A 42,628-nucleotide genomic window follows, 5' to 3' on the forward strand; every position below is an offset into this window, starting at 1 on the left:
AGATGTGTATAAGAGACAGCCGCTTCGCCGCCGGCACCGGCCGCTTCGCCGAAGCGTGCCGGATGGCGTGGATCGCACTCGTGTCGCACCGGCTGCGCACGCTGCTGACGATGCTCGGCATCATCATCGGCATCACGTCGGTCGTGTCGATCGTCGCGGTCGGCGAAGGCGCGAAGCGCTACATGCTCGAGGAGATCGGCAGCATCGGCACCAATACGATCAGCCTCTATCCGGGCGCCGACTGGGGCGACAGCCGCGCGGACACGATCCAGACGCTCGTGCCCGCGGACGTCGTCGCGCTCGCGGAGCAACCGTACGTCGACAGCGCGACGCCCGAAACGTCGCGCACGCTGCTGCTGCGCTTCCGCAACGTCAATGTGAACGCGCTCGTGAGCGGCGTCGGCGAACGCTACTTCCAGGCGCGCGGAATGCGCTTCGCGCTCGGCGTCGCGTTCGACGACGATGCCGTGCGCCGTCAGGCGCAGGTGGCCGTGATCGACCAGAACACGCGCCGCAAGCTGTTCGGCGCGACGCGCAATCCGGTCGGCGAAGTGATCCTGGTCGACAACGTGCCGTGCGTCGTGATCGGCGTGACCGCCGACAAGAAGAGCGCATTCGGCAGCGTGAAAAGCCTGAACGTGTGGGTGCCGTACACGACCGCCAGCGGGCGTCTGTTCGGCCAGCGCTATCTCGACAGCATCACCGTGCGGGTGCGCGACGGGCAGCCGAGCGCCGCCGCCGAGAAAAGCCTCGAGAAGCTGATGATCCAGCGCCACGGCCGCAAGGACTTCTTCACGTACAACATGGACAGCGTGGTCAAGACCGTCGAGAAAACCGGCCAGTCGCTGACGCTGCTGCTGTCGCTGATCGCGGTGATCTCGCTCGTCGTCGGCGGGATCGGCGTGATGAACATCATGCTGGTGTCGGTGACCGAACGCACGCGCGAGATCGGCATCCGGATGGCGGTCGGCGCGCGCCAGTCCGACATCCTGCAGCAGTTCCTCGTCGAGGCCGTGCTCGTGTGCCTGCTCGGCGGCACGATCGGCATCGCGCTGTCGTTCGGGCTCGGCGCGCTGTTCTCGATGTTCGTCGCGCAGTGGAAGATGGTGTTCTCGGCCGGCGCGATCGTGACCGCGTTCGTGTGCTCGACGCTCACCGGTGTGATTTTCGGGTTCATGCCCGCGCGCAACGCGTCGCGGCTCGATCCGATCGATGCGCTCGCGCGCGACTGACGAAACATGACCATCACGCATTCCTCCCCGCTTCGCCACCTCGGCGCATTCGCCTGCGCGGCCGCTTTGCTCGCCGGCTGCGCGGGTACGCGCCACGATCCGCTGCCGCCCGTCGCGATGCCCGCGAACTGGGCCGCGCCGGTCACGGCCGACGCGCCGCCCGCCGCGCGCGACTGGTGGCGCAGCTTCGGCGATCCGCAACTCGACGCGCTGATCGACGACGCGCTGCGCGCCAACAACGACCTCGCGATCGCGGCGATCCGCGTGTATCGCGCGCAGTTGCAGGCCGGGCTCGTCGATACGAACCTGACGCCCAACGTGACGCTCGGCGCGAACGGCGCCGTGTCGCGCACGCTCGATACGCACCGGACGAGCCAGTCGAGCGGCCTCAACGGTTCGCTCAGCTACGAAATCGACCTGTGGGGCCGGCTGGCCGCGCTGCGCGATGCCGCGCACTGGGAAGCCGACGCGACGGCCGCCGATCTCGAAGCCGCGCGGCTGTCGCTGATCGGCACGACCGCGGCGCTGTACTGGCAGATCGGCTATCTGAACCGGCAGATCGCGCTCGGCGACGCGAACATCGCGTATGCGGTGCGCACGCTCGCGCTCGTCCGGTCGCGGCACGCGGCCGGCGCCGTGTCGGGGCTCGATCTCGCGCAGGCCGAACAGAGCCTCGCCGCGCAACGCGCGGCGCAGACGCAACTGATCCAGCAGCGCACCGAGAACCGCCACGCGCTCGCGATCCTGTTCGACCGGCCGCCGCAGCAACTGGCGGCCGAGCCGGCGGCACTGCCGGATGCCGCACCGCCCGACGTGGCGGCCGGCCTGCCCGCGAGCCTGCTCGGCCGGCGCCCCGATCTGCGGGCGGCGGAATTCCGGCTGCGCGAATCGCTCGCGCAGGTCGACGCGACGCGCACGAGCTTCTACCCGACCTTCACGCTGACCGGCAGCGCCGGCACGACGAGCACGAGCCTCGAGCGCGTGCTGACGAACCCGGTCGGCACGCTCGGGCTCGGCCTCGCGCTGCCGTTCATCCAGTGGAACACGATGCAGTTGCAGATCAAGGTGTCGAAGTCGCAGTACGAGGAAGCGGTCGTCGGGTTCCGCCAGCGGCTCTACACGGCGCTCGCGGAAGTCGAGAATGCGCTGTCGGCGCGCGTGCAGCTCGAACGCGAGGCCGAACAGCGCGCGCTGTCGCTCGCGCAGGCGCAGCGTGCCGAACGGCTGGCCGCCGCGCGCTTCGCGGCCGGCGCGACCGCCGTGCAGCCGTGGCTCGACCAGCAACAGGTGCTGAGGAGCGCGCAGAGCGCCGACGAGCTGACCCGCCTGAACCGGCTCAACAACCAGATGAAGCTCTACCGCGCGCTCGGCGGCGGGACGTCCTGACCGGCCGTCACGCGCCGCACGCCGGCCGCGTCATTCGCACACGGCCGCCCCGCGCCGCGCCGGTGCGAACGCCACCGCGCTCGCCGTTGCGAGCAAGGCCACGCCCGCCGCGCCGTACACCATCACCCAGCCGAACCCGTGCACGAGCGCCGCGTGCAGCGCCGCGCCGCTCGGGTCGGCCTGCGCGAGCGCCGGCGCGATCGCCTGCAGCCCGTCGGTGCGGCCCGCCGCGATTTCCTGCGCGAGCCGGCGCAGCGCCGCGTCGCCGATTGCGCCGGCCGGCCCGCCCTTCAGGCTCGCGACGATCCCCGCCACCAGCACGAAGCCCATCGCCGCGATGTTCAGCGCGAGCGAGATCATCCGCGCGCTCATGTCGATGCCCGACGCCATCCCGGCGCGCGCACTCGGCACCGCGCCCGTCGTCGTGTTGGTGACGGGCGTGTTGGTCAGCCCGAGCCCGATGCCGGCGATCACGCAACCCGGCAGCATCGTCAGCCAGCTCGCGTGATCGGCCGCGCTGCCGAGCCGCATCAGCACGAAGCCGGCCGCGATCGTGAACAGCCCGGCCGGAATCACGACGCCCGGCCCGTAGCGCAGCGCGAGCCGTTCGCCGAACGGCGGCGCGATCAGCGTCGGCAGCGTGTACGCGAGCAATGCGAGGCCGGCCGTCACGCTGTCGTAGCCGAGCGCGACCTGGAACCAGATCGGCAGGTAGATCATGAACGGCCAGAAGCTGAAGTTCATCCCCATCGAGCCGAAGATCGCGCCGGTGAACGCGCGGATCCGGAACACCGAGAAGTCGAACATCGGCCGCGCGCTGGCGCGCTCCGCGATGAAGAAGCCGATCACCGCGACCACGGTCGCACCGAGCACGCCGAGGCCGGCCGCGCTCGTCAGCCCGAGTTCGGCGCTTTGCGTGATGTAAAAGGCGACACCGAGCACCGCGAGCGACAGCGTGACGATACCCGCGACGTCGAGCGCGCCCGCATGCGGATCGCGCGATTCCTGCACCGCGCCGCCGATCAGCACGAGCGCGACGGCCGCGAGCGGCGCATGGACGAGGAACACCCACGGCCAGCTCGCCAGCGCGACGATCGCGCCGCCGACGATCGGCCCGAAGCCGAGCCCGATGCCGAACACGATCCCCCAGATCCCGAATGCGCGGCCGCGCTCGCGCCCTTCGCGGAACTGGTGCGACAGCACGGCGATCTGGCAGATCAGCATCGCGCCGCCGCTCGCGCCCTGCAGCAGCCGGCCCGCGACGAGCACCGGCACGTTCGGCGCGAGCCCGCACAGCAGCGACGTCGCGCCGAACAGCACGGTGCCGATCACGTACACGCGCTTGCGGCCGAACCGGTCCGCGAGCGTGCCGGCCGCCATCAGCACCGTCGTACACGCGATCGTGTACGCGTTCATGATCCACTGCATGCCGTTGAAATCGCCATGCAGCACGTGTTCGAGCGTCGGCAGGATCACCGGCACACTCGAGATTTCGAGGCCGAACATCAGCGACGTGAGACAGACGGCCGCGAGCGCGACCGCATTCCTGCGGGAGTCGGATAGCGTCATGCGTATTGCGCGGCGGCCCGGCGACAGGCCGCGCGCCTCCAGGTGAGTAGGATTCGCCGCGCGCGGCCGGCGACGCACGCTGGGCGGGAATCGGTACTATAGTGAGAATTTCCCTCCCCATTGACGCATCCATTTCTACGAACTGGGGAATCACAGGACGCAATCCGCGCAACCCGCTATGACCGACAGACTCGATGGCGTGACGACCTTCGTCCAGGTGGTGGAATCCGGCAGCTTCGCGCTCGCCGCGGAACGGCTCGACATGACGCGCTCGGCCGTCGGCAAGGCGATCGCGCGGCTCGAAAAGCGGCTCGGCGCGCGGCTGCTGCAGCGCACGACGCGCAGCCAGAGCCTGACCGACGACGGCCAGGCGTACTACGACCGCTGCGTACGCGCGCTGGCGGAACTGGAAGCGGCGGAAGCCGATCTCGACTGCGGTCGCAACGAGGCGCGCGGCAAGCTGCGGCTGAGCGTGCCGCTCGCGTTCGGGCACCACTGCGTGACGCCGATCGTGCTCGACCTCGCGCGCACTTACCCGCACCTGCGGATCGACGTGTCGATCACCGACCGTTTCGTCGATCTCGTCGAGGAAGGCATCGATCTCGCGGTGCGGATCGGCCCGCTCGCGGACAGCACGAGCCTCGCGGTGCGGCGGCTCGGCACGCAATACGGGAGCCTCGGTGCGGCGCCATCGTATCTCGCGCGTTACGGCACCCCGCAATCGCTCGACGACCTGAAGAACCACCGCACGATCGCGTATTCACGCTCGGGCGTCGTGCAACCGTGGTACCTGCGTGCGCCGGACGGCTCGAGCGTCCACATCGACATGCCGCACCAGCTCAGTTTCGACGACGTGCAGGCGATCGCGGCGGCCGGTGCGTCGGGGTTCGGGATCGCGTGGCTGCCAAGCTGGCTGCTCGATCACTACGTGAAGCGCGGGGAGATGGTGGTCGTGCTCGATCGCTGCTTCGTCTGCGAAGGCGACATTCATGCGATCTGGCCGAAGACGCGCTACCTGCCGCGCAAGACGCGCTGCGTGATCGATGCGCTCGTGGAGGCGGTGCCGCCGATGATCGAGCGCTGAGCGCGAAAGAACCGCAACGAAATACGCGGCAACCGACGCGCCGCGCGGGCGCGTCGGCTCATCGCATCACGCCGCGCCGAGATCGGCGAGCGGATGCGCGAACAGCTTCCACGGCGACGTCAGGAAATGCCGCACGCGTTCGGCGCGCAGCTCGACGAGCGATGCGGGCGCCCAGCGCGGCTTGCGATCCTTGTCGACGAGATGTGCGCGCACGCCTTCGCAGAAATCGCCTTCCTCGATCGCGCGCGCGACGATGCCGAGCTCCATCCGGAACGATTCCGCGAGCGTCATCTGCCGGCCGCGCAGCAGCGCCTCGCGCGTCACGGCGAGCATCGTCGGCGAATGGCTCGCGAGCGCGTCGAGCGTCGCCTGCAGCCACTGGCGGTGCTCGCGCGCCAGCTCGTCGCGCGCCAGCTCCTGCGTGAGCGTCGCGACGATCCGCTCGACGGTCGAACGCTTGTCGAAGTGGCGAACGATCCACGGCATCTGGCCGTCGAGCGCCGCATGCGGCACCACGTTGCACGGCGGCTCGAACACCTTGCGCAGCAACGGCAGCGCATCGCCGTCCCACTTGACGCTTTCGATGCGCGTCTCGAACGTGTCGAGCCACGCGGACGGCACGCACAGGTCCGCGAGCTTCGCGGTCAGCGCGTCGGCGCCCGACAGCATCGCACCGGTCAACCCGACGTACAGTTCGAGTTCGGCCGGCATGCCCGACAGGAAATGCGTGGCGCCGACGTCGGGCACGAGGCCGATGCGCGTTTCCGGCATCGCGATCTTGCTGCGCTCGGTCGCGACGCGCAGCGCCGCGCCCTGCGCGAGGCCCATGCCGCCGCCCATCGTCACGCCGTCCATCAGCGCGACGACCGGCTTCGGGAACGTGTGGATCGCGTAGTCGAGCCGGTACTCGTCGACGAAGAACGGCAGCCAGGTCTCGCGCTGCGCGACCATCCGGTACAGCTCGCGTACGTCACCGCCCGCGCAGAAGCCCTTCTCGCCCGCGCCGCGCAGCACGAGCGCGACGATCTGGTCGTCGTGGCGGCAGCGCTCGAACAGCGCGGTCAGCTCGCCGATCATCGCGTACGACAGCGCGTTGAGCGCGGCCGGCCGGTTCAGCGTGATCAGCGCCACGCGGTTCACCACGCGGAACAGCACCTCGGGCGCATGTTCCGCGAACGTGTCGTGATTCGTCACCGGCGTGCTCATCGTTGCGGCTCTCCATCGGTGCGCCACTGCGGCGCGCGCTTGCCCAGGAACGCCGCCACGCCTTCGCGCGGATCGGCCGTGTCGAACAGGTCGACGAAGCGTTCGCGTTCGACCGCGAGCGCCGCGCCGCGCGGCACGCCGCGTCGGGCGAGGCCGATCAGCTCCTTGCTGTAGGCCACCGCATGCGGGCTTTGCCGCGCGACGTTGCGTGCCAGCGCGAGTGCCGCGTCGCGCGCGGCGCCGCTGTCCACCACGTCCTCGACGAGGCCGATCCGCAGTGCGGTCGCCGCGTCGACGCGCGCGCCGGTCAGGATGATCTTCTTCGCCCAGCCTTCGCCGACGAGCCAGGGCAGCGTCTGCGTGCCGAGCCCGCACGGCAGCAGCCCGACCGACGGTTCGGGCAGCGCCATCTGCGCATGCGTCTCCGCGATCCGCAGGTCGCATGCGAGCGCGCATTCGAGGCCACCGCCCATCGCATAGCCGTTGATCGCCGCGATCGTCACGACGCGCGCGTCGTGCAGCGCCTCGAACGCCGCGCCGAAGCGCGCCGCCATCGTGCGCGCGACCGCGCGATCGCCGTCGGCGAACGTGTTGAGATCGGCGCCCGCGCTGAAGAACTTCGGGCCGTCGCCGGTGATCACCAGCGCGCGCACGCGCGGGTTCGCATTCAGTTCGGCGACGGTTTGCTGCAATTGCTGCAGCCCGTCGGCGGTAAAGGCGTTCGCGGGCGGACGCTTGAGCGTCGCGCACGCGATCGCGCCGTCGTCGACGTAGTCGAGTTCGATCATCACGCGTCCTTCTTCGTGGCCGGTTGATACAGGCGGATCACCGCCGAGAAATCGAGCTGGCCGTCGCCGCGGCTGCTCATCGTCTGGTACAGCTGCTGCGCGAGCGCGCCGAGATAGACGGGCTGGCGCGCCTGCTTCGCCGCATCGTTCGCGAGGCCGAGATCCTTCAGCATCAGGTCGGTGCCGAAGCCGCCCGAGTAGCCGCGCGACGACGGCGCGGTCTCGATCACGCCCGGATACGGGTTGTAGGTGTCCGAGCTCCAGCAGCGGCCGGTCGACGTGTTGACGATGCCGGCCAGCACCTTCGGGTCGATGCCGAGCGCGACGCCGAGCGACATCGCCTCCGACACCGCCGCCATCGAGATGCCGAGCACGAGGTTGTTGCAGACCTTCGCGACCTGCCCCATGCCCGTCGCGCCGCAGTGGACGATGTTCTTGCCCATGCCGGCGAGCACCGGCTTCACGCGCTCGAAATCCGCGTCGCTGCCGCCGACCATGAAGGTCAGCGTGCCGGCCGCCGCGCCGCCGGTGCCGCCCGACACCGGCGCATCGACGAACGCGCCGCCGTGCTCGCGCACCAGCGCGCCGAACGCCTGCGCGCTCGCCGGGTCGATCGTGCTCGAATCGATCACGGTCGCGCCCGCGCCGAGGCCGGCCAGCACGCCGTTCTCGCCGGACAGCACCGAGCGCACGTGCGGCGCGGCCGGCAGCATCGTGATCACGAACGTCGCGCCCGATGCCGCGTCGCGCGGGGAAGCTGCCACCTGCGCGCCGGCGTCCTGCAGCGCGCGCAACGCGTCGGCGCTCAGGTCGAACGCGTGCACGTCGTGGCCGGCTTTCAGCAGGTTCAGCGCCATCGGCGCGCCCATGTGGCCGAGGCCGATAAATCCGATTTTCATGTTGGTGTCCTCCGCCGCTCAGTGCAGCCGGATCGTCGTATTCACCGGGCCGGCCGTCGTGTCGTCGTCGAACCAGCGCGCGGTGACCGTCTTGGTCTGCGTGTAGAACTGCACGACCTGCTTGCCGTACGGGCCGAGATCGCCGAGCTTCGAGCCGCGCGAACCGGTGAAGCTGAAGAACGGCACGGGCACCGGGATCGGGATGTTGATGCCGACCTGGCCGACGTCGATCTCGCTCTGGAACTTGCGTGCCGCCGCGCCGCTCTGCGTGAAGATGCCCACGCCGTTGCCCATCGGGTTCGCGTTGACCAGCGCGATCGCGTCGTCGAGCGTGTCGACTTCCATCACGACCAGCACCGGTCCGAAGATTTCATGCGTGTAGACCGTCATGTCGGTCGTCACGCCGGAGAAGATCGTCGGGCCGATGAAGTTGCCTTCCTCGAAGCCGGCGACCTTCACGTCGCGGCCGTCGAGTTCGAGCTTCGCGCCTTCCTTGATGCCCATGTCGATCAGCGACAGAATCCGCGCCTTCGCGCCGCGCGACACGACCGGCCCGACGTCGGTGCCCGCTTCCGAGCCCGCGTTGACCTTCAGCGTCTTCGCCTTCGCGACGATGTCGGGCAGCCAGTCGCGCGCGTTGCCCACCAGCACCGCGACGGAAGTCGCCATGCAGCGCTGGCCGGCCGCGCCGAAGCCCGCGCCGACGAGCGCGTTGATCGTCTGCTCGCGGTTCGCGTCGGGCAGCACGATCGCGTGGTTCTTCGCGCCCATCATCGACTGCACGCGCTTGCCGTGCTGGCTGCCGAGGTTGTACACGTGCGTGCCGACGGCGGTCGAGCCGACGAACGAGATCGCCTTCACGAGCGGATGCGTGCAGATCGCATCGACGACTTCCTTGCCGCCGTGCACGACGTTCAGCACGCCTTTCGGTACGCCGGCTTCCAGCGCGAGCTCGACGAGCTCCATCGTCGACATCGGGTCCTGCTCGGACGGCTTCAGCACGAACGTGTTGCCGCACACGATCGCCATCGGGAACATCCACAGCGGAATCATCGCGGGAAAATTGAACGGCGTGATGCCCGCGCACACGCCGAGCGGCTGGCGCAGCGTGTAGGTGTCGACGCCGCCCGCGACGTTCTCCGCGAATTCGCCGAGCTGCAGCGTGCCGATCGAGCATGCGTGCTCGACCACTTCGAGGCCGCGGAAGATGTCGCCTTCGGCATCGGGAATCGTCTTGCCCTGCTCGGCCGTCAGCGTCTTCGCGATGCGCTGCTGGTTCGCGCGCACCAGATCCTGGAACTTCAGCATGATGCGCATGCGCGCGGCGATCGGCGTGTTCTTCCACGTCGCATACGCGGCGTGCGCGGCCTGCACGGCCGCGTCGACTTCCGCGACGGTCGCGAACGGCACGCGTGCGAGCACCTGCTGCGTCGCCGGGTTGACGATGTCGCGCCACTCGTTCGTGGCGGACTCGACGAAGGCGCCGTCGATCAGCAGCTTGACCGTCGGCACGTCTTGCCCCGTGCGGGGCGTCGGATTCGCGTTCATCAGAGCACTCTCCTTGCAGTGGGCCGCGTGGCGTCGTGCGACGCGCGGCCGGTTCGGTTCAGCGAGGCGGCGGGCGACGCGCGGAAAAAAGCAGCACGCGCGACCCGCGGCCGGTCATTTCAGTTCGGCGGCGAAATCTTCTTCCCAGTATTCGCCGGGCATACGTTCGGTCGCGTCGTCGCCGCGCTCGATCTCGCGGCGGCGCAGCTCGACGCGGCGGATCTTCCCGGAGATCGTCTTCGGCAGTTCCGCGAATTGCAGGCGACGGATGCGCTTGTACGGCGCGAGCTTCTCGCGCGAGAAGCGGAAGATCTCCAGCGCGAGCGCGGGGCTTTCTTCATAGCCCTGGCGCAGCGTGATGAAGGTCTTCGGCACCGCCAGCCGCACCGGGTCCGGGCTCGGCACGACGGCCGCTTCCGCGATCGCCGGATGCTCGATCAGCACGCTTTCCAGTTCGAACGGGCTCAGCCGGTAGTCGGACGACTTGAACACGTCGTCCGCGCGGCCGATGTACACGTAGTAGCCGTCGTCGCGACGCATCGCGATGTCCGACGTGCGGTAGTGGCCGTCGCGCATCGCGTGGGCCGTCGCGTCCGGATTGTTCGCGTAGCCCTTCATCAGCCCGACCGGACGCGTGACGTCGCCACCGATCGGCAGCGCGACCTCGCCTTCGGTCACCGGCGCGCCGTCCGGGTCGAGCAGCGCGATCCGGTAGCCGGGCAGCGGCCGGCCCATCGAGCCCGCGACCACCGGCTGGCCCGGCGAGTTGCCGATCAGGCAGGTCGTCTCGGTCTGGCCGTAGCCGTCGCGAATCGAGATGTTCCACGCCTTCTTCACGCGCTCGATGATCTCGGGATTCAGCGGCTCGCCCGCGCCGACGATCTCGCGCAGCTTCACGTCGAACGACGCGAGCGGCTGCTGCACGAGCATGCGCCACACGGTCGGCGGCGCGCACAGCGTCGTCACGCGATACTTGACGAGCGCATCGAGCACGACCTTCGGCTCGAAGCGCGCATAGTTGAACGCGAACACGCACGCCTGCGCATTCCACGGCGCGAAGAAGCAGCTCCACGCGTGCTTCGCCCAGCCCGGGGAGCTGATGTTCCAGTGGATGTCGCCCGGCTGCAGGCCGACCCAGTACATCGTCGACAGATGGCCGACCGGATAGGTGCGGTGCGTGTGCTCGACGAGCTTCGGCTTCGACGTCGTGCCGGACGTGAAGTACAGCAGCATCGGATCGTTCGCGTGCGTGAGGGCGTCCGGCTCGAACGCGGCGCTCGCCGCATAGCCGTCGTTCATCGCGAGCCAGCCCGCGCGCGGCGCGCCGGCGACGATCTTCTGCGCGAGGCCGAGATCGGGCTGTTCGAATTTCGCGGCTTCGTTCTCGTCGACGATCGCGTATTTCGCGCCGCCGATCTGCACGCGGTCGCGCACGTCGTCGGGCGACAGTTGCGTGGTGGCGGGCAGCACGATCGCGCCGAGCTTCATCGCGGCCAGCATCGCGTCCCACAGCTCGACCCGGTTCGGCAGCATCAGCAGGATGCGGTCGCCGCGCACGACGCCGATCGCGCGCAGCCAGTTCGCGATCCGCGACGAACGCTCGGACATCTGCGCGAACGAATACGGATCGCCCGTGCCGGTCGCCGCGTCGACGATCCACAGCGCGGGCTGGTCGTTGCCGCGCGCCATCGGGTCGAAGTAGTCGAGCGCCCAGTTGAACGCATCGAGCACCGGCCATTCGAAATCGCGGTATGCGGTGTCGTAGTCGGTGCGATGGCGCAGCAGAAAGTCGCGTGCGTCCAGGAATGCCTGTACCGTCATGTGTCGTCTCCGTCCAGTCTCCATGCCCAGCGCTCAACCGGTGCAGGTGCTGCAGCACATGCCCGGTTCCGTGTTGCACGGCGCACGGTCACGTCGTTGCGTGCCGCGTTCACCGCGCTGCCCTCGTGCCCTGCGTGATGCTGTCGTCCCGGTGCGACCGTCGCGGCTCAAAGCTGCCGCGCGATCACCATCCGTTGCACTTCGCTGGTGCCTTCGTAAATCTGCGTGATGCGCGCGTCGCGATAGTGACGCTCGACTTCGTAATCGACCAGGTAGCCGTAGCCGCCGTGAATCTGGATCGCATCCGAACACACGCGCTCGGCCATCTCGGACGCGAACAGCTTCGCCTGCGACGCTTCCGACAGGCACGGCAGCCCGGCCGTGCGCAGCTTCGCCGCGTGATGCACGAGCAGGCGCGCGGCGTTGATCTGCACGGCCATGTCGGCGAGCTTCTGCTGGATCGCCTGATGCTCGGCGATCGGCTTGCCGAACTGCACGCGCTCGCCCGCATAGCGGCGCGCCTTATCGAACGCGGCGCGCGCGATGCCGAGCGCCTGCGCGGCGATGCCGATGCGGCCGCCTTCGAGGTTCGACAGCGCGATCTTCAGCCCTTCGCCGCGATTGCCGAGCAGGTTGTCTTCCGGAATCGCGCAGTTCTCGAACGTGATCGGGCACGTATCCGACGCGCGGATGCCCATCTTCTTCTCGGGCTTGCCGACGATGAAGCCCGGCGTGTCGGTCGGCACCAGGAACGCGGAAATGCCGCGCTTGCCGGCTTCCGGGTCGGTCATGGCAAAAACGATCGCGACGCCGGCGCGCTGGCCGTTGGTCACGAACTGCTTCGCGCCGTTCAGCACCCATTGGCCGTCGCGCAGCTCGGCCCGCGTGCGCAGGTTGTTCGCTTCGGAACCGGCATGCGGCTCGGTCAGGCAGAACGCGCCGATCACGCGACCGGCCGCCATGTCGGCCAGCCAGCGGTCCTTCTGCGCGGGCGTGCCGAAGCCGAGGATCGGCCCGCAGCCGACCGAGTTGTGCACGCTCATCATCGTCGCGCACGCGGCGTCGCCGGCCGCCACTTCCTCCATCGCCAGCGCATAGGCCACGTAGTCCGTATACGAGCCGCCCAGCTCCTGCGGCACGATCATCCCGAGCAGGCCGAGCTCGCCGAGCTGCGCGACGATCGCGTCGGGCAGGTGCGCGTCGTGGTCCCACTGCGCGGCGTTCGGCGCCAGCATCTCGGTGGCAAAAGCGCGCGCCGCATCGCGGATCATCCGCTGGTCTTCGGTGTAAAGCTCGTCCATGGTGCTGCTGTCTCCCGCGGCCGCCGGGCGCGACCGTCCTTGCGTTTCGATGCAACAAGTGTAGGCAAGCACGCGCGACTGTTCGATGCTCGCGTCGCTCATTTACACTGAGCGTTTTTGCCACACCGGCGACACCGATGAAGCAGGAAGACAAGGGAACCGTCGCGATCAGCCTCGTCGCGTACAGCGTCGCGCTGGCCACGCGGCGCGGCGTCGCGGCCGAGCCGCTGCTCGCGCAGGCCGGCATCGCGCCCGCGCTGCTCGGGCAGCCGCGCGCACGCGTGTCCGCGCAGCAATACGGCGCGCTGTGGAACGCGATCGCGCGCACGCTCGACGACGAGTTTTTCGGGCAGGATCGCCACCCGATGCGCAGCGGCAGCTTCATCGCGATGAGCCAGGCCGCGCTGTCGGCGCGCGACGGGCTGCACGCGATGGCGCGCGCGGTGAACTTCATGCACTGCGTGCTCGACGACCTCCACGCGGAGCTCGACGCGAACCCGCAGCGCGTGCGGCTGCGTTTCGTGCACCGCAACAACGGCGCGACGCCCGCGATGTTCACGTACGCGACCTATTTCATCATCGTGTACGGCCTCACCTGCTGGCTGATCGGGCGGCGCATTCCGCTGCTGCATGCGAGCTTCCGCTGCGACACGCCACCGGCCGATCACGAATACCCGTCGATGTTCTGCGACGACATGCGCTTCAACGAGCCCGAGTCGTATGTCGATTTCGATCCCGAATTCGCGACGCTGCCGGTCGTGCAGAACGCGAAGACGCTGAAAACGTTTCTGCGCAACGCGCCGGCCAGCTTCATCGTCAAGTACCGCAACCCGAACGCGCTCGCGCAGCGCGTGCGTGCGGTGCTGCGCGGGATGCCGCCCGCCGCGTGGCCGGGCGCGGGCGGGATGGCCGCGCGGCTGCACGTGGCCGAGGCCACGCTGCGCCGCAAGCTGCATCAGGAAGGCCACGCGTACCAGTCGATCAAGGACACGCTGCGGCGCGATCTCGCGTTCGAGGCGCTGGCCGACCCCGCCCGCACGATCGCCGATGTCGCGGCCGCGACCGGTTTCGCGGAGCCGAGCGCGTTCTACCGCGCGTTCCGCAAATGGAGCGGGCGCAGCCCGGCCGAGTTTCGGGAAGAAGCGCTCGCGCGCGGCGGCGCCGCCGGCTGAAGGCGCGGCCGGCCCGCCTCGCCTTCGCGCTTTGCGCCGAAACCGCCTAATCTTCAAGCATCGGGCCTACGCCCTTTCCGCCAGCCGGACGGCACGCGGCCGTGCGCCGCCCGGACGTCCCGATGCGCTTTCACCGTCATGGCCCGCCGCCGGCGCCTGCCGCGCCCGACGGCCGCCCCCGTCACCCGCTGTCCGCGCGGGTCGCGCGCGCCGCGCTGTTCGCGGCGCTGCTCGTCGTGTGCGCCGCGCTCGCCGCGCCGCCATCGGCCGACGCGCCCGCCGCGCATCCGGTCGTCGTGATTCCCGTCAACGGCGCGATCGGCCCGGCCAGCGCCGATTTCATCGTGCGTTCGCTCGACCGCGCGGCCCGCGAGCATGCGCCGCTCGCGATCCTTCAGCTCGACACGCCCGGCGGCCTCGATACGTCGATGCGGCAGATCATCAAGGCCGTCCTCCGCTCGCCGGTGCCGGTCGCCGCCTTCGTCGCGCCGGGCGGCGCGCGGGCGGCGAGCGCGGGCACCTACATCGTCTATGCGAGCCACTTCGCGGCGATGGCGCCCGGCACCAACCTCGGCGCGGCGTCGCCCGTGCAGTTCGGCATCGGCGGCGCGGCGCCGCCAGGCGCGAATCCCGCCGCGCCGCGACCGACCGGTGCATCGGGTGCGTCTGGCGTGTCGGACGCGGCTGCCGTGCTGCCGACCGATACGCAATCGACCGAGATCCGCAAGGCGATCCAGGACGCTTCCGCATACATCCGCGGCCTCGCGCAATTGCGCGGACGCAATGTCGAATGGGCCGAGCGCGCAGTGCGCGAGGCCGTGAGCCTGTCGGCGAACGAAGCGCGCGCGCAGCACGTCGTCGACGTGATCGCGCCGGACCCGGCCGACCTCGCGCGCCAGCTCGACGGCCGCACGGTGACGACGACTGCCGGCACGCTGCATCTCGCGACCGCGCACGCGCCGCTCGTCGTGCTCGCGCCCGACTGGCGCAGCCGGTTCCTCGCGATCATCGCCGATCCGAACGTCGCGCTGATCCTGCTGACGATCGGCATCTACGGCCTCTTCTTCGAATTCGCGAACCCCGGTTTCGTGCTGCCGGGCGTCGCCGGCACGATCTGCCTGCTGGTCGGACTGTTCGCGATGCAGTTGCTGCCGATCAGCTATGCGGGCCTCGGCCTCGTGCTGCTCGGGCTCGGCTGCCTCGTCGCGGAGGCGTTCCTGCCGACCTTCGGCGTGCTCGGGTTCGGCGGGATCGTCGCGTTCACGATCGGCGCGCTGATGCTGATCGACACCGACGTGCCGGGCTACGGGATTCCGTGGCCTGTGATCGCGAGCCTGGCGCTCGGCGGCGCGCTGCTCGTCGCGGGCGTGTCGAGCGTCGCGCTGCGCGCGCGGCGCCGCCCGGTTGTGACGGGCGCCGAGGCGATGCTCGGCAGCATCGGCGAAGTGCTCGACGACGGCCTGCAGCCGGACCAGCCGCAGGGCGCGACCGACGCCGCGCCGTCGGCCGCCGGCTGGGCGCGCGTGCACGGCGAGCGCTGGCGCGTGGCGAGCAGCACGCCGCTGGCCGCCGGCTGCCGCGTGCGCGTCACCGGCCGCCACGGGCTGACGCTGACGGTCGCGCCGCTCTACGACGTGCCCGCCCCCGCCCATCCCCAGGGAGAACCTTCATGATCGGTTACACGTTCGGCTTCAGCAGCGTCCTGGTCGTCTTCGTCGTGGTCCTCGTCGCATCGTCGATCCGCATCTTTCGCGAGTACGAGCGCGGTGTCGTGTTCATGCTCGGCCGGTTCTGGAAAGTGAAGGGGCCGGGGCTCGTGCTGATCATCCCGATCGTCCAGCAGGTCGTGCGGATCGACCTGCGCACCGTCGTGTTCGACGTGCCGGCGCAGGACGTGATCACGCGCGACAACGTGTCGGTGAAGGTCAATGCGGTCGTGTATTTCCGCGTCGTCGATCCGGAGAAGGCCGTGATCCAGGTCGCGCGCTTCTTCGAGGCGACCAGCCAGCTCGCGCAGACGACGCTGCGCGCGGTGCTCGGCAAGCACGAACTCGACGCGCTGCTCGCCGAGCGCGAGCAATTGAACGCGGACATCCAGAAGACGCTCGATGCGCAGACCGATGCGTGGGGGATCAAGGTGTCGACGGTCGAGATCAAGCACGTCGACCTGAACGAGACGATGATCCGCGCGATCGCGCGGCAGGCCGAAGCCGAACGCGAACGGCGCGCGAAGGTGATTCATGCGGAAGGCGAGCTTCAGGCGTCGGAGAAGCTGCTGCAGGCCGCGCAGCGGCTCGCGCTGCAACCGCAGGCGATGCAGTTGCGCTACCTGCAGACGCTGACGACGATCGCGGCGGACAAGAATTCGACGATCGTGTTTCCGTTGCCGGTCGATCTGCTGGGGGCGTTGCTGGATCGGCTGGGCCCGCCGCGCGAGCGTTGAGACGCGCATGCGCCGGCCGCACGACGCCGCGGGCCGATGCCGATGGGCGCGGGAGCCGCGGCGGCCAGCGCCCGGCGGCCCAGCGGCCCGCCCGCGTCAGGCCAGCAGCTTGCGCTCGGCCTTGCCGTACTTGATCGACTTCTCGTCCGGGATCATCAGGCCCGTGTGCTCGTCGCGGCCCTGCAGCAGGAAGCGCGCGTCCGGGTTGCCGATCTGCTCTGCCGCGAGCTTGCTGTCCGCGCCGATCTCGCCCTTCTTCATCCGGTTGACGATCACGCCGGCCGCGGTGTCCTTGAAATCGCGCAGCATCCACGCGTCGCCGTCGCTGTCGCCGAACACCAGCAGCGGGCCGTAGCCCTTCTTCGACGCGAGCACGTTGCGGATGCCCACCGTCTTGCCGGGCCCCCAGTTGAAATGCCAGCCGGCCGGATAGGTGCTCGTGTACTTGCCGTCCTGCATGTCCAGCCGCAGGCCGATCACGTTCTCCGGCGGCACGCCGTAGCCATAGTTCGGATTGCCGGCGAACACGCGCACGACGTCGTCGAGCGACGCGGTGCTCACGTACACGTCGATGCCGTTCGCCCGCAGCGTGTGCATCACCGCGCGGATTTCCTCGTGAATGCGGATGCCGTGGAAATGCGTATCGGCCACCACGCCGGCCTTGCCCGGCAGCGCCTTGGGGCTTTCGTAGCGGACCTTGCGCAGCGCGTCGCCGATCCCGTAGTTGTTCGACGCTTGCGCCATCGCCTGCAGCTCGGCGGTCGTCATGTTCTGGTAGAAGTAGATGATCCACTTGTAGCCGACTTCGAGCGGATGCGTGTCGCAGATCGCGTCGTACATGAAGTACAGCTTCGCGCGGAAATCCTTGAACTGATCGGTCTCGCGAATCTCGTCGAGGCTCTTGTCGCCGCCGAGGCCCTTGTAGTTCGCATGGAGCCAGCGGTAGTCGGATTCGACGTCGGCCGCGAGGTCCTCCATCGTCACCGGCTTGCCGTCGACGGTCGTGTAGTCCTTCATGAACGCGCCCTTCGGCACGTCCTTCCACATCACGGCGACGAATTCGTCCGGCGTCAGCTTGTACTGCAGATGGTTGATCTGGTACATCAGCAACGCCTCTTCGCAGTCGTTCATGATGCACGTGTTGTCCCAGTCGAACACCGCGTACGGGCGGCGCTTTCCGTCGTAGCGGGCGCTCGCGACGCCATGCTGGTCGAGCACCGCCTGCAGGCGCGCGGCGTTGAACGGCGACCAGCGGCCGGGGTCCAGCGCGTCCGGCGCGGTGGCGCTCTTCGCGCCGGCGAGGCCGGCCTTGAGCATCAGCGGCGTCGCAGCGGTCGCCGCGGCAAGGGTGTTCATGAACTGGCGGCGTTGCATGGTCTCTCCGTTGATATGCCGAATCGGCCTCGGTCGCGGCCCCGCGCGACGCGCGACACACCGGCCTCGCGAAGCCGCAAAGGCTTCGAATCGGGGCGGATGATGTGACGAAATTATTTCGGCAATTTGACAGCGTCCCGCCGCGACACGACGGCGAGTTGATCCGGCGCGACATGCCGGGCCGTGCGGAAGCCTTGCATGGGGTGCCCCGACCGGTTTCCCCGTTCGGCAAGCATGAACAAGCAACGGCCATCCGGCCCCGCTCGCCGGAAATCTAGAGCTTCCCCTCCATTTCGGCCCTTCATTAGGAGAAGCCCTCATCTCCGGGGGCTGGCGCGCGACGTCGAACCGGCTATGATCATTACATTGCTCAATGACACATTAAGTGCTGACTGAATAACCGTGTGGCGATGGACGCCGGCGGACGCATTCCGGATCAGCACCCCAGCCTTGCCCAGGACCCGCGTTGCGCCGAGACGCGAACGCGGGCCGACACATGGAGACGCATCATGGCCGACCACCATCCGCTGCCGGAAGTCCACCTCGACGAGCTGCCGCAATTCCGCGCGGTCCAGCAACTGGCGTACCGCTGCGTCGAAACCGTCGGCGCGATGCTCTACCCCGGCATCACCGAGAAGGAAGCCGCGCGCCTCCTGACCGAATGGCTGCAGGACAACGGCGTGCACGACTGGCTGCACAAGCCGTTCGCGTGGTTCGGCGACCGCACCGCGTTCGAAGGCTTCTCGGGCCTCAAGCACATGGGCGGCTTCAATCTCGCGTTCTTTCCGAGCAACCGGCAACTCGAAACCGACATGCCGGTGATCCTCGACGTCGCACCGGTGCTCGACGGCATCGTCGCCGACGTCGGCTACGCGCACTGCCTGGGCCACAACCCGATCCTCGAGCAGTTGCAGGACGACCTGATGGACCATCGCGACATGATCGTGCGGCTCGTGAAGGAGCGCCGGTCGATGGCGGAAGTCGCGCAGGAAGTCGACGCGCTGTGCCGCCGCCAGGGCGTCGAGCCGCGCCACAAGGCCTATCCGTTCAAGGTGCTCGCGCATCGCGTCGCGAAGATCCACAAGCTGTCGAAGCCGCGCTTCGTCGCGCGCTTCGGGCTGAACGCGACGCGCAACCTGCTGCTCGACCAGGGCCGCGCGGCGAAGCAGCAAGGCTGGTCGCCGCTGTGGTCGATCGACCGCCGCTCCGAGCATGCGCCCGTGCCGGGCCTGTGGGCCGTCGAGCCGCATCTCGGCTTCGCCGGCGTCGGCGCGAAATTCGAGGAACTGCTGGTGATCACCGACGACGACGCGTACTGGCTCGACGAGGACCTGCCGCACGTGCGCCGCTGGCAGCGCCGCCAGGCCGGACGCGCGCAGGCGGCGTCGACCGTGCCGGCCGCCGCCTGACGCGCCCCTTCCTCACGACTCCCTGAACGACGGACTCACGATGCAGCCTCTTTCCGACGAAGCGCCGCTGGCCCTGTTCGAATCGGTTCACAACGAAACGGCGGTCGCCTCCGGCGACCTGACGCTCGCGGTCCGGACCTGGGGCGACCCGGCCCGCTCGCCGGTCGTGCTGGTGCACGGTTATCCCGACGACAGCAGCGTCTGGCAGCACGTCGCGCCGCTGCTCGCGCGCCGGCACTACGTGATCGCGTACGACGTGCGCGGCGCGGGCCTGTCCGGCGTGCCGACGCGCACGGCCGACTACCATCTCGCGAAGCTGACCGACGATTTCGTCGCGGTGATCGATGCGCTCTGCCCCGGCCGCGCCGTGCACCTCGTCGCACACGACTGGGGCTCGATCCAGGGCTGGGAATTCGTCACCGATCCGCGCCTGGCCGGTCGCATCGCGTCGTACACGTCGTGCTCGGGGCCGTGCCTCGACCACGTCGGCTTCTGGCTGCGCGAACGCGTGCTGCGGCCGACGCCCGCGTCGCTCGCCAAGCTCGGCGGCCAGCTCATGCGCTCGTGGTACGTGTACCTGTTCCACCTGCCGTTCCTCCCCGAACTCGGCTGGCGGCTGTGGCTCGGCCGCGCGTGGCCGGGCCTGCTGCGCCGGCTCGAGAAAACGCCCGCCGCGCCGCGCCCGACGCAGGCCGACGACGGCGCGCGCGGCGTGCGCCTGTATCGCGCGAACTTCATCCGCTGCCTGTTCGCGCCGCGCGAACGCTACGCACACGCACCGGTGCAGACGATCGTGCCGCTCGGCGACAAGTACGTGAGCCCCGCGCTGTCCGAAAACCTGTCGCGCTGGGTGCCGCAGTACTACCGCCGCGAAGTCGCGGCCGGTCACTGGCTGCCGCTCGCCGATCCCGCGCGCTTCGCGGATCTCGCCGGGCAATTGATCGACGCGGTCGAATCCGGCAACGAACCGCCCGCGCTCGCGAACGCGCGCCGCCGCGCCACCAGCGGGCGCTTCAGCGGCAAGGTCGCGGTCGTCACCGGCGCGGGCAGCGGCATCGGCCGCTGCGCGGCGCTGGCCTTCGCACGCGAGGGCGCGACGGTCGTCGCATGCGACATCGATCTCGCGAGCGCCGAGCGCACCGCGCTGCTGATCGGGCTGACCGGCGCGCAGGCCCACGCGAAACGCGTCGACGTCGGGTCCGCCGACGAGATGGAAGCGCTCGCGGCATGGGTCGGCAACGAACTCGGCGGCGCGGACGTCGTGATCAACAACGCGGGCATCGGCATGGCCGGCGGCATCCTCGACACGAGCGCGCGGCACTGGGAGCGGATCCTGCACGTGAACCTGTGGGGCGTGATCCACGGCTCGCGGCTGTTCGCGCAGCAGATGGCCGCGCGCGGCACCGGCGGGCATATCGTCAATACCGCATCGGCAGCCGCATTCGGCCCGTCGCGGGACCTGCCCGCCTATGCGACGACCAAGGCCGCGGTGCTGATGCTCAGCGAATGCATGCGCGCGGAACTCGCGGAGAAAGGCATCGGCGTGACGGCCGTGTGCCCCGGTTTCGCGGAGACGGGAATCATGGCGTCGACGCACTATGCGGGCGCCAACGCGCAGGACGAAGCGCGGCTGCGCAAGCGCGCGACGAAGCTGTACCAGATGCGCGGCCTGAAACCGGAAACCGTCGCGCAGGCGATGGTCGACGGCGTGCTGCGCAACCGCCCCGTCGTCGCGGTCGGCGGCGAAGCGCACGCGCTGCGCTTCGTCGGCCGCTTCATGCCGTGGCTCGGCAGGAGGATCGCCCGCGTCAGCATGGCATCGCATTGACGGCGCACGACGCCGCACAGGGAGACAACATGACCGATACCGCCGACTATCACAAGATCAAGGCCCGGCACGTGAAGTTCGACTTCAGCGACACGCCGGTCACCTGGGTGCCGAACGATCCGGGCAGCACGCACATCATCAACACGCTGAACCTGCTGTTCCCGGAAGGCGAGCTGTGGTTCTGCCGCGTGTACAACAAGGCGCTGCCGCTGATCACCGATGCACGCCTGCGCGACGAAGCCGAAGGCTTCCTGCGGCAGGAAGCCGTGCATTCGCGCTCGCACGGCGGCGTGCTGAAGCACTACTACGACCGCCACGGCATCGACACGAAGCCGTTCACGCAGAAGCTCAACCGTTTGTTCACGCGCGTGCTGGGCGAAGCCCCGTTCGGGCTGAAGATCGGCCATACGCGCTTCTGGCTGCGGCAGCAACTGGCCGTGATCGCGTCGCTCGAGCATTTCTTCGGCTATCTCGGCAACTGGGTGCTCAACGCGCACGGACTCGACGAAGGCCGCGCCGACCCGACGATGGTCGACCTGCTGCGCTGGCACGGCGCCGAGGAAGTCGAGCACCGCACCGTCGCGTTCGACATCTACCGGCATATGGGCGGCACCTATCCGGAGCGGTGCGTGCACATGGCGTTCGTGATCCTGCTGCTGCTCTACTACATCACGACCGGCGCGAAATTCATGTACCGGCGCGATCCGGACGCCGGCCGCTACCCGGGCTTCGTGCTCGCGTGGTGGCAGGGTTCGCGGCGCGGGCACCTGCCGTCGTTCTGGAAGGTGATCGGCGCGGCGCTGCGCTATTTCAAGCCGGGCTATACGCCGCATCACGAAGGCTCGACCGAGCAGGCGCTCGCGTACCTCGCCCGCTCGCCGGCCGCGCAGGCGGCCGCGCACGGCGGCAACTGGGGCACGACGAAAGGCGCGTGACCGGGTTTTCGGCCGGCCCGGCAGGCGGCGCCCGCCGAAATGCGTACAATCGCGGCTTCATTTCCCGGAGGTGCCGCGATGGCCATGAAGAAAACCGATCTCGAAAAGAACAAGGCGCTCAAACTGACGCACGCGATGAAGCAGTCGAGCTCCGCGCGTTTCGGCAAGGGCGCCGACGAAGCGGCCAAGCTGGACCGCCGCGCGCAGCGCAAGCTCGACCAGGAACAGGGCCTCGTGCCGTTCGCGTGCAAGCTCAACGCCGCGCTCGTCGAACAGCTGAAGGCACGCGCGGCCACGCACCCGGAAGGGATGACGGGCCTGCTGTCGGAACTGCTCGTGAACGGCCTCGCGCAACGCGACGCGTAACCGCCACGTATCTCGAAATTGCCGTTGACACGGCAGCGCGGCCACGACACACTCGTTCGCATGCCTATGCTCAAGCCCGTCGCCATCGCGCATGAAAGCCGAGTGAACGCCCATACGCGGCGATCACCGGAGGCGCTTGTGCGTTAGCATCGAGATTCAGTCACGCATGTCACGAGGCCTCGCCGGAAACGGATGAGGCCTTTTTGTTTGGGTGCGCGTCATCCCGCCCGGCTCAACGGATGGAGATGACGATGGACCACGCAAGCCGGCTGGTTGTCTGCCCCGATCGGTGCCGCACCGATACGATCGCATTGCCGAGCGTCGAGCTGCATTTCATGGTCGCGCCCGGCAAGACGCTGACGTGGCGCGCGCAGCACGACGCCGAGATTCGCGTACACGACGCAACGCTGTGAATCACGCGGCTCGGCAGCATCGACGATTACCGGCTGCGCACCGGCGACGTGCTGCGCGTACGGCGCGGTGACCGCATCTGGATCGGCACCGGCGACGCCCAGCCCGCCGAAGCGTCGATCGCGACCGCGTACGTGATGCGGCGCGATACGTCGCTGGGGCGGGCGATCGCACGGATGCGCGACATGCTGGGCAGACGAGGTCGAAGAACGCGCGAGTGACGCATCCTGTATCGCCCGCGCATATCCCGAAAATAGTCGTTGACAACGCCGCACGCCGACAACAAAATCGTTCGCATGCCTACGTTCAAGCTCATCGCCATCACGATGCATTGCCCGGTGAACATTCGAAAGAATGGATCACGGGAGGCGCTTGTGCGTTAGCAATCGGGCAGTACCGCATGTCACACAAGGCCTCGCCGGAAACGGATGAGGCCTTTTTGTTCTGGTGCACGTCATCCGTCCGGCTCACTGAATGGAGAAGACGATGGACCAGGCAAGCCCGCTGTTTGAACGCCGCGATCGGCGCCACGCCGGCACGATCGCATTACCGACCGTCGTGATCCGTTTCGCGGTCGCGCCACGCACGACGATGACCTGGCGCGCGCCGCAGGATGCGGAGATCCGCGCGCACGGCGCGGCGCTGTGGATCACGCGGCCGCCAAGCGTCGACGATCACTGGGTGCGGCCCGGCGAGGTGCTGCGCATCGCGCGCGGCGAGCGCATCTGGCTCGGCACCGATGCCGACCGGTCGGCCGAAGCGACGATCACGACCGCGTACGTGCGGCGCGGCGAGCGCGTCAAGCGCATGCTCGCGCAAGTGCAACGTTTGCTCGTCGGGATAGGGAGAAGGAGCGGATGAGCGACGTGCCGTGTCGCACGCGTCACGCGCGCGACACGCGGAGCGGCCGCGACCGGAAACAGACGCACCCGCGGCGCAACACGCCGCAGGTGCGCATCGAAGGACGCGGCACGCCGGTGCGTGCCGCGAGCGATCGCGCGCCGTGCGCAGCGACGGGATGCAGCAAAGGCATCAGGTGCTGGCGGCGAGACGCGGGCCCGTGCTTCGTGGAGTGGAATCGAGGTCGGGACGTTGCGCGGCCTGCGAGGTCACCCACGGATCGATGCCCTGCTTCTGCACCTCTTCGAGGAATGACACACGTGTGCGCCAGTAATCCGCCTGTAATTTCGCATCGATGACGCGCTGTTCGGCTGCGAACAGTTCCATGCGCGCCGTCACGAGCATCGACGCAGCGGTTTTTTCCGGCGTGGGGGCGTGTCGCATCGCCCAGCGGCTGATCCAGTTCAACATGCTGACCTCCGTGATTACGGACGAACCCGCATCGGGCAATCGCAACCGGCCGTGCCTGCCCAAACGCGCAACGGCCTTGACCGCCATTCATCGCCTGGCCTGCACGGACTGCGACTCCCCCGCGTCGGCAATGACCGGCCGGCGTGTGCATGCGCGGTGTATCTATCCTAGAAAGACTTGCCGGTTTACGCGATGGGGTCTTGCAATCTTTTACACAGAAACCACAGTCGCCCCCGCATCGCGAAACGACTGTTGCGCACGGGACGGCTTCGGCGCACGATAGCCCGATACCTGCAACTGCCTGGACTGACGAATGGCCGCCGCACGCCGCGGCCGCGCATCCGCATCGGCCGCGCACGCGCGTTCGCGCGCACCGCCGCCTGCACCGCGTTCGTGCAGCATGCGGGCGCTCCGTTTCAGTCGCATGTCATCGCGCACCGGCCGCGTGCGATGCCGCCGGCGTGCCGTTGCGCACGCATCGGCCCGTCTCGCCCGCCTGCCCCGCGCCGCTTCCCGTCGCTTCCCGTCGCTTCCCGTCGCTTCCCGTCGCTTCCCGTCGTTTCCACCGCTCCCGCCGTTTCAGCCATTTCTGCCGGCCCGCGCCGCGCGAACCGGTAAAATGCGCGCCTTCGTCGCGCGGGCGGGCTGCCAGACCGTTCGCGCGCAGGCAACCGATCGTGCCCCCAACTATATCGTCCGAGCTATCCACGCTATTACAATCCGCCGATAGCCGGACAATAGTGGCTGGTTACAGTTAGCCGGCCGCGCGCTGCCTTTACAACAATTCGGCACAACAATCAACACGACAACCCGACCGGAGAAACGCCTTCATGGAATCCATCAAGCGGTATTTCGGCTTCGCTGAAGCCGGCACCGACTTCCGCACCGAAATACTCGCGGGCGTCACCACGTTCCTGACGATGGCCTACATCATCTTCGTCAACCCCGCGATCCTCGGCGACGCCGGCATGCCGAAGGAATCCGTGTTCGTCGCGACCTGCCTCGTCGCGGCGCTGGCGTCGATCATCATGGGGCTGTACGCGAACTACCCGATCGCCTGCGCGCCCGGCATGGGCCTGAACGCGTATTTCGCGTACACGGTCGTCAAGGGGATGGGTTTCACGTGGCAGGCGGCGCTCGGCGCGGTGTTCATCTCCGGCTGCCTGTTCCTGCTCGTCACGCTGTTCCGCGTGCGCGAGGCAATCGTCAACGGCATTCCGAAATCGCTGCGAATTTCCATCACCGCCGGCATCGGCCTGTTCCTCGGCATCATCTCGCTGAAGACGTCGGGCGTGATCGTCGGCAACCCGGCCACGCTCGTCACGCTCGGCGACCTGCACAAGCACGAGACGATCCTCGCGATCGTCGGCTTCTTCACGATCGTCACGCTCGACCACCTGCGCGTGCGCGGCGCGATCCTGATCGGCATCATCGGCGTGACGATCCTGTCGTTCTTCTTCGCCGGCAACCAGTTCCACGGCGTGTTCTCCGCGCCGCCGTCGATCGACGCGACGCTGTTCAAGCTCGACATCGGCGCCGCGCTGTCGACCGGCATCATCAACGTGATCCTCGTGTTCTTCCTCGTCGAGCTGTTCGACGCGACGGGCACGCTGATGGGCGTCGCGAATCGCGCGGGCCTGCTCGTCGAAGGCAAGATGAACCGCCTGAACAAGGCGCTGCTCGCCGACAGCACGGCGATCGTCGCGGGCTCGGTGCTCGGCACGTCGTCGACCACCGCGTACATCGAAAGCGCGTCGGGCGTGCAGGCCGGCGGCCGCACCGGCGTGACGGCGATCACCGTCGCGGTGCTGTTCCTCGCGTGCCTGTTCATCGCGCCGCTCGCCGGCGTCGTGCCGGCCTACGCAACGGCGCCCGCGCTGCTGTACGTGTCGTGCCTGATGCTGCGCGAGATGGTCGAGGTGCCGTGGGACGACGCGACGGAAGCCGTGCCGGCCGCGCTGACCGCGCTGCTGATGCCGTTCACGTATTCGATCGCGAACGGCGTCGCGTTCGGCTTCATCGCGTACGGCGGCCTCAAGCTGCTGACGGGCCAGGGCCGCACGGTCAAGCCGATCGTCTGGATCATCGCGGCCGTGTTCCTGTTCCGCTTCTTCTATCTCGGCAGCGAGTAAGCGAAGCACATCGCCGCGCCACACGATGCAACGAAAAAACGCCACCTTCGGGTGGCGTTTTCGTTTTCGCACGATTCATCCGCGATCCTGACGAATCGACGCGCACGCCCCTATCGATGGTCGACCATCCCGCCCGGCGCGCATACGAAAATGCCGCCCGGCCCCACCGAACGGCATTGCGTGAAAGGCAACGTCTTCGTGCGCCGCGCTCGGTCGCGCGCGCCGCCGGACGAGCGTCGTGTCGTCAGCGCCAGTTGGCCTCGTAGAAACGCACGTAGCCGCTACGCAGCGTCACGCACTGCGCGCGCGTTTCCGACAGCAGGCGCCGTGCGGCCGCCTCGATGCGCTCGCGGTGCTGGTCGAATGCGCCGACCATGTCCTCGAAGCGCGGCGACGCCGCACCGAAGTGGTCTTCCAGCGCCTCGGCGGTGATCTGACATTGGACGCGCTCGCCATTGACCAGTGCCGTGAACCCCAGCATCAGGTCACGCCCCGAATACTCAGGCTTCTCGTTCGTGAAATGGATCTGCATGGGCGCCGCCTCGACCGGTAGAAAACGAATGACCGCGTCCGTCGTCCGCTACCGGCCGGACGAAATGTACGCGGGCTCGCCGGCGGAGGCCCCGACCGCGGGGTGTGGCGCGGTCGATGCATGCCGGTTGAATTCCACTTTAGACGGTTTCGCGCGGGACACAAAAATTTCGGTGTGCGTCGTTCCGACGCGCATTTCGTCTGATCTGCGCGGCATCCGGCACCGTTTCAGCAACGGACGTCAGTGCGGATCGGTCGGCCAGATGTTGAGCGCGATCGCGGCGGTCGTGACGCCCACCGCAATCGCGGCCGCCCCGTATCTCACCGCATCGGTCAGATCGAACAGCAATCCGTGGATCGCCACGGCAATGCCGCCCAGCATGATGAAAGTGGCGATGGCCGCCAGCACGACTCTCAGTTCCGCCCGAACCATGATGCGTCTCCCGAACGGATGCATGTCGCGTCGCATGCATGTTGCACTGCGGAACACGGCGCGTGCGTGTTCCATTTCCATCATTGCAGGCGGGCGCTTAAAAGCAAGGGGATTTTGTTCGCGGTCGCGCATCGCACGTGGCGCTTGTATGATGATGCGTACCCGGACGGTCGGCCGTCGCGCCGAATGGTGCACCGCGAGCGGAGCCGCACTCCGCCGCCGATTCCGATCCGGTCGGCCCCGGCGGCCCCGGGAACAGGAGACACATCATGCCGCAACCCTTCGTGCTGCCCGCCACCGCGGGGCGTACCGACCTGCTCGCGCAGGCGCATGCGCGTTCGACCGCGGTCGGCCTGCGCGCGCACGAACGCCCCGATTTCTCGCCGCTGTCGCGCGTCGCGCTGCGCGAACTGCTCGACACGAACCACACGCTGTTCTCGCACGCCCGCCCGGTGATGGAGGACCTCCACGCGCAGATCGCCGAGACGCAAAGCCTCGTGCTGCTGACCGATGCCGACGGCGTGATCCTGCACAGCATCGGCGACGCGGACTTCATCGAGAAAGCGAACCGCGTCGCGTTGTGCAACGGCGTGTCGTGGGCCGAAGGCGCGCGCGGCACCAACGCGATCGGCACCGCGCTCGCGTCGGGCCAGGCCGTGGTCGTGCACGGCTCCGAACATTTCCTGCGCGCGAACCACATCCTCACCTGCGCATGCGCGCCGATCGTCGATCCGTTCGGTCGCACGCTTGGCACGCTGGACGTGAGCGGCGACCCGCGCGGCTCCAGCCCGCATACGCTCGCGCTGGTGCGAATGTCCGCGCAACTGATCGAGAACCACCTGTTCGCGAACCAGTGCGGCGAAGCGCTGCGGCTGCGCTTTCACGCGCACGAGGATTGCGTCGATTCGCTGTTCGCCGGGCTCGTCGCCTTCGGCCCCGACGGCGGGCTGATCGCCGCGAACCGCAGCGCCCAGTTCCAGCTCGGCGCGTCGTTCGACGCACTGCAGCATCAGACGAGCGACGCGTTGTTCGGCATGCGCTTCGCCCAGCTCGCGCAGCAGGCCGCGCGCGCGCCGGGCGCCACGTTCCGCCTCACGCTGTCGACCGGCGTGCGCGTGCTCGCCCGCTGCGAATTCCCGGAAGCGCAGAAAACGACCGTCGCGGTCACGCCGCCGGCGCCGGCCGCGCGCGTGCGAGCACCGGACCCGGACGCGATCACGTTCGCGACGCTCGACACCGGCGACGCGCGCATGGCCGCCGTACTCGAACGCGTCGCGAAGATCCGCGGGCGCGACCTGCCGCTGCTGATCCTCGGCCAGACGGGCACCGGCAAGGAATGGCTCGCCCGCGCGCTGCACCAGGCGTCGCCGCGCGCGGACGGTCCGTTCGTCGCGGTCAACTGCGCGGCGCTGCCCGATTCGCTGATCGAGGCCGAGCTGTTCGGCTACGAAGACGGCGCGTTCACGGGCGCACGCAAGCGCGGCAGCCCCGGCAAGATCGCGCAGGCCGACGGCGGCACGCTGTTTCTCGATGAAATCGGCGACATGCCGCTCGCGCAGCAGGTGCGGCTGATGCGCGTGCTGCAGGAGCGCGCGGTGATGCCGCTCGGCGGCGCACGCGCGGTGCCGGTCGACGTGCGGGTGGTCTGCGCGACTCACCGCGACCTGCGCGCGATGATCGCGGAAGGCACGTTCCGCGAGGATCTGTTCTACCGGATCAACGGGCTCGCGGTCACGCTGCCGGCGCTTGCCGCCCGCACCGACCTGCCGGCGCTCGTCGAGCGCATCCTCGCGCGGCTCGCGCGCAGCGAGCCGATGCCGCGCCGTCTCGCGGCCGACGTGCTCGATGCATTCGCGCGCCACCGCTGGCCCGGCAACCTGCGGCAGATGACCAACGTGCTGCGCACGGCCGGCATGCTCGCCGAAGACGAAGCCGAAATCACGCTCGCGCATTTGCCCGACGATTTCTGGCTCGACTGCGACGATGCGCCGGCTGGGCCAGCGGCGGCCACCCCGGCCGCATCGGCCCCGTCGGCCGGCAAGCACGAAGGCACGACGCTGCAAAGCCACCAGGCCGCGATGATCGACGCGGTGCTCGCGCGGCACGGCGGCAACGTGTCGGCGGCCGCGCGCGAACTCGGCCTCGCCCGCAATACCGTGTACCGGTATCTGCGGCGGCACTGATGCACACGGCCGGCGGCCGTCGGCCGCTAGCGCGTTCGGGTATGCTTGGCGCGTTGCCGCCGAACCGCCGCCCGCTTCAGTCATGACCGATCCAGAACACCCGCCCGTCGTGCGCATCGAGCCGCTCGGCGCCACCTTCGACGCGCCCGATGCGCTGACCGTGCTCGAAGCCGCCGCATTCGCGCGCGTATCGCTGCCGCGCTCGTGCCGCAACGGCACGTGCCGAAGCTGCCTTTGCCGGATCGTCAGCGGCAGCGTACGCTACACGATCGAATGGCCGGGGCTCTCCCGCGAGGAAAAGGCCGACGGCTATACGCTGCCGTGCGTGGCCGTCGCGACGTCGGACCTCGTGCTCGACGTGCCCGACGCGGTCATGCTCGACTAGACGCGGCGCGCGACCGCGCGCGTCGTCCTGCAACGCTCGATCCTGCATGGAGAACGTGATGGTCCAGCCAACCGATCGCATCGAAAAACAGACGCTGCTCGCCGCATCGCCCGACCGCGTCTGGGCAGCCGTGAGCAATTCCGGCGAATTCGGCCAGTGGTTCGGCGTGTCGTTCGACGGCCCGTTCGAGGCCGGCCAGTCGCTGTTCGGCCGCATCACCCCCACCCGCGTCGACGACGACGTCGCCAAGGCGCAGGAGCCCTATGCGGGCACTGTGTTCGAAATCGTCGTCGACCGTATCGAACCCAAGCAACTGTTCTCGTTTCGCTGGCATCCGTTCGCGATCGATCCGAATGTCGATTACGCGTCCGAGCCGATGACGCTCGTCACGTTCACGCTCGCGGCGCAGGCGGGCGGCACGCTGCTCACCGTCACCGAAACGGGCTTCGACCAGTTGATCGAAGCGCGTCGCGCGACCGCGCGCGACATGAACGACCAGGGCTGGGCCGCGCAGATGACGCTGATCGCAAAGTATCTGGCGCTGCACGCGTAGCGCGCCGCTACGCCGCACGTCCGCGCCGACCGGCGCATCGACGTGCGTGGCATAATCGGCGGCATCGTCGTCCACCCGCCGCCGCGCATCGCATGCTGAGTCGTCGTCTCCGGAAGATCGGCAGTCTGATCGGGATGCTCGCCATCCTGATGACGGCGCTCGCGCCGACGATCTCGCAGGCGCTGACCACGCAAGGGCGCGTCGACGCGCTGCTGGCCGGCTACTGTTCGTCCGCGCCGGCCGCCGGCACGCCGTCCGCCGATGCGGCGACGAAAAGCCTGCAGGCCCATCTCCAGGCATGCGGCTACTGCAGCCTGCTTGCCCATACCCCCGCGCTGCCCGCGCCCGAACTGACGTTCGCGGCTCACGTGCACGCAATCGAGCATCGCGCGGCCACCCGCTTCGAAAGCCTGCGCCGCGCGCTACCGCTCACGTCCGCGCAACCGCGCGCCCCTCCGTTCACGTCCTGATCCGTCGTCATTGCGCGTGATGCCGTCGTGCATCGCGCCGTCCGCGCACGCCGCCGGCGTGCGCGACGTGTCACGTTTCGAAGGACGATCATGTCTCACCCTGCTGCGCACGGCGTCGTGCCGGGCATGTGGTTGGCCGCCGCCGGTTCGGATTGCCGCGCCCGCATTCGCCCGCATGCGAATGCCTGGCCGCGCAGGTCCGCGCCGACCGGCGTCGGCATCGATGCCGCTCCGCGCAGCCGTCCGTCGAATCCGTTTTTTCATCCGATTCGTCATTCGCTCATCCAGCCATGAAAACCACCCTTTTCGTTCGCGGCGCACTCGCCGCACTCGGCTTCGTCGTCATCCAGGCCGCCCACGCGCATGCGCTCCCGAAAACGCAGGACCCGGCTCCCGACGCCACGCTGTCCACCGCGCCGCACGCGGTCACGATCGATTTCGGCGAGGCGCTCGAGCCGGCGTTCAGCTCGATCGCCGTGACCGACAGCCAAGGGCAATCGGTCGTTGACGGGAAATCGGCCGTCGACGCCGGCAACCGGAAGCGAATGCACGTCCCACTCGCGAACCTGAAGCCCGGCACCTACACGGTCGCGTGGATCGCGGTGGCCAGCGACGGCCATCGCACGCACGGCCGCTACACGTTCACGCTGAAGTAACGCATGGCACGCACGCGGTGCGCATCGGCGCTTCGTGCCAAGCGCATTCGCATCGATGCCCGCGGCATCGCACCCAATAAGGAGAACACATGATGAAACGCCCGATTCCGACCGGCCTGCTCATGGCACTGACGCTGCACGCCACCGCCACGTTCGCCGCGCCGGCCATCCAGGCCGATGCGTGCTGGATCCGCACGATGCCGGCGACGGTGCCGTCGTCCGGCTACTTCACGCTGAAGAACCACGGCGACGCGCCCGCGACGCTGACCGGTATCGACACGCCCGCCTACGGGATGGCGATGGTGCATGAAACGCAGACGAGCGGCAGCACCGCGAAGATGGTGCACGTCGATTCGGTCGTCGTGCCGGCGCACGGCGCGGTGACATTCAAGCCGAAAAGCTATCACGTGATGCTGGAGGAGCCGCGCCAGGCCGTCGCGCCCGGCGCGAAGGTGCCGTTCCGGCTGCACTTCGCGGACGGCTCGACCGTGTCCGTGACCTGCGACGCGAAGGCGCCGACCTACGCCGGCCAGTAACGCCGCCCGCCTCACGATCGAAGGAGACGCACATGAAAGACCGCCTGCCGCTGGCCGACCTGATCGTTCGCTACCGGACGCCGCTGAATGTCGCGGTACTGATCGTCTGCGGGTTGTGGGCCGCATGGATCGCGTGGATGACGCGGCCTGCCGCCATCGATACACCGCCGTCGATTCCCGCGTACTGCATGCGCGACGCGCGCTGACACGCCGGACGGCACGGTTCCGGCGGCGGCCCGCGCCATTATTGGCGTGGCATCATCGCGTCATCCCGACCGCCGGAACCGCCTCTCGGAGCGCCGCATGTCCATTCAGACCTGGATGCTGTTTGCCGCCGCCTATCTCGCGACGACGCTGTCGCCGGGGCCCAACGTGCTGCTCGTGATCCGCAACACGGTGCGCTACGGCGCGCACGGCACCGCGGCGACGATCGCCGGCAACCTCGTCGCGCAGGGTGTGATCGTGCTGCTGGTCGCGCTCGGCGTCGGCGCGGTGCTGGCCGCGATGCCGCCGCTGTTCGTCGCGATGAAGGTGATCGGCGCCGCGTACCTGATGGTCCTGGGTGTCCGGCAGTTGCGCGGCGACCGCAAGGCCGCCGCATCGAGCGGCCCAACGGAGATCGCCGTGCCCGATCGCCGCAAGCTGTTCCGCGAAGCGCTGTTCGTATCGGGCAGCAATCCGAAGACGATGATCTTCCTGTCCGCGTTCATGCCGCAGTTCGTCGTGCACGACCGGCCGCTCGCGCTGCAGTTCGTCGTGATGTACGCGACGATCGCGTGCACGGTCGTGGTCGTTCACAGCGTCTATTCGGCCGGCGTGCGCCGCCTGCATCGCGGCTTCGGCATGAGCCGCGCGGTGCGCGCGCTCAAGCGCGCGAGCGGACTGCTGTTCGTCGGGCTCGGCATCAAGCTGCTGACCGCGCGGCAGGCATGAGACGACCTCCTCCCGTCAGCGCAGGCGAGCGGCCAGCGCGGCGGTGATCTCGGCGAACGACGGCCGCGCATCGACGTCCTCGTTCACGCAGGCCGCCGCCAGCGCATCGAGCGCGTCGGCGTGCGATCCACAGCGCTCGAGCAATTCGCCGAGCAGATAGCCGAACGCGCGCACTTCGAGCCGTTCGAACCTCGCGTCGCGCGTGCGTTCGTTCGGGTCGTACAGCGACGCCGCGCCGAAATCCCCGAGCAACGCGCCGCCTGCACCGTCGTGCAGGATGTTGTGCGCATACAGGTCGCCATGCATGATGCCACGCGCGTGCAGATGACCGGCGACCGACGCGATGCCGTGCGCGATTCGCACCGCTTGCGCCGGATCGAACCTCGCATCGGCGGCGTAGACGTCGCGCGTGCAGGACGCGAAGCTCGGCGGCCCGGCGAGGTTCGTCAGCACCGGATCGACCAACGCCATCACCAGGCCGTGCGTGCCGTCCGGATGCCCGCGCACCTTGCCGATCACGGGGATCAGGTTTGGGTGACCGCCGGCATGCAGGCATGCGGCCATTTCGCAATCGGGCAGGCCGTCGCTCGTCACCGCGCCCTTGAACAGCTTGACCGCGACCGTGCGCGGTGGATGGCCGTCCGCGCGCCACTGTGCACGGTAAATGACGCCCGACGCGCCCTCGCCCAGCTTCTGTTCGCATGACAGCGCCGCCCAGTCGATCTCCGCGACGTCCGGTTCCGCGGACGCCGCAGCCTCCGGCACCGCGCCGAGCGGATTGCCGGCAACGGCAAGCCATGCGAGACGCGGCAGGCGCAGCAGCCAGTCGGGCAACGCCTCCAGCCGGTTCGCGGACAGGCGCACCAGTTCCAGCGCGCGGCACGCGGCCAGTTCCGCAGGCAGCGCGCGCAGCTGGTTGCCGGCGAGCATCAGCTTCTGCAACCGCGCACAGTCGCCGATGTCGGCCGGCAGTTCGTCGATCGCGTTGTCGGTCAGGATCAGCCAGCGCAGCGCACGCGGCAGCGCGCCGCGCGGCACGGTGCGGATCCGGTTCGCCTTGAAGCCGATCATGTCGAGCTGCTCGCACGCGCCGAGCACGCCAGGGAAAGCGGTGAAGCGGTTGCCCGACGCGAACAGGATGCGCAGGCGATGCAGCCGCGGCAGATCGTCCGGCAGCGCGGACAGCGCATTACCGGTCAGGTCGAGCACTTCGAGCGTGTCGGCCAGATCGAAGATCTCGCGCGGAAATTCGGTCAGCCCGCACGCGAGCTTGAGTTGCCGCGCGCCCGCCAGTTGGCCGGCCTGCAGGTGTTCGAGGGTGTGGGTCACGGGAAGAAAACGGGTGGCGGTTGCGTTGATCGTCGGGTCGATCGGACGAATTCTACGGGATCGATCGGGCACCCATGCACGACCTTGTCACACCCCCTTCACAAACGCGCGATGTGACGTTAGAATTGCGCCCCTTGCAGTGCCGACGTGGTGAAATTGGTAGACACGCTATCTTGAGGGGGTAGTGGCGAAAGCTGTGCGAGTTCGAGTCTCGCCGTCGGCACCAGATGCGTTTTCCCCGCATTCCAGCATTCTCTGAAACCCGCGACAGCACCTGGCTTCGCGGGTTTTTTGTTTTCCGCTACGCCAACAACAAAAAATTCCGCACGACCGCGGACGGCTCGTCGCAGCGCGACGCAATCGCCAGCCTGGCGCGGAACCGGTTACCCGCGAACGGCCGGTACACGACCCCGGGAACCTGCACCTGCGTAATCGCCTTCGGCACGACCGACACGCCGAGCCCGGCCGCCACCAGCGTCACCGCGGACGCGATCTGCGGCGCCGGTTGCGCCATGCGCGGCTCGAACCCGGCGGCCCGGCACGCGGCGACGATGTCGTCGAACAGCGCGCCGCCGGCCGCGCGCGGCACCTGCACGAACGACTCGTCGGCCAGTTCCGCCAGCTCGATGCGCCGCCGCTGCGCGAGCCGGTGCGCGACGGGCAGCGCGACGAACATCGGCTCCTCGTCCCAGTCCGACACCCGCAGCGTCGCGGCGACGCGACGCTCGGGCCGCACGATCGCGACATCGACGCGCCCCGCCTCGAGCGCCTCCAGCAAAACCCCTGACGTCGCTTCCTGCAACGTCAGCTCGGCCTCCGGAAACGCCTCCCGAAAGCGCCGAATCAGATCCGACACCTTCGGATTGAACGCGGCCGTGCCGGTGAAGCCGACCCGCAAATGGCCGGTTTCCCCGCGCGCCGCGCGCCTGGCCGCCCGGGCCGCGCGCTCGGCGTCGTCGAGCACGCGTCGCGCCTCCTCCGCGAACACCTCGCCCGCCAGCGTCAGCTCGGCGCCGCGCGCGGTCCGCTTGAACAGCTCCACGCCGAGCTCGTTCTCGAGCGCCTTGATCTGCTGGCTCAACGGCGGCTGGCCGATGCCGAGCGTTTCGGCGGCCTTCGTGAAATTCGACGCGGCCGCGACGGCCAGAAAGTAGCGGAGATGCCGGAGTTCCATGCGTGACGTGACCTCGCGGTGAGTCGGATTAATCCGTCAGCCAGTGTTAAAACATATGGCTGCGGTTCATTTCATATATTGGACATATACATGACCGTGCGCAAGAATTCGTGTATCCCGTCGCACAACGAGTGCCTTCATGTCCTCCGCTTCGATTTCCCGTTCCCTGCCCGGCACGCAGAACACCGCACCCGATGCGCTGCCGGCCGGTGTGTCCCCGCGCTCGGCCGCGTACAAGCGCATCGCGTTCGCGCTGTTCCTCGCCGGCTTTTCCACTTTCTCGCTGCTGTACTGCGTGCAGCCGCTGCTGCCCGCGTTCGCCCGCGAGTTCAACGTCGGCGCGGCGTCGAGTTCGCTCTCGCTGTCGCTGTCGACCGGGATGCTCGCGGTGTCGATCCTGTGCGCCGGCGCGCTGTCCGAACGCGTCGGGCGGCGCGGGCTGATGTTCGCGTCGATGACGCTGGCCGCGCTGTTCAACCTGCTCGCCGCGTGGTCGCCGAACTGGCACCTGCTGCTGGTCTGGCGTGCGCTCGAAGGCTTCGCGCTGGGCGGCGTGCCGGCGGTGGCGATGGCGTATCTCGCGGAAGAAATCGCGGCGGACGGCCTCGGCTTCTCGATGGGGCTCTATGTCGGCGGGACCGCGTTCGGCGGCATGATCGGGCGGATCGGGATGAGCGCGCTCGAAGAGCACTTCTCGTGGCGAACCGCGATGCTGTCGATCGGCGTCGTCGACCTGCTCGCGGCGATCGCGTTCGTGATGCTGCTGCCGCCGTCGCGACGCTTCGTGAAGCGCACCGACCTGACGCTGCGTCACCACCTGCGGCTGTGGCACGCGCAATTGCAGCACGCGCGCCTGCCGTTCGTATTCGCGATCGGCTTCCTCGTGATGGGCGCGTTCGTGACGATCTACAACTACGCCGGGTTCCGGCTCATGGCCGCGCCGTTCAACCTGAGCCCGACCGCGTGCGGGCTGATCTTCGGCGCGTACCTGTTCGGGATGGTGTCGTCGTCGAGCGCCGGCGCGCTCGCCGATCGTCTCGGGCGGGCGCCGGTCCTCGTCAGCGGCATCGTCGTGTTCGCGGCGGGCCTCGCGCTGACGCTGTCGCACTCGCTCGCCGCGATCGTCGTCGGCATCGTGCTCGTGACGATCGGCTTCTTCGTCGCCCACTCGGTCGCGAGCGGCTGGGTCGGCGCGCTCGCGGGCGCCGCGAAGGGGCATGCGGCTTCGCTGTATCTGCTCGCCTACTACGTCGGGTCGAGCGTGCTCGGCTCGGTCGGCGGCGCGTTCTGGCAACGCGGCGCGTGGACGAGCGTCGCCGCGTACGTCGCGGTGCTGCTCGTCATCGCATTGCTGGCGGCGCGGCGGTTGAGCCGCGCTTGAGCCGCGCTCAGCCACGCGTGACCCGACGCGGCGCGGCGCGATGCGCACCCTGCATCGCGCGCCGGCCGCTCAGCCGTCACGACACCAGCGCATCGTCCCCCTTCACCGCATACGCCGCCTCGCGCCGCCGCAGCTTCATCGCGATCAGCGCCGCCAGCACCGCGAGCGCGACGCCGGTGAGAAACCCGCCCGTGTAACCGACCTTCGCGGTCAGCGACAGGATCGTCGACGACGCGATCAGCTCGCCGAGATCGCGCGTGCTCTGCACGGCCGTCACGTCGGTGCCGGCCTGATCGCTGCCGCCGGCGAAACGCATGCCGGCCGTCATGATCGACACGGACGTGATGCCGGTCGCCAGCGAGCCGAGCACCGTGCACAGCCACGCCCACGACGGCGACACCGGCAGCCACCCGTTCGCCTGCGCGAACCACAGCAGCGCGGCCGCGCCCGCGCAACTCACGCCGGCCGTAAACGCGCGCCACAGCCCGAGCGCCCTCACGAGCCACGCGCCGCCGCCGCAACCGAGCACGACCGTCACGACGCCGCCCGCCATCCCGAGTTTGCCGATCGCGTCGAGCGACCAGCCCGCGTCGTTGAGGAACAGCTTCGACAGGCCGAAGCCCGATACGGCGGTCATCGCCGACAGCAATGCGAGCGACAGCAGCGACCACGAACGCGGCCGCTTCGCGAAGCGCACGAGGCTCGCATCGTGTTCGGGCCGGACGCGCGCGCGATCCGCGTCGCGCGGCAGCACCCACAGCACGCAGACGAGGCTCGCGAGCGGGACGGCGGCCAGCGCGAGAAACGCGGTAGGCTGGCCGAACAGGCCGATCAGCGTCAACGTGCCGGCGCCGCCGCCGAAGAAGCCGATCATCACGCCCGCGATCTGGATCGCGTTGATCTTAGCGAGCGTGTCGCCACTGAAATGCTCGGCGGCCATCCCGTCGTTCGCGATGTCCTGCGTCGCGCTCGCGAGCGACGCGACGGCCAGCAGCCCGACCGCCCAGCCGGCCGTCGCGACGGTCATCCCGATCTGCGCGAGGCTGACCAGGCACAGCACGACGATCGTCTGCATCGGCAGCATCCAGCTGCGCCGCCGGCCGATGCGGGGCGACCAGCGGTTGTCGACGACGGGCGCCCACAGGAATTTCACGACCCACGGCAGCCCGACGAGCGGCAGGAACGCGAGCGCGTGAAGCGGCGCGCCGTCGTGGCGCAGCAGCGTCGGCATCGCGTCCATCGCGATGCCGATCGGGATTCCCTGTGACAGGTAAAGCAGCGTGATCGTGATGACCAGGCGGCGATGTTCGAGCAGGTCGCGCATCGAAGTCTCCAGTTGCATGAAGTTAAAAAGGTTCGGCGCCGGCCGGCACGCGCGCAGGCTGCATCGCGTCGCGCCGCGGACGGCGCGCCGCACGCAGCAGCAATGCGCCGAAGGCGACGAGCGCCACGTCGATCGGCCAGTACACGGGCTGGCCCGCGCCCCGCAGCGCGAGCGCGCAATGGGTCGCGCCGGCCAGCCCGTACGCGATGCCGGCCGCACGCATCAGCACGCGCAGCCATGCCGCGCGATCGGCGACGCAGGCCGCGAGCGCGATCGCGCCGCCCCACACGGCCCAGAACAGCATCGCGAGCGCATGGTCGACGTGCATGCCGTCGGGCAGCGCACGGCCGGCGAACAGCAGCGCGCCGCCCGCGAGCACGAGCCCGCCGCACACGCCGACCGCGGCGGCGCCCAGCACGTCCGCCGAACGCTCGCGCTGCGCACGCCGCCGCTCGATCCACAGATGCAGCCCCGTCGCGCACAACGCGCACGCGGCGAGCCCCATCAGGAAATGCAGCACGCGCAGCCCATCACCGGCCGCCCCCACCCAGCCGTATTGCGCGAAATGCAGCGGCTGCACCGCGATGAACGCGCGCAGCCAGAAGCCGCGGCCGCGCGACGTCGCATCGGCGAGCCATTGCCCGTCCGTCGCACGGTACAGGTGGCGTTCGAACACGGCGGTGCTCGGCAGGCCCGCGGTCGTGCCGGCAATCTCGACGCGCGCATTCACATCGCCCCAGCGATGCAGCACGACGGCTTCGGGCCGGAAATCCGGCCTGCGCACCGCGTCGCGCCGCAGCAGCGCATCGAGATCGGGCGCATGTCGCCACGGGCCGCCGGCTTCCACGGGCGGCGGCCCGCCCAGCAGTTCGGCGAACGCACGCTGCGGCTGCCCCGGATACGCGACGCCCGCGAGCGACACCGTGCCGAGCGCGCCGAGCCCCGACAACGCGCCGGTGAACGCGAACAGCACGAGCCACGGCGTGCCCCACAGGCCGATCCATGCGTGCAGGTCGAACAGCGCGACGCGCAAGCCGTGGCCGCGCCGGATGCGCGCCGCATCGGGCCAGCGCTTGCGATGCACGACGATGCCCGCGACGACGAGCACGAGCAGCACGATGCCCCACAGGCTGACGAAGATGCGCCCGGGGAAGCCGGCGAACAGCGTCTTGTGCAGCGTGACGATCAAGGTCGCCCGCCCTGCGTCGGGCAGCGGCGCGCCGGTTGCCGGATCGAGTGCGAGCGTGCATGTCTGGCGCGCGTCGCAGAAACGGATGGCCGGATCGTCCGGCCGCGGCAGCACGATGCGCGCGTCGCGCAACGCCACCCCGAGCGACGCCGCGCGCGTGACGAGCGCGTCGAGCGGCAACGTCGGCCGCGCGACGGCCACCGCCGGCGGCCGCCACCAGCCCTGCATCGAATCGAATGCGAGACTCCAGGCACCGCTGAACAGCACGACGAACAGCACCACGCCGAACAGCGCACCGGCGCCGCGATGCAGCGCGCGCCAGCGCGAACGCGACGAAGCATCCATGTCAGCGCCCTCCCCAGAACATCGCGCACGGCACGAGCACCGCGAGCCACACACCCGCGCGCCACGTGGCCTGCCGCCAGCCGGGCGCGACGAGCACCCACAGCAGCGCGGCGACGCTCGCGGCGAGCGTCAGCAACACGGCCGCATAGAGCCGGTTCAGGCCGTCGTCGGGGTAATGACGGGCCAGCGTGAGCGCGAGCGCGACCGCACCCGGCAGCACGCCGCCGATCGCGATCGCCGCCCGCGCCCCCCAGCCGGACGCCATCAGAATTGCCCGCGCACGGTCAGCATCACGTTGCGCGGTTCCCCGTAACGGTTGTTCCAGCCGGGCTGGCTCAGGCTCAGGTAGTAGTGGCGGTCGAACAGGTTGTTGACGTTGAGCGCGGCGCTCCAGTGCTTGTCGTAGCGGTAGCCGAGCCGCACGCTCGCGAGCGCGTAGCCGCCCTGGCTCATCGTGACGCCGTTCGCCTGCGCCGAGTAGCTGCTCTGCACCTGCACGCCGCCGCCGATGCTCCAGCGCCGCTCCTGCCACGGCAGGTCGTAGTTGGTCCACAGCCGGAACAGGTGGCGCGGATTCAGCAGCGGCGCGAACGTGCCCGCGTTCGCGAGGTTGTCCGCATAGCGCATCGTGTCGTACGTGTAGCTCGCCCACACGCTCCACCACGGCGTGATGCGGCCGTTCGCCTCGAACTCGAAACCCTGGCTGCGCACGCTGCCGCCGTTCACGTAGTAGCAGCTCGGCCCCGCGCACGGATGCGCGAGGTCGACCTGCGGGTTGTTGTCGAGATCGATGCGGAACGCCGCGAGCGACACGTTGAGCTTGCCGCCCGCCAGTTCGCCCTTCACGCCCGTTTCGTAGGTGCGCCCCTTCACCGGCGTCAGGATGCCGCCGCCCCACATCGACTTGGTCTGCGGCTGGAACACCTCCGCATAGCTCGCGTACCACGACCAGTCGCGCGCGAAATCCCAGATCAGCCCGCCGTATGGCGTGAACTGGTGGCCGGTGTTGTAGTGCGCGCCGAGGCTGTCCTGGTTCCACCAGCTCATCCGGCCGCCGAGCACGAGCGTCAGCGGTTCCGCGAGCTTGATGCGGCCGAGCCCGTAGACGCCCTTCTGCGAAATGTCGTTCTGCTGCGATTGCTGGTACGGCCCGATGCCGGGCTCGGGCACGCTGCTCGGGTTCCAGCGATACACATTCACCGGCGTGCCGGCCACGTCGCCGAGCAGCGGCGCCGTCATCTGCCCGCTGCTGCTGTTCGCGTAGGTGACGCCGAACAGCAGGTCGTGCGTGAGCCCGAACGCATGCACGGGGCCCTGCACGTTCGCATCGAGGCTGCGGCTGTAGCTGCTGAACTGGTAGGCGGCGCCGGTCAGCCGGCCGCCGGCGCCCGTCGCCGGATCGATCGCGCCGAACGAACCCGCGTACTTCAGGTCCGAGCGCACGCTCTGGTATTCGCCGCTGACCTTTGCTTTCCAGCCGGCGCCGAGCTTCTGCTCGACCGACGCGAACGCACGCGTCGTGTCCCAGTTGAAGCGGCCCCACGCGGTGTCGAGGAACGTCGAGCGCGACAGGCCGAGGCTCGACCCGTCGCGCGCCATCGGCACGCCGGACATGTCGGGCACCGACGACGTGGTCTGGTACTGCGCGCCGAACGTGAGCAGCGTGTCGCGCGTCACGTCGACTTCCGTGACGCTGTAGATCGAACGCGTGTCCTGCTTCGCATGGTCGTAGAAGAAGTGGCGATCCTCGTACGCGGCGACGAGCCGGCTGCGCACGGTGCCGGCCGCATTGAGCGGGCCGCCGATGTCGGCTTCCGCGCGATAGCGGTCCCAGCTGCCGACGCTTGCGGTCGCATGCGCGGAAAACTGGTATTGCGGGCGCTTGCGCACGAGGTTGACGGTCGCGGCCGGATTGCCGGAGCCGTGCAGCAGCCCGTTCGCGCCGCGCAGGATTTCCACGCGCTCGTACACCGAGATGTCCTGCGGCGCGCTCGCCATGTCGCCGATCACGACCGGCACGCCGTCGAATTCGAACGAATCGACCTTGAAGCCGCGCACGAAGTACGCGGTGGTGAGCAGCACGTAAGGCTGGACCGTCACGCCGGCCGACTGCTGCATCACCTCGTCGAGCGAGAACAGGTTCTGCTGGTCGATCCGCTCGCGCGTCGTCACGCTGACCGACTGCGGAATCTCGCGCAACGCGAGCGGCATCTTGCCGACCGTCGCCACCGACGGATCGTCGGCCACGCTGCGCGACGCATTCACCGCAATCGCCTTCAACTCGCCCCCGGCAGGCTGCGCGGCGGCCGCCTCTTCCTTGCGGACTTCCGCGCCGCCCGCCGGCGCCGCATCGGCGAACGCCGCCGCCGGATGCGCGGCGATCAGCAGGCCGAGGTACAGCGACGGACGCCAGCGCCCGAAACGGGCGACGCGCGCGCCCTGCATCATCGATCTCTCAGGTTCCCGTACCTCGTACCGCATTCACGCCCCCGTATTTGATAATCATTCTCATTATCAATTAGAACCGGCAGGCGATTTTTCGATCGAGGGGCTTTTCCTATCGATTCCGGGCACGGCGGCCCGTATTGTTCACGTCACTGTTCGGATTCGGCCGAGCGGAATTCCGCGTCCGCGCCGGCGGGCGGCGCCCCGTCGGGTGGCCGTCCGGCGCGGGCGAACGCCGCGTACCACGCATCGGTCTCGATCAGTTGCGCGTGCGTGCCGGTCGCCCGCACGCGGCCCGCGTCGAGCACGACGATCGTGTCGGCGGCCGCCGCCAGCGCCGGCTGGTGCGTGACGACGATGCGCGTGCGCTGCCCGCGCAGCGCGACGAGACTGTCGCGCACGCGCCGCGCGCTCAGTTCGTCGAGGCTCGCGGTCGGCTCGTCGAACATCAGCACCGGCGCCCGCGCGAGCAGCGCACGCGCCAGGCACGCCCGCTGGCGCTGCCCGCCCGACAGCACCTGCCCGCCCGGCCCCACGGGCGCGGGC

At 69.1% G+C, this 42,628-nt stretch carries 39 protein-coding genes, 1 tRNA gene and 1 pseudogene; 23 read left to right on the forward strand and 18 right to left on the reverse strand.

Going from position 1 to position 42,628, the window contains the following annotated elements; genetic code table 11:
- Together H0X91_RS28775 and H0X91_RS28780 are read left to right on the forward strand one after the other, a co-directional pair.
- Positions 1 to 1,232 (forward strand): ABC transporter permease (locus H0X91_RS28775; RefSeq protein ID WP_196433561.1); only part of this gene is annotated, 1,232 nt, incomplete at its 5' end.
- 6 nt (positions 1,233 to 1,238) lie between these two features.
- On the forward strand, positions 1,239 to 2,618 hold the full coding sequence (locus H0X91_RS28780; RefSeq protein ID WP_006493361.1) for an efflux transporter outer membrane subunit: 1,380 nt from the start codon (positions 1,239 to 1,241) through the stop codon (positions 2,616 to 2,618).
- 30 nt (positions 2,619 to 2,648) lie between these two features.
- Here the strand turns inward: H0X91_RS28780 and H0X91_RS28785 are convergent, their stop codons facing one another.
- Entirely contained in the window at positions 2,649 to 4,187 is a 1,539-nt protein-coding gene (locus H0X91_RS28785) for an MFS transporter (RefSeq protein WP_043206095.1), read from the reverse strand.
- 178 nt (positions 4,188 to 4,365) lie between these two features.
- On the opposite strand from H0X91_RS28785, the gene H0X91_RS28790 reads away from it, so the two are divergent.
- On the forward strand, positions 4,366 to 5,271 hold the full coding sequence (locus H0X91_RS28790) for a LysR family transcriptional regulator (protein ID WP_034202034.1): 906 nt from the start codon (positions 4,366 to 4,368) through the stop codon (positions 5,269 to 5,271).
- A 66-nt stretch (positions 5,272 to 5,337) separates the two neighbouring features.
- Here H0X91_RS28790 and H0X91_RS28795 read toward each other — a convergent pair whose 3' ends face one another.
- The 6 genes from H0X91_RS28795 to H0X91_RS28820 all read right to left on the reverse strand — a co-directional run bounded on the left by H0X91_RS28795 (position 5,338) and on the right by H0X91_RS28820 (position 12,834).
- On the reverse strand, positions 5,338 to 6,477 hold the full coding sequence (locus tag H0X91_RS28795) for an enoyl-CoA hydratase/isomerase family protein (protein WP_006482815.1): 1,140 nt from the start codon (positions 6,475 to 6,477) through the stop codon (positions 5,338 to 5,340).
- Positions 6,474 to 7,265: an enoyl-CoA hydratase gene (locus H0X91_RS28800; protein WP_006482810.1), complete on the reverse strand. Its 792-nt coding sequence runs from the start codon at positions 7,263 to 7,265 to the stop codon at positions 6,474 to 6,476. Before H0X91_RS28800 ends, H0X91_RS28795 begins: the two co-directional genes overlap by 4 nt.
- The gene (mmsB, locus tag H0X91_RS28805; protein ID WP_006480765.1) at positions 7,265 to 8,164 is read right to left on the reverse strand and encodes a 3-hydroxyisobutyrate dehydrogenase; all 900 of its coding nucleotides are present in this window, start codon (positions 8,162 to 8,164) and stop codon (positions 7,265 to 7,267) included. Before mmsB ends, H0X91_RS28800 begins: the two co-directional genes overlap by 1 nt.
- A gap of 18 nt (positions 8,165 to 8,182) precedes the next feature.
- Positions 8,183 to 9,712 carry a CoA-acylating methylmalonate-semialdehyde dehydrogenase gene (locus tag H0X91_RS28810; protein WP_049006751.1) on the reverse strand — a complete coding sequence of 510 codons (1,530 nt, stop codon included), beginning with the start codon at positions 9,710 to 9,712 and terminating at the stop codon, positions 8,183 to 8,185.
- A 114-nt stretch (positions 9,713 to 9,826) separates the two neighbouring features.
- Positions 9,827 to 11,533, reverse strand: coding sequence for an AMP-binding protein (locus H0X91_RS28815; protein ID WP_196433562.1), 1,707 nt, complete (start codon positions 11,531 to 11,533; stop codon positions 9,827 to 9,829).
- A gap of 167 nt (positions 11,534 to 11,700) precedes the next feature.
- A complete protein-coding gene (locus H0X91_RS28820) occupies positions 11,701 to 12,834 on the reverse strand; it encodes an acyl-CoA dehydrogenase family protein (RefSeq protein ID WP_006482812.1) in 1,134 nt (377 codons plus the stop codon).
- A gap of 137 nt (positions 12,835 to 12,971) precedes the next feature.
- On the opposite strand from H0X91_RS28820, the gene H0X91_RS28825 reads away from it, so the two are divergent.
- From H0X91_RS28825 to H0X91_RS28835, 3 genes are all read left to right on the forward strand, one after another.
- Positions 12,972 to 14,006, forward strand: a complete 1,035-nt coding sequence (locus H0X91_RS28825; RefSeq protein ID WP_034202032.1) for an AraC family transcriptional regulator — start codon at positions 12,972 to 12,974, stop codon at positions 14,004 to 14,006.
- A 122-nt stretch (positions 14,007 to 14,128) separates the two neighbouring features.
- Positions 14,129 to 15,679 (forward strand): NfeD family protein, encoded by a 1,551-nt coding sequence (locus H0X91_RS28830; RefSeq protein WP_124633273.1) that lies wholly within the window; start codon positions 14,129 to 14,131, stop codon positions 15,677 to 15,679.
- A complete protein-coding gene (locus H0X91_RS28835) occupies positions 15,676 to 16,449 on the forward strand; it encodes a slipin family protein (RefSeq protein ID WP_006483242.1) in 774 nt (257 codons plus the stop codon). The genes H0X91_RS28830 and H0X91_RS28835 overlap by 4 nt, the downstream gene beginning before the upstream one ends.
- A 96-nt stretch (positions 16,450 to 16,545) precedes the next feature.
- Here the strand turns inward: H0X91_RS28835 and H0X91_RS28840 are convergent, their stop codons facing one another.
- Complete coding sequence (locus H0X91_RS28840) at positions 16,546 to 17,823, reverse strand: haloacid dehalogenase-like hydrolase (protein ID WP_048985019.1); 1,278 nt, start codon at positions 17,821 to 17,823, stop codon at positions 16,546 to 16,548.
- A 509-nt stretch (positions 17,824 to 18,332) separates the two neighbouring features.
- On the opposite strand from H0X91_RS28840, the gene H0X91_RS28845 reads away from it, so the two are divergent.
- The 6 genes and pseudogenes from H0X91_RS28845 (at position 18,333) to H0X91_RS28870 (ending at position 23,633) form a co-directional block, all read left to right on the forward strand.
- Complete coding sequence (locus tag H0X91_RS28845; protein ID WP_006486262.1) at positions 18,333 to 19,232, forward strand: M24 family metallopeptidase; 900 nt, start codon at positions 18,333 to 18,335, stop codon at positions 19,230 to 19,232.
- 40 nt (positions 19,233 to 19,272) lie between these two features.
- Positions 19,273 to 21,060 carry an SDR family oxidoreductase gene (locus H0X91_RS28850; protein ID WP_196433563.1) on the forward strand — a complete coding sequence of 596 codons (1,788 nt, stop codon included), beginning with the start codon at positions 19,273 to 19,275 and terminating at the stop codon, positions 21,058 to 21,060.
- Between the two features lie 29 nt (positions 21,061 to 21,089).
- Positions 21,090 to 21,995: a metal-dependent hydrolase gene (locus H0X91_RS28855; protein WP_012493501.1), complete on the forward strand. Its 906-nt coding sequence runs from the start codon at positions 21,090 to 21,092 to the stop codon at positions 21,993 to 21,995.
- Positions 21,996 to 22,073: 78 nt separating this feature from the next.
- Positions 22,074 to 22,361: a hypothetical protein gene (locus H0X91_RS28860; protein ID WP_006486730.1), complete on the forward strand. Its 288-nt coding sequence runs from the start codon at positions 22,074 to 22,076 to the stop codon at positions 22,359 to 22,361.
- A 251-nt stretch (positions 22,362 to 22,612) separates the two neighbouring features.
- A pseudogene (locus H0X91_RS28865) lies at positions 22,613 to 22,993 on the forward strand (DUF2917 domain-containing protein).
- Between the two features lie 265 nt (positions 22,994 to 23,258).
- Positions 23,259 to 23,633 (forward strand): DUF2917 domain-containing protein, encoded by a 375-nt coding sequence (locus tag H0X91_RS28870; protein ID WP_006493550.1) that lies wholly within the window; start codon positions 23,259 to 23,261, stop codon positions 23,631 to 23,633.
- 171 nt (positions 23,634 to 23,804) lie between these two features.
- Here the strand turns inward: H0X91_RS28870 and H0X91_RS28875 are convergent, their stop codons facing one another.
- The gene (locus tag H0X91_RS28875; RefSeq protein WP_006480752.1) at positions 23,805 to 24,083 is read right to left on the reverse strand and encodes a hypothetical protein; all 279 of its coding nucleotides are present in this window, start codon (positions 24,081 to 24,083) and stop codon (positions 23,805 to 23,807) included.
- Between the two features lie 830 nt (positions 24,084 to 24,913).
- Here H0X91_RS28875 and H0X91_RS28880 point away from each other — a divergent pair.
- Complete coding sequence (locus H0X91_RS28880; RefSeq protein WP_006480751.1) at positions 24,914 to 26,215, forward strand: NCS2 family permease; 1,302 nt, start codon at positions 24,914 to 24,916, stop codon at positions 26,213 to 26,215.
- A 244-nt stretch (positions 26,216 to 26,459) separates the two neighbouring features.
- Here the strand turns inward: H0X91_RS28880 and H0X91_RS28885 are convergent, their stop codons facing one another.
- Both H0X91_RS28885 and H0X91_RS35355 read right to left on the reverse strand, forming a co-directional pair.
- Complete coding sequence (locus H0X91_RS28885) at positions 26,460 to 26,747, reverse strand: DUF1488 domain-containing protein (RefSeq protein ID WP_006486743.1); 288 nt, start codon at positions 26,745 to 26,747, stop codon at positions 26,460 to 26,462.
- A gap of 240 nt (positions 26,748 to 26,987) precedes the next feature.
- Positions 26,988 to 27,263, reverse strand: coding sequence for a DUF2964 family protein (locus tag H0X91_RS35355; RefSeq protein WP_006498826.1), 276 nt, complete (start codon positions 27,261 to 27,263; stop codon positions 26,988 to 26,990).
- A 185-nt stretch (positions 27,264 to 27,448) separates the two neighbouring features.
- Here H0X91_RS35355 and H0X91_RS28895 point away from each other — a divergent pair, with 185 nt between their 5' ends.
- The 8 genes from H0X91_RS28895 to H0X91_RS28930 all read left to right on the forward strand — a co-directional run bounded on the left by H0X91_RS28895 (position 27,449) and on the right by H0X91_RS28930 (position 32,895).
- Positions 27,449 to 29,362 carry a sigma-54-dependent Fis family transcriptional regulator gene (locus H0X91_RS28895; RefSeq protein ID WP_058903409.1) on the forward strand — a complete coding sequence of 638 codons (1,914 nt, stop codon included), beginning with the start codon at positions 27,449 to 27,451 and terminating at the stop codon, positions 29,360 to 29,362.
- An 82-nt stretch (positions 29,363 to 29,444) separates the two neighbouring features.
- Positions 29,445 to 29,747: a 2Fe-2S iron-sulfur cluster-binding protein gene (locus H0X91_RS28900; RefSeq protein ID WP_006486753.1), complete on the forward strand. Its 303-nt coding sequence runs from the start codon at positions 29,445 to 29,447 to the stop codon at positions 29,745 to 29,747.
- Between the two features lie 58 nt (positions 29,748 to 29,805).
- On the forward strand, positions 29,806 to 30,300 hold the full coding sequence (locus tag H0X91_RS28905) for an SRPBCC family protein (RefSeq protein ID WP_012493504.1): 495 nt from the start codon (positions 29,806 to 29,808) through the stop codon (positions 30,298 to 30,300).
- A gap of 92 nt (positions 30,301 to 30,392) precedes the next feature.
- A complete protein-coding gene (locus tag H0X91_RS28910; RefSeq protein ID WP_012493505.1) occupies positions 30,393 to 30,770 on the forward strand; it encodes a DUF2946 domain-containing protein in 378 nt (125 codons plus the stop codon).
- Between the two features lie 290 nt (positions 30,771 to 31,060).
- Positions 31,061 to 31,426: a copper resistance CopC family protein gene (locus H0X91_RS28915; RefSeq protein WP_006486759.1), complete on the forward strand. Its 366-nt coding sequence runs from the start codon at positions 31,061 to 31,063 to the stop codon at positions 31,424 to 31,426.
- A 92-nt stretch (positions 31,427 to 31,518) separates the two neighbouring features.
- Positions 31,519 to 31,962, forward strand: a complete 444-nt coding sequence (locus H0X91_RS28920; RefSeq protein WP_043206152.1) for a copper chaperone PCu(A)C — start codon at positions 31,519 to 31,521, stop codon at positions 31,960 to 31,962.
- 32 nt (positions 31,963 to 31,994) lie between these two features.
- Positions 31,995 to 32,168, forward strand: a complete 174-nt coding sequence (locus H0X91_RS28925) for a hypothetical protein (protein WP_006486739.1) — start codon at positions 31,995 to 31,997, stop codon at positions 32,166 to 32,168.
- Positions 32,169 to 32,265: 97 nt separating this feature from the next.
- Positions 32,266 to 32,895, forward strand: coding sequence for a LysE family translocator (locus H0X91_RS28930; protein ID WP_084751681.1), 630 nt, complete (start codon positions 32,266 to 32,268; stop codon positions 32,893 to 32,895).
- Positions 32,896 to 32,910: 15 nt separating this feature from the next.
- Here H0X91_RS28930 and H0X91_RS28935 read toward each other — a convergent pair whose 3' ends face one another.
- Positions 32,911 to 34,224, reverse strand: coding sequence for a leucine-rich repeat-containing protein kinase family protein (locus tag H0X91_RS28935; protein ID WP_196433564.1), 1,314 nt, complete (start codon positions 34,222 to 34,224; stop codon positions 32,911 to 32,913).
- A 141-nt stretch (positions 34,225 to 34,365) separates the two neighbouring features.
- On the opposite strand from H0X91_RS28935, the gene H0X91_RS28940 reads away from it, so the two are divergent.
- Positions 34,366 to 34,450 (forward strand) — tRNA-Leu (locus tag H0X91_RS28940).
- A 75-nt stretch (positions 34,451 to 34,525) separates the two neighbouring features.
- Here H0X91_RS28940 and H0X91_RS28945 read toward each other — a convergent pair.
- Positions 34,526 to 35,398 carry a LysR family transcriptional regulator gene (locus tag H0X91_RS28945; RefSeq protein WP_006486745.1) on the reverse strand — a complete coding sequence of 291 codons (873 nt, stop codon included), beginning with the start codon at positions 35,396 to 35,398 and terminating at the stop codon, positions 34,526 to 34,528.
- A 139-nt stretch (positions 35,399 to 35,537) separates the two neighbouring features.
- On the opposite strand from H0X91_RS28945, the gene H0X91_RS28950 reads away from it, so the two are divergent.
- Positions 35,538 to 36,779 carry an MFS transporter gene (locus H0X91_RS28950; protein WP_059721908.1) on the forward strand — a complete coding sequence of 414 codons (1,242 nt, stop codon included), beginning with the start codon at positions 35,538 to 35,540 and terminating at the stop codon, positions 36,777 to 36,779.
- A gap of 76 nt (positions 36,780 to 36,855) precedes the next feature.
- Here H0X91_RS28950 and H0X91_RS28955 read toward each other — a convergent pair whose 3' ends face one another.
- From H0X91_RS28955 to H0X91_RS28975, 5 genes are all read right to left on the reverse strand, one after another.
- Positions 36,856 to 38,103 carry a RhtX/FptX family siderophore transporter gene (locus H0X91_RS28955; protein ID WP_006486728.1) on the reverse strand — a complete coding sequence of 416 codons (1,248 nt, stop codon included), beginning with the start codon at positions 38,101 to 38,103 and terminating at the stop codon, positions 36,856 to 36,858.
- 22 nt (positions 38,104 to 38,125) lie between these two features.
- Entirely contained in the window at positions 38,126 to 39,637 is a 1,512-nt protein-coding gene (locus H0X91_RS28960) for a PepSY-associated TM helix domain-containing protein (protein ID WP_112751211.1), read from the reverse strand.
- Between the two features lies 1 nt (position 39,638).
- Positions 39,639 to 39,902 (reverse strand): hypothetical protein, encoded by a 264-nt coding sequence (locus H0X91_RS28965; protein ID WP_196433565.1) that lies wholly within the window; start codon positions 39,900 to 39,902, stop codon positions 39,639 to 39,641.
- The gene (locus tag H0X91_RS28970; RefSeq protein ID WP_059721905.1) at positions 39,902 to 42,085 is read right to left on the reverse strand and encodes a TonB-dependent siderophore receptor; all 2,184 of its coding nucleotides are present in this window, start codon (positions 42,083 to 42,085) and stop codon (positions 39,902 to 39,904) included. The genes H0X91_RS28965 and H0X91_RS28970 overlap by 1 nt, the downstream gene beginning before the upstream one ends.
- A gap of 146 nt (positions 42,086 to 42,231) precedes the next feature.
- A partial coding sequence (locus H0X91_RS28975) for an ATP-binding cassette domain-containing protein (RefSeq protein ID WP_196433566.1) occupies positions 42,232 to 42,628 on the reverse strand: 397 nt, incomplete at its 5' end.

It is taken from the genome of Burkholderia sp. 9777_1386, from assembly GCF_015712265.1.
GTDB classification, from domain to species: domain Bacteria; phylum Pseudomonadota; class Gammaproteobacteria; order Burkholderiales; family Burkholderiaceae; genus Burkholderia; species Burkholderia cenocepacia.

Bases quoted from the DNA above. Each gene is read 5' to 3' on its own strand.
- H0X91_RS28780 (WP_006493361.1), top strand. From the start codon at position 1,239: ATGACCATCACGCATTCCTCCCCGCTTCGCCACCTCGGCGCATTCGCC.
- H0X91_RS28785 (WP_043206095.1), bottom strand. From the start codon at position 4,187: ATGACGCTATCCGACTCCCGCAGGAATGCGGTCGCGCTCGCGGCCGTC.
- H0X91_RS28790 (WP_034202034.1), top strand. From the start codon at position 4,366: ATGACCGACAGACTCGATGGCGTGACGACCTTCGTCCAGGTGGTGGAA.
- H0X91_RS28795 (WP_006482815.1), bottom strand. From the start codon at position 6,477: ATGAGCACGCCGGTGACGAATCACGACACGTTCGCGGAACATGCGCCC.
- H0X91_RS28800 (WP_006482810.1), bottom strand. From the start codon at position 7,265: ATGATCGAACTCGACTACGTCGACGACGGCGCGATCGCGTGCGCGACG.
- mmsB (WP_006480765.1), bottom strand. From the start codon at position 8,164: ATGAAAATCGGATTTATCGGCCTCGGCCACATGGGCGCGCCGATGGCG.
- H0X91_RS28810 (WP_049006751.1), bottom strand. From the start codon at position 9,712: ATGAACGCGAATCCGACGCCCCGCACGGGGCAAGACGTGCCGACGGTC.
- H0X91_RS28815 (WP_196433562.1), bottom strand. From the start codon at position 11,533: ATGACGGTACAGGCATTCCTGGACGCACGCGACTTTCTGCTGCGCCAT.
- H0X91_RS28820 (WP_006482812.1), bottom strand. From the start codon at position 12,834: ATGGACGAGCTTTACACCGAAGACCAGCGGATGATCCGCGATGCGGCG.
- H0X91_RS28825 (WP_034202032.1), top strand. From the start codon at position 12,972: ATGAAGCAGGAAGACAAGGGAACCGTCGCGATCAGCCTCGTCGCGTAC.
- H0X91_RS28830 (WP_124633273.1), top strand. From the start codon at position 14,129: ATGCGCTTTCACCGTCATGGCCCGCCGCCGGCGCCTGCCGCGCCCGAC.
- H0X91_RS28835 (WP_006483242.1), top strand. From the start codon at position 15,676: ATGATCGGTTACACGTTCGGCTTCAGCAGCGTCCTGGTCGTCTTCGTC.
- H0X91_RS28840 (WP_048985019.1), bottom strand. From the start codon at position 17,823: ATGCAACGCCGCCAGTTCATGAACACCCTTGCCGCGGCGACCGCTGCG.
- H0X91_RS28845 (WP_006486262.1), top strand. From the start codon at position 18,333: ATGGCCGACCACCATCCGCTGCCGGAAGTCCACCTCGACGAGCTGCCG.
- H0X91_RS28850 (WP_196433563.1), top strand. From the start codon at position 19,273: ATGCAGCCTCTTTCCGACGAAGCGCCGCTGGCCCTGTTCGAATCGGTT.
- H0X91_RS28855 (WP_012493501.1), top strand. From the start codon at position 21,090: ATGACCGATACCGCCGACTATCACAAGATCAAGGCCCGGCACGTGAAG.
- H0X91_RS28860 (WP_006486730.1), top strand. From the start codon at position 22,074: ATGGCCATGAAGAAAACCGATCTCGAAAAGAACAAGGCGCTCAAACTG.
- H0X91_RS28870 (WP_006493550.1), top strand. From the start codon at position 23,259: ATGGACCAGGCAAGCCCGCTGTTTGAACGCCGCGATCGGCGCCACGCC.
- H0X91_RS28875 (WP_006480752.1), bottom strand. From the start codon at position 24,083: ATGTTGAACTGGATCAGCCGCTGGGCGATGCGACACGCCCCCACGCCG.
- H0X91_RS28880 (WP_006480751.1), top strand. From the start codon at position 24,914: ATGGAATCCATCAAGCGGTATTTCGGCTTCGCTGAAGCCGGCACCGAC.
- H0X91_RS28885 (WP_006486743.1), bottom strand. From the start codon at position 26,747: ATGCAGATCCATTTCACGAACGAGAAGCCTGAGTATTCGGGGCGTGAC.
- H0X91_RS35355 (WP_006498826.1), bottom strand. From the start codon at position 27,263: ATGATGGAAATGGAACACGCACGCGCCGTGTTCCGCAGTGCAACATGC.
- H0X91_RS28895 (WP_058903409.1), top strand. From the start codon at position 27,449: ATGCCGCAACCCTTCGTGCTGCCCGCCACCGCGGGGCGTACCGACCTG.
- H0X91_RS28900 (WP_006486753.1), top strand. From the start codon at position 29,445: ATGACCGATCCAGAACACCCGCCCGTCGTGCGCATCGAGCCGCTCGGC.
- H0X91_RS28905 (WP_012493504.1), top strand. From the start codon at position 29,806: ATGGTCCAGCCAACCGATCGCATCGAAAAACAGACGCTGCTCGCCGCA.
- H0X91_RS28910 (WP_012493505.1), top strand. From the start codon at position 30,393: ATGCTGAGTCGTCGTCTCCGGAAGATCGGCAGTCTGATCGGGATGCTC.
- H0X91_RS28915 (WP_006486759.1), top strand. From the start codon at position 31,061: ATGAAAACCACCCTTTTCGTTCGCGGCGCACTCGCCGCACTCGGCTTC.
- H0X91_RS28920 (WP_043206152.1), top strand. From the start codon at position 31,519: ATGAAACGCCCGATTCCGACCGGCCTGCTCATGGCACTGACGCTGCAC.
- H0X91_RS28925 (WP_006486739.1), top strand. From the start codon at position 31,995: ATGAAAGACCGCCTGCCGCTGGCCGACCTGATCGTTCGCTACCGGACG.
- H0X91_RS28930 (WP_084751681.1), top strand. From the start codon at position 32,266: ATGTCCATTCAGACCTGGATGCTGTTTGCCGCCGCCTATCTCGCGACG.
- H0X91_RS28945 (WP_006486745.1), bottom strand. From the start codon at position 35,398: ATGGAACTCCGGCATCTCCGCTACTTTCTGGCCGTCGCGGCCGCGTCG.
- H0X91_RS28950 (WP_059721908.1), top strand. From the start codon at position 35,538: ATGTCCTCCGCTTCGATTTCCCGTTCCCTGCCCGGCACGCAGAACACC.
- H0X91_RS28955 (WP_006486728.1), bottom strand. From the start codon at position 38,103: ATGCGCGACCTGCTCGAACATCGCCGCCTGGTCATCACGATCACGCTG.
- H0X91_RS28960 (WP_112751211.1), bottom strand. From the start codon at position 39,637: ATGGATGCTTCGTCGCGTTCGCGCTGGCGCGCGCTGCATCGCGGCGCC.
- H0X91_RS28965 (WP_196433565.1), bottom strand. From the start codon at position 39,902: ATGGCGTCCGGCTGGGGGGCGCGGGCGGCGATCGCGATCGGCGGCGTG.
- H0X91_RS28970 (WP_059721905.1), bottom strand. From the start codon at position 42,085: ATGATGCAGGGCGCGCGCGTCGCCCGTTTCGGGCGCTGGCGTCCGTCG.